Below are 57,671 nucleotides of genomic sequence, written 5' to 3'. Positions count from 1 at the left end.
ATGAAGCAGAGGACTATCATCAAGACTATTTTATCAACAATGCAAATAAACCCTATTGTCGTTTGGTTATCCAACCGAAATTAGAAAAATTTGAAAAGGTTTTTAAAAACAGATTGAAAAAATAATACGAACACAAATTGCGCAAAGTAAAGATTAGTGAAATATGTTTTACGGTTTCGAATTTGTGTTATTGGTGTAATTCGTAGCAACTTCGAAACTAAGTAATTATTCGGGCTTTTTTACCTAATGCTTCACCAATCATCAAAGCACATTTTTCACCATCAATGGCAGCTGAGATAATTCCACCTGCATAACCCGCTCCTTCACCGCAAGGATACAAACCTTTTATTTGCAAATGCTCTAAAGTCATAGTATCTCTAGGAATACGAACTGGTGAAGAGGTTCGGGATTCAGGCGCATGAAGTACGGCTTCATTTGTTAGATAACCTCGCATTGATTTGCCAAAAGCGGTAAATCCTTCGCGTAATATTTGTGTTAAAAACCCAGGAAAAACTTGCCCTAATTCAACCGGAGTAGTTCCAGGCACATAAGAAGTTTTTGGAATCTCTTTTGAAACTTTTGATTGGGTAAAATCAATCATTTTTTGTGCAGGAACTTTTTGAGTTTCACCTGCCAAATGCCATGCTTTTTGTTCGATGCTTTTTTGGAATTCCATTCCTGCCAAGGCACCAAATTTGGCAAAAGGCTTAAAATCATCCAATTTCAATTCGATAACAATACCCGAATTAGCAGCAGCTTGATCCCTTTTAGAAGGAGACCATCCATTAGTCACCACCTCACCAGGACTGGTAGCACAAGGCGCAATGACACCTCCGGGACACATACAAAAAGAATACATCCCTCGCCCTCCTACTTGCTTCACAATACTATATGGCGCTGGTGGCAACAACTCACCACGATAATCACAGCTATACTGAATACTATCTATCAAAGATTGCGGATGCTCAGCGCGAACGCCTAGAGCAAAAGGTTTAGCTTCAATCAATATTTTTTTTCTGTCTAATAATTCAAAAATATCTCGAGCCGAATGTCCGGTAGCTAAAATCAACTTATTCGCCAAAATTTTGTCTCCGTTTTGTATCACCACTCCTTCTACCTCACTATTTTTAACCAAAATATCCGTAACTCGTGTTTCAAACAAAACCTGACCGCCACATTCCTTGATTTTCTCACGGATATCTTCAATAATTTTTGGCAATTTATTCGTTCCAATATGCGGATGTGCATCCACTAAAATATCAGGTGTAGCACCAAAAGCTACTAATAATTCTAAAATCCGATTCACATCGCCACGCTTTTTAGAACGCGTATACAATTTCCCATCCGAATAAGTTCCTGCTCCACCTTCGCCAAAACAATAATTAGAATCCTCATTTACAATATGATCGCGATTGATGGCTTTCAAATCTCGACGACGACCGCGTACATCTTTACCACGTTCAATCAAAATGGGTTTTAAACCTAATTCTATTAGCTGTAATGCCGCAAAAAGTCCCGCAGGACCAGCCCCTACCACAATCACTTCCTGTGCATTAGCTACATTTGGATAATCCGGTAGTTGTAATGGTTTTTCCTGAAAAGCTTCCCCTTTTAAATAAATAAGCACTTTCAAATTGATTTTCACTACTTTTTGACGTGCATCAATAGAACGCTTTAAAATCACAACATGCTGAATTTCAGAAACAGCTACTTTTATTTGTTTGGACAAATGATCTTTAAGCAAAGATTCGTTGGCAGCAATTTCCGGAGTTACCTGAAGTAAAAGTTCTTTGGGCATGATGATGTATTTATTTTATTGGCTTTTCTTTCTATGAAAAGAAGTTGCAAAAATACAATTTTGAAATGAGATTTTATCTTTACTCCAAAATTTGCACGCAGATTTACACAGATTGAAGCAGATTTACATAATAGTAAAAAACGCATCGTAGTGAGGCTCTATCGAAAAAAAACCAGTGCCTTAACCCCTTACAAACTTAGCCCTTTTAAGAAAGACTTTGTACCTTTGCCTCTTTGAAACTTTGCACCTAATTAAAATGTCTAGAAAAATAAAATTGATTTGGGATTTTCGCGGCCCTGCTTCTGCAAAAACTGCCGAACATCACGAAATCCACTTAAAAGAATACATCACTATTGAAAAATTACCTTTAAATATTACTGGTTTTAAAGTTTATGACGAAATGCACGCTATCGCATTTATGGTGGTAACTGACGAAAATATGATTCAGGTAAGAGATGCTTTGAAACCGCATCGAGGGGAACTTTACACAGAGTAAATTACAAATAACTTAAAAAAATCCAATAAAAAAATTCCAAATCCCAATATTATAGCATTTGGAATTTAAAATATTGGAATTTATTCTCTAATTTGCTACTTCACTTATAAATTTTATACGCATTAAACGCAATTCGTCGATATCGTAATCGCCATCAAATTCCTTTAATGCTTCTTCAATTTTATCGGTTGCTGATTCCATGAAATAATCATGAATTTCTTCCTGCTGATCTTCATCAAGCATATCATCTATCCAATATTTAATATTTAGCTTGGTTCCAGAATAAACAATTTGCTCCATTTCTTTAATCAAGGCATCCATCGTTAATCCTTTTGCTTTAGCGATATCATCTAATGGCAATTTTCTATCAATATTTTGAATGATATATAATTTGTTCGCCGAATTAGTTCCGGTAGATTTCACTACCAAATCATCCGGTCTGATAATATCATTATCCTCTACATATCGATTAATTAAAGCCACAAAATCTGCTCCGTATTTTTTAGCCTTACCTTCACCTACACCGTGAATATTAGTCAATTCTGCCAAAGTTACTGGATATTTCAAAGCCATATCTTCCAAAGAAGGTTCTTGAAAAACTACAAAAGGAGGCACTCCTAATTTCTTAGCTACTTTTTTACGCAAGTCACGCAACATTTCCATTAATGCTTCATCAGCAGTACCTGCCGATTTAGAAGCCGTAACTACTACCTCATCATCAGCCTCACTGTATTCATGATCCTCAGACATCATGAAAGAAGTTGGATTAGCAATAAAATCCAATCCTTTTTGAGTAATTTTCACAATTCCGTATGTTTCAATATCTTTAGACAAATAACCTTCAACTAAAATCTGTCGTAACAAAGCCATCCAGTATTTTTCGTCGTGATCGGCACCACAACCAAAGAAGGATTGCGAATCCGTACGATGCGCCTTAATAACAGCATTCACACGACCTATCAAGGTGAAGACAATTTCTTTCGACTTATATAAATGTTTGGTATCGCGAACCACTTCCAGAAGCTTAACCACTTCGTTTTTGGCTTCCACTTTTGTTTTTGGATTTCTCACATTATCATCCATATCTGCTCCTTCACCTGTTTCGCTGTCAAATTCTTCTCCAAAATAGTGAAGTAAAAACTTTCTTCTTGACATCGAAGTTTCGGCATAAGCCACCACTTCTTGTAACAAAGCAAATCCAATTTCCTGCTCTGCAACAGGTTTACCTGACATGAATTTCTCTAACTTTTCAACGTCTTTATAGGAGTAATAGGCTAAACAATGTCCTTCTCCTCCATCACGACCAGCACGACCCGTTTCTTGGTAATAACTTTCTAATGATTTTGGAATATCGTGGTGTATTACAAAACGTACATCTGGTTTGTCAATTCCCATACCAAATGCAATTGTTGCTACTACCACCTCTACATCTTCCATCAAAAACATATCTTGGTGCTTGGCTCTAGTCTTCGCATCCAATCCTGCATGATACGGAACTGCACTAATACCGTTTACTTTCAATACCTCGGCAATAGCCTCTACTTTTTTACGACTCAAACAATAGATTACTCCCGACTTCCCTTTATGCTGACGAATAAAACGAATAATATCTGATTCGACATTCTTGGTTTTTGTACGTACTTCATAAAATAAATTAGGTCTATTGAACGATGCCTTAAAAGTAACAGCATTGGACATATCCAAGTTCTTAAGGATATCTTCCTGTACTTTTGGAGTAGCAGTTGCGGTAAGTCCAATAACAGGAACATCACCTATTTGCTTAATAATATTTTTTAGATTTCGATATTCAGGTCTAAAATCATGTCCCCATTCCGAAATACAATGCGCCTCATCAATAGCAACAAAGGAAATAGGCACACTTCTTAAAAAACTAACATTCTCTTCTTTGGTTAAAGACTCTGGAGCAACATATAATAATTTAGTTAAACCAGAAGTAATATCCTTTTTAACCTGAGCTATTTCGGTTTTAGTAAGTGAAGAATTTAACACATGAGCGATGCCATTTTCAGAAGACAAACTCCTTATAGCATCTACCTGATTTTTCATTAAAGCAATTAATGGAGAAACTACTACTGCAGTCCCTTCTTGAATTAAAGCTGGTAGTTGATAACACAAAGATTTCCCCCCACCTGTAGGCATTATCACAAATGTATTTTGCTTCTTCATTAAGCTTGTTATCACTTGCTCTTGTAATCCCTTAAATTGACTAAAGCCAAAATATTTCTTTAATTCTTTATGGATATCAATTTCGTTTGAATTCATTCTTTATTATCTGGTATTTTGTATAAATTTGCATCACATAAAGATACAAATTTCTTTTACACACACAAATTTTAAACATTCTGTTTTGATATCCAAAGAAAATATATTGGCTGTTGCCAAAAAAACCATTTTATCTGAAAGTGAAGCAATTGTAAAATTAATTGATTATTTAGATGATAATTTTTCAAAAGCTGTAGAACTAATCTTTCAATCTAAAGGTCGTTTAGTAGTTACCGGGATTGGAAAAAGCGCCATTATTGGTCAAAAAATGGTCGCCTCTTTTAACTCAACTGGAACCCCATCTATGTTCCTACACGCAGCCGAAGCTATTCATGGTGATTTAGGAATGATTCAAAAAGGTGATATTATCATTTGCATTTCTAAGAGTGGAAACAGCCCCGAAATCAAAGCGCTTATTCCATTATTAAAAAGAGATGGGAATCCACTAATTGGAATTTGCGGAAACACCAGTTCGGCATTAGCTAAAGGTTCAGATTATGTTTTAAACACTACTGTAGATGCAGAAGCTTGCCCAATTAACCTCGCCCCTACGAATAGTACCACTGCTCAATTAGTAATGGGAGACGCTTTAGCCATCTGCTTAATGGAAATGCGCGATTTTAAAGCAGAAGATTTTGCTAAATACCATCCAGGTGGCGCTTTAGGGAAAAAACTTTTACTCAAAGTGAAAGACTTGATTGAGCACAATCAAAAACCAATAGTAAGTCCTGAGACTCCAGTAAAAAAAGTAATTTTTGAAATTTCTGAAAAAAGATTGGGAGTTACTGCAGTAATCGAAAACAACAAAGTTGTAGGTATTGTAACCGATGGTGATATTAGAAGAATGCTAAACGATAGAGATAGTTTTACCGACTTGACAGCTAAAGACATCATGACCAAAAATCCAAAATGGACTTCATCTAATACGATGGCAATTGATGCTTTGCAAATATTGGAAAACCACTCCATAACCCAACTTATTGTTATAGACAATGAAGAATACAAAGGAGTTTTACATTTACATGATATTTTAAAAGAAGGAATCCTATAATGGCAAATAAAAACGTAAACGAGATGTCTTTTTTAGATCATCTTGAAGACTTAAGATGGTTATTAGTTCGAAGTACAATTGCTATCATTATCATGGCATTTGTTGCTTATTGCTTTAGTGATTTTTTATTCGACTCGGTTATATTTGGTCCTACAAGAGCAAACTTTTTCACCTATGTTTACTTTTGTGAATTATCGCACTCTCTCGGTTTTGCCGAAAGCATTTGCATTACCGAAATGCCTTTTATTATCCAAAATACAACAATGGAAGGACAGGTAAATGTATTCATATGGATGTGTATTCTTTTCGGTTTCATCCTTAGTTTTCCTTATATATTATGGGAAGTTTGGAAATTTATCAGTCCTGCATTATACCAAAATGAAAAAAAGCATGCTAAAATATTCATCTTTTTCTCCTCCTTATTATTCTTTTTAGGAGTTGTATTTGGTTATTATGTGGTGATACCCATGTCTGTGAATTTTGTGGCAACATTCACCATTAGCCCAACAGTTTTAAACCAATTCACCCTGGATTCTTATATTGGGATGGTAAAAACCTCCCTACTTGCTAGCGGATTGTTTTTTGAATTACCCATAATTATCTATTTCTTAACTAAACTAGGACTAGTAACGCCTAATTTCTTAAGAACCTATAGAAAATATGCCATAGTGCTTGTATTAATCATTGCCGCAATTGTAACACCTCCTGATGTAGTGAGCCAAACTATAGTTGCCATCCCGATGTTATTAATTTACGAAGCAAGTATTTTTATTTCTGTTTTTGTTGCCAAAAAAGAAAAGAATAATTAATTGTTAATTTCACTATTTGTTTATTGGGTTATTCGTTAATTTGTCTAATAATCTAACAAGCAAAAATTCAAATAATTGAATACAAATGATTTTAAGAGCCGATAATTTAGTAAAAACATACAAAGGAAGAAGTGTTGTAAAAGGCATTTCGGTTGAAGTAAATCAAGGGGAAATTGTTGGTTTATTAGGCCCTAATGGTGCTGGAAAAACCACTTCATTTTACATGATTGTTGGCTTAGTAAAACCAAATGCTGGAAGCATTCACCTTGACGATACTGATATTACAAATTTCCCAATGTACCGAAGAGCACAGCAAGGAATTGGATATTTGGCACAAGAAGCTTCTGTATTTAGAAAATTAAGTATTGAGGATAACATCCTGAGTGTTTTGCAACTAACTAAGCTCTCCAAAGAAGCTCAAATTGCCAAAATGGAAAGTTTAATTGCCGAATTTAGCTTAGAACACATTCGTACAAATCGTGGTGATTTATTATCCGGAGGAGAGCGTCGTCGTACAGAGATTGCACGTTGCCTTGCTACCGATCCAAAATTCATTTTGCTAGACGAACCATTTGCAGGAGTTGACCCTGTTGCAGTTGAAGATATCCAAAGAATTGTTGCGCAATTAAAAAACAAAAACATCGGAATTCTAATTACAGATCATAACGTTCAGGAAACCCTTGCTATTACCGATAAAACCTATTTGATGTTTGAAGGAGGAATTCTTAAAGCTGGAAAACCAGAAGAATTGGTAGAAGACGAAATGGTACGAAGAGTGTATCTAGGACAAAATTTCGAATTAAGAAAGAAGAAATTAGAATTCTAGATTTCAGAAAGCAGAAGGCAGAAAGCAAAACTTAGAAATCGAATACAAATGAAAGAGGAAGAAAATCCAAGTAAAGAAACCTTAGATCAATGGTCTAAAGACCCGAACAATTGGATTGGGGGGTGTTTTATTACAATCCAAAAGACAAACGCATCTTTCCTCCCAAGAAAATTGAATGGATGGGATTTACCACTAATTTCGCCAATACAAAATCGATTTTAGCAATGATAGGTATACTTTTATTTGCCGCTTTAGTCATCTTGACCATAGAAACCCAAAAAACACGATAACTATTCCTTTGTAATAAATCGTAGTTGCTCTACATCTCCATTAAAGATATTGACATCAACATTGCCTTTTATTCCTGAAATGGAAGCTTTTTCGGTGTATTGCCAGAAGAGCCAGTCTTCATCCATTTTTTCTCTGTAGAAATTATAATTGGCAATCCAAAATAGATAATCCGAGAATTCCTTTTTTAAGAAATCATCATAATAGCGTTCGCCAGTATAAATAATCGGTTTCATTTTGTAATGCGCTTCCACCATAGTCAACCATCGTTTTAAACCAATTTTCAAGCGCTCCATAGATTGATTCTCAGAAAGACGTTCAATATCTAAAACAGGGGGTAAATCACCTTTTTGCAATTGAACCGTTTTAATAAAAAGTTCGGCTTGTTCCAATGAATTTTCATCAGGACGATAATAATGATACGCCCCACGAATGAAATGATTTTCTTTGGCTTTGCGCCAATTTTCATTGAATTTTTTATCCAATCGATCTTTACCAACAGTCGCACGAATAAAAACAAAAGACAATTCATAATCATCGTCTAAAGTCCTAACCTCTTCCCACTCAATAGCCTCTTGGTATTCTGAAACATCAAAACCAATAGCTTTGTTGCCTTTTTTCTCTAAAACTTGATAATTACGAACATCTGAAATATGTTTTTCTCTAGCCGCTTTATCCAAGAGCTTATCCGTTTTAAAACTAAAATAATAAGCCAGCCCGTTGCGGTAATGGTAGACAATTCCAAAGAAAATTAGTATTGAAAAAACAACAATAGCAAGCTGAACAAACTTCTTCTTCAGTGTTCTAGTAGAAGATTTCTTTTGGGATTTTCGGGTAGTTGTAACACGACGCCTATGATTTTGCTTTGCCATCTAAAGAAAACTTATTATTCAGTACCGACAACAACACATAACTTATAATTACAAGCGGTACTCCAGCGTATTGAAAAAACAGCACTAACAATAGTGCTAGGGTTATAAAACTAATTTGCAGCAAATTATCTTTCAAGGTAAACTTCTTGATTTTTAATGAAAACAAAGGTATTTCGGCATTTAGAATATAAGCACTAAATGCTGTAATCAGTACTAAAACCCACTGATTTGTTAGCAATTCAAAAATAAAAAACGAATCCGAATTTTCAATTACTAAGGGCAAGCTTAACATAAACAAAGAATTAGCTGGTGTAGGTAATCCGATAAAAGAATCCGACTGACGGGTATCAATATTAAAAAAGGCCAAACGATAACAAGACCCCATAGTAATTACAAATCCTACAAATGGAAAATAACTCCAACTCGTAATTTCATGCTGACCGTTTAACAGTAAATAATACATTACATAACCGGGAACCACTCCGCTAGTAACCATATCGGCAAGAGAATCCAATTGTAAACCTAATTCGCCTGTAACCTTAAATAAACGGGCAAAAAAACCATCAAAGAAATCAAAAAATATCCCCAGAAAAACAAAGAAAAATGCCATTTGAAAATCCTTTTGGCTCACAAAAACAAGGGCAATACAACCACAAAAAAGATTTAATAATGTAATTGTATTCGGGACGTGTTTTTTAATATTCATTTCTTTAGCATTTTTGAGTATAGCCACAAATTTAATATAATTAGTGAATGCCTGCACTTATCTTAAACATCAATTATCAACAGAAAGAAATATTGATTATATATTTAAATGCATAAATACATTAGCTCATTAAAAAATGATACTTTTGAAAAAAATAACAAAGACAAATACTATGGCGGCTATTTTCACACCTAAAAAAACGGTATTCCTTTTATTCTTTTTTCTTTTTTTTAATGCCTTTTGGGCTCAAAACATCCAATTATCAAAAGATGCCAAAGTGAGCGTGATTACATGTGGCCTAGGAAATGAATCCTATTCACTCTTTGGACATACTGCTATCCGAATTAAAGACGATGCCAATTTTGTAGATGCTGTTTACAATTATGGTGCCTTTGATTTTAACACTCCTAATTTCGTTCCTAAATTTGCCAAAGGGGACTTAGAATATTTTGCTGTGGTCCATAGCTATACTGATTTTATTAACCAATATACCTATGAAAATCGTTCAGTTGATGAACAAGAATTACAAATTCCACTCCAATTAAAACAACAACTTTTCGAGAACCTCAATACATCACTAGCCTCTGGAGACAGTCATTACACCTATAAATTTATTGACAAAAACTGTACTTCGATGGTTGTCGATATTATCAATAAAACCCTAGGAAGCAACATAATCACTAAAAAAGTAGATACTGATTTGACTTATCGAAGTATTTTATTTCCTTATTTTGATCATCATTTTTATGAAAAATTAGGCACTAGCATTATTTTTGGTTCGAAAGTAGACCAATTGGGAACCAAACTATTTTTGCCACAAGAATTACAAATGAGCTTAAAACGTATTCAGTACAAGAATCAGCCTTTAGCACCTAAAAATGAAACCCTGTTACACTTTGAAGAATCACATCCTAGTTCTTGGTGGAATAACATTTACACTTATATCCTTGTAATTGCTTTATTAGTAATTTTAAACAAAAAAGGAATTCATTATGGCTATTTTACTTTAATGGGAATAGTAGGCTTATTTTTCCTTTTTATGGGTTTCTATTCTGATCATTTGGAATTAGCCAACAATTACAATGTCCTTCTGTTTAATCCCTTACTGCTTGTTCTAGTTGTTTTTTATGCCCAAAAAAACCGCTTGTGGAGCTATCGCTTTGCCCTATTGAATTTAATTGCTCTGGCTGTTTATTTGGGAATACTGATTAATAAAGCGCATTTGTTAATTGTAATGCCAATGGTATTGACTTCGGCGTATTTTTTAATTCAAATTGCTATAAAAAACAAAAAACCGATTCCAATTATCATTTAGAAGTTACTGTCCTCTATAAAAAAGGATCGTTGTTATTGTTTTTAAGCTGATATTGAAATCCAAGTAAAAACTCCTGTGTTTGATATAATACAAATCGTATTGCAGTTTAATTAAACTATCGTCTATACTTTCTCCATAAGAGTAGTTCACTTGTGCCCAACCAGTAAGACCTGGTTTTATGATATGACGGGTTTCATAAAAAGGCATTATTTGTGCAATTTCTTTAACAAAAAAAGGACGCTCTGGTCGTGGACCAATTACTGCCATTTCTCCTTTTAAAATATTGACAAATTGAGGAAATTCGTCCATTCTGGTTTTTCGCATAAATCGCCCAAAAGCAGTTATCCTACTATCGTTATTGGTTGCAAAAACGGCATTTTGGGATTCAGCATTTGCTATCATTGTGCGAAATTTCAAAATATTAAATATCACACCGTCCTTCCCCACACGTTCTTGGGTGTAAAACAAACTACCTCTATTCGCAATGGTATTCATTAGAAATATAAATGGAATAAGAAGCATCATAATTACAATTCCAAGTACCGATAAAACAATTTCTAACAACCTCACAATAGACAGATACAATCTGTTTTGATTGCTGCGGCTAAAAGGAAAAAAAAGATAAAAATCACGCTCAACATGCTTGACTGGTATGCGTTGCGTTTTTGTTTCATACAGCTGAGAATATTCTCTAATTACTTTGCCCGATTCCAGTAATTTCAATAACTGTTGGTATAAATCGGCTGTAATAGCTGCTTTTTTTTGAGTGGCTACCACTATTTCTTTAATATTTGCTTTTCGTACAAAATTGACCAAATCAATAGATGAAACTTTTTTAAGACTCGCTTGTTGAGTCGAAAAATTCTCCTCAGAATCACTCCAATAGGCCACAATTTTATAATGTGGATCGATACTCTCAATTCCCGAAACCAATTCGTTTAACTGTTCTTCATCACATATCAACAATGCATTTTGATGAAATCGTTTGGAGGCTAAAAAACGAACATAAAAAAGTCGCCAAAGCACTAACGACATAAAAATAACGACTAAAAAAGTAATGATTTGTAATCGGTTAGTAGGTAAAGAAGCAGCATAGACAGGAGTTAAAAAATAGGCCAGAACCGTCGTTACAACAGTTAGTATTGCACTTCTACCTATTAAAAACTCATTACTCGAAACCTGAAGATTGTACAGTTCAAAAATAGCTCCAATAACTTTCAAATAGAAAATCAGCACTACTAAATGCGTTACACTGGAAACTGTTGTTTTTAAATAACTTAAATCAAAAAAAGAACCCACCGCATATAACGAAAACACAATACAAAGCACATCTACAATATGTAGCATCATTTTCCTTTCAGAAATTTCAAAATGTATTTTGTCTTTTGGCATTCGTTTTTATCTCACTTCAATTTAAATTGCGTAGCACAGCTATTGAGATAGTTGCACTTATCGATACAAAAATATTATTTAAGTTGAAAAAAGTGCTACAATTTGCCGTTTATCCGTTTAAATGCAAACTATACCTCCTGAACCTCTTCTTGTTGGACTTTAGGAGCAGGTTCTACAACCAGTTTTAATAAGGTTAAAGCATACACAAATGCTGGCGCAGCTATACGCATTGCGGCATGATTAATTGTAAGTAACCAAAAAAAATAAAACGAAAAAAAGTAAATATTTTGATAATTCAGGACATATAAAATAATAGGAGTAACTAACAGTATTAGAAGTATTAGAACCCCAAACATGCCATGCTCGGCTAACAATCTAGTCATTTCATTATGAGATGCCACCTCTTCTCCTAACATTTCACTTCGATAGGACTTTCCCATACCTACACCCACACCCATAATTGGATTTTCTTTAAACAGTTCTAGTTCGGTACCAAGTATTTGTTCCCTTCCTCCCAATCGATCCTCTTTTACCCTACCTGCAGCATCTTGATTCGCATATCTTTTGGCAATTAAACCACTTGTTTCAATGACACTATAGGTCCAAATACTCAAAGCCAAAATACCCGTCACAAAAATAATCCAACCTACTTTCCTTTTTCCTGATGTATTTGCTAAAAAATAAGTCGCCAGAATTACACAAACTATCATTGCTGCTCCTGAAATTACTCCTCCACGTGAAAAGGTAACAATGGCTCTGTAACTACAGATTACTAACAAAAAACCGTTTAACAACATCATCTTTTTTGATTTCGATAAAAAAACCAATTGGCAAAAAAACACAAACATTCCTATGCCCAAAATGGTTGCCACTTGATTAGGACCAAAACCACCTGAGGTAGCAAAGTTAGACTGGGTTCCCGTAACCACCTCCCTTACCGAAGGATTATACAATAATAAATAAGTTAGGGTACTTACTATGGGTAAACCTAAAAAAATCAAGCCATTATGCAATTGATTATACGTTATTTTTCTTTGATAACAATATAAAGCGCTCAAACCCAAACAAACTGGTCCCGAGATATTAAAGGTTATTGCCTTACGAATTTCTAAATCCAAATTTTGATTACTCATCGTCACAATAATCCCTGGTATTAGTAGCAGAAAATACAACCAATAAACGATACTATTTTTTGAAAAACCGCTCAATACAAAACCCAACAACATTAACAATGAAACGATTGTTTTCACGTATTCATTATTTAAATTCCCTCCTGTCATTCTCAAAAACACTTCGGCTCCCACTAAATAGGCAGAAACATAAAACACTTCATTATTTTGGTTGTTTTTACTAATGATATAATACACCCCCATAACGGCTATGAGTAAGGCATAGATTTTAGACAAAAAAGGAATAAAAAACAGGACTACCGCTAAACCTACATGAAGCGCTAGGAGTTGGATATAACTAGTTTCCGATTTATTCATTAATAATTGTTTTTTGTACCCAACAAATATATTTCTTTATAGTGGATGTTGCTGAAAAATAGTGCTCCACTTTATCATTTAGCCTTTCTGAAAAGGTATCTCTTAGTGATGGATTCTCTATTAACTGAACCAATCGATTGTAAAACATTTCAACATCATTAGAAGGCACCAAAAAACCATTTTTATTATCTTCCACAAGAGCCGCTATTTGCCCAACATTGGTGGCTAGAACCACTTTTTTACCCAAAGCATATTCCAAAACAGCTACAGGAAGTCCTTCTGAAATGGATGTCAAAATTCCAATTTCAACTTGAGCTATAATGGCTTCAACATCCAAGCAGGTATCATACATATAAAGCTGTTGGGATAAATTGTGTTCTTGTATACTGTTCTTTATCATCCTAGAATAGTCATCTTGTAAATCTTTGCCCAGCAAATGCAAACTCCAATCAGGATGGGACTCTTTGAGTTTAACAGCCACTTTTACTAACATTAAATGATTTTTTTGCTCTCGCAAATTGGCCAAACATAAAATTCGCTTCCCAGCTTGACCTTTCAATTGTGTTGGTTCGCTAACAGCCTGATTGACTACTGCGAAATTGGGCAAATAGATCGTATTTTGACATTTCAAATATTCTTTTACCCAAAGATGTAACTTTTCATTCACTACGATCACAGCACTAAAAAAGATACTTGCCAGTTGCAAAGCTCGTTTGGGACGTTCGGACAAAAAATCACTATTCCCATAATGGTCGTGCCAAATAATTTTAATTTTCGGATAGCACAATTTAACCAATACTGCCAAAAAGAAAGACGAGCTGTGTGCCTGAATCACTTGAATTTTATTGTCATAAATGAATTTTCTTAATTTTAGAACTGCATTAACATCCCAGGTTCTTTTTTTATTCAAAAACAAGTAGGCGACATTTGGATTTAATTGCGCTTTGAGTAGTCCCTCTTTGCGTGTAGCTACTAGTGCAGAAAAAACGCAATTTTCCGCCAAAGTGTTGGCATAATTTAAAGCCATTCGTTCGGCTCCGCCTGTTTCCAAGGAATCTATTAGTTGTACTATTCTCATTTCTTAACGTTTTCTCAAAAGCACGTTTATACTTCCAGCCATTAATTCAGAGTCACTATATTTCAAAAAATCATCATGTATATTCAATTTTTTAAATTTAAAATATTCAACAGATTGCTGATCAACTTGATCATGTTCATAATACAACAAATCAAACTCTTTTGCTAATATTTCTAAATACTGAGGTAATCTTAATCTATTGTGGTAATCAAACTTGGTTTGGATATTCTGCCATTCGTTTTCACTATATTTTAAAAAATCTTGTAAAGAAAGGGACTTATCTGTGTAAGCTCTGTGATCACTTGGTGAAATCAAATGTAATATATAGGCCCCCGACTTCAAGTTATTTGCAAAATGAATGTGCATCTTTTCAATTTCTTTTTTCGGTATGTGCTCTAAAACAAATCGAGAAATTATCAAATCAATATGCTTTAAATCTCCTTCGTAGATCTTGGTATTTGGATAATAATGAACAGCAGAAAGTAAATTATACCCCCTCTTTTTTTCCACATCAAAAGAAAAGTATTTACTATAATAATCATTTACTTTATCGATTTCCTTTTTTTTATAAAACCGATTAACATCATAAGTCTCAACCCTATTTACCCCAGCTGACAACACAAATTCGTATGGCAAAACTGGTAACCATCCAGAGCCTAATTCTGCAACTTTAAAATCATTTAAAATAATATTATTTTCATTTAAAATGCGTTTAATTATTTCAATACTTTTTTTCGTTGATAGAATTTTATCTTCATGTGTTATTTTACTAGCTACATTCTGCAACAAATGATATAAATTATATCCAACTGATTCAGGCAACAAAGAAAGAAATTTAAAAATTCTAGTTTTTATTTTATGCCTCATAATTTAATATTTTTCGTAGTTTTCTTTCAAATAATTCTAAATTGTATTTCTGAGACCAATTCCTAGAAGCTTTACTTTTATTTTCATAATCTGCAGTATTATTTATTAACCTCAGCACGACCTCAACATCCTTTTCTAACTTTTTTTGCAATATAATCCCTCGATTCCCATCATCCAACATAAAAGGAATACAGGAAACTGAAGTAGCGATAGGAACACAACCCCAAAACATAGCTTCGGCAATAGCTTTGGGCCAACCTTCACTCTTAGAAGCTAATATCACAAAATGACTCTCCTGATAGGCTTTTTTTAGCACTACCTGATTTTGGTTCCCATGTAAAATAACATATTCTTGAAGTTGGTTTTCCACAATGTAAAGTTCTAAAGACGAACGCAAAACACCCTCACCATAGATATCCAGCATTGCATTTATTTGCTTTGCTCTCAATTGTTCCAAAAGTTGTATGACATATAAGGGATTTTTTCCTTCTACTAAACTCCCCACAAATAGCAGTCGAATGGTTTCATTAGCTTGTATTTTCTTTGCCTTAACTACTATTTCTTTCTCTGAATAACTGGCGGTAAAAAATGGTTTAACATTAACCGATTGATTACTCCATTCGCCATAGACCAAGACTTTCATATTTCGAGTCAAAAAAGTATTCGCTAATAGCCATTTTTGTAAACGATACGACCAAGGTTGCTTTGCTTTTGGATCCCAATTTCCAGCATATTTAGCCGTTTTAGGTTTGGATGGAAAAAGTATTTGTAAAAAGCAGGCTAACAATCCCATGTTGCCAGGACAACGCAAATGAATATGATCGGCTTGTCGCATGGCTTTGGCCATTTTAAACATTATAAAAGGAATTCTAAACACGGCAAGAATTGCATTTTTTATATTAATACAACTAAATGAAGGTACCGCTCTACAATCAATTATGGGATGTTTATAACAATCGTCAATTACGGAAGGCGTTTTATTTTCCAAAGGAGCCAGTATAATCACCTTATCCACATATTTGAACCAAATATTCATCTCTCGAACATAAGGTTCGTATGTAAAATAGCTTTCCTTCTCTTTTAGATGAACAAGTTGTGTAATAATTAAAAATTTCATTCCATTCCCTACTTAGCTAGCAAATATAAGTATAAATGTAATAGATTGAAGGTTGTGGACTGAGTACAGACTGTTTTTATTTTCTTTCAAATTTAGCAAGTAATGTCGTTACTTCATTAATATCGAAAGCATAATATTCACAATATTCTTTAATAGTCAACTTGTGATGGCTTTGCTTGTTCAGGGCTTTCTTGATTCGTTGAATTTCTTTTCGCGCATAACTATTACTTTTATTGGTAAGCGCCATAATATCACTGGGATAAATTACAATTCTTATCATAATCTAGTATTTAAAATCATCCAATACTTACAAATTTAACTATTTTTTTGAATTCAACCCATATTTAACACAGTTTTTCTTGGTTTTAAAGCTATTAATATTATTGCTGTACTTTCCTTCTTGGTTTGCAACACAAATTTACATTCTGTATTCATCCCTTTGGATCCAATTTTTATTCTTTTATTGAATCTCATTTTACAGACTACTATTGTACATTTAATGAGAAGGTATCTATGGAGTATCTATGGAGTATGTATGGAGTATCTAGTCTGAATCATTATTAGTCCTAAATAGCTATTTTGATACAAAATGCTTTTAAACGTATTTTTTATCCTTTTCTTAGTCTTTTGTCTTTTATCGTAATTATTGCTCTAAAGTATTTCTATTAACCATAATCGTCTATAATCATTAAAAGTGTACTAACACACACCAAAGTATTGATTAAGAATAAATTACCCATTACTTTTAAACCATTATTAACCTTATTAATATATTGATTATGGGAAAACTAAGTAGTTTTATTAAGTTAGAAGGCACCTTAAATGATTTGACTTTCTACAAATCACAGGGAGATTATCTGGTACGTACCAAAGGTGGCGTATCTAAAAAAAGGATTATGACTGATCCTGCCTTTGCAAGAACCAGAGAAAACATTAGTGAGTTTAGCTCTAATGCACAAGCTGGTAAATTAGTCCGTGATTCTGTAGGCATCTTACTGAATCGTGCTAAGGATTCAAAATTATCCAGTAGAATGCTACAATTAATGAATGAAATCAAAGACTTGGATAGTAGTTCTAAAAGAGGGAAGCGTAAAGTAGCTGTTGGACTTCAAACTGCCGCGGGAAAAGCGTTATTAAAAGGCTTTGATTTTAACAGTAAAGCCAAACTGGCCTCTGTTTTGCATGCCCCTTATAGTTTGAATAGCGGTACGGGTGTTATCAATATCGACAATTTTGTTAGTGCTCAACAACTTCTATATCCTGAAGGCGCAACTCATGTGAGTCTTCGTTCAGGTATTGTTAAAGTTGATTTTACTACAGACAAATTTGAAAACAGTTATAGTCCAGAAAGTATTGTTGCCTTAGACAACACCACTACAACTGTTGTACTAACACCTGCTAATGTACCCAGCGGTAGTGGCATTCAATTTAACCTATTGTTAATTGAATTTTATCAAGAAGTAAATGGAACACAATATCCATTACGTAGTGGTAATTATAATGTTCTTAATCTAGTTGATGTCATTTAATCTAATTTTAAAAACTAAAAGTCCGCTTAATGGCGGACTTTTTTCAACAATCCATTTTCAATCCATTCAACACCTATTTATCTACTCCAAATGGCTTAGGAAATCTATTTTGGTTTATTAAAAATCAAACTGCACCAACCCACAAAACGCCCAAGGGCTTCCGTAAAAGCCTCTTTTTTATTAGAGGTCGTTACTGTATTTAAAAAACGAATAGCCGTCAAAAGTATCGTTATTGCATGCCATTTTAATTTGTCTTCAAAAACAGGTTTTGGATTTTTTACTCTCCATACATACCAACCGTTACGTACCACCATTTTACCGTAAAGGTATTGATTGGGTCTACCTGAACTTTCATGAAAATGCTGCAATTGAGCTTTTGTATTAATTACATTTTTGCCATATGACAATGCCCTTAATGAAAAGTCTGCATCTTCATATAACCCATATCCTTCAAAAAATTTTGAAAATTGAATATTTTGAAAGATACTTTTTCTAAAAGCCATTGCCATCCCTATCAATAAATCAACCTCATATTCTTTGGCTGTAATTGGAAATCCACATGTTCTACCATGTGAAAAATTAGGCATCTTTCCTGGACCTAAATTTGAAGCTAAGCCTAAATAATTTCTAACTACATTGCGTGAACCTTCTCTATAAACGTAATTTTCAAAATGATAATATTTTTTAGAATTATAAACAGTTTTAGTCTCTTGCAATTTCCACCTATATTCATTTATTGCTGTTCCCCCTACACCTACAATTATTTCAGATGATTCAAAACTTTTAATAATCTCTTCAAAATAATTTGGTTTCAAAACCGTATCATCGTCCAAAAAACAAACTACCTCTGAAGATTCGGTAACTTTTGAAATTCCAAAATTTCGTTGTCTTGTCAATCCTCTATTGTCATCTTCGACCAAAAAATACTGCAAATTTAGAATTGCCTTTTCCTTCAAAACAAGTTCTGTGTCTCGATTTATAGAACCATCAACAATTATAATTTCATTAGGATAAACTGTTTGCTCTTGAACGGATTGCAATAATCGCACCAAAGGCTCCGGACGCATATATGTACATACGATTAATGTAAATTTCATCATCTCATTAATATGTTCGTTTTCCTAAATCTATTAATTTCCTAGCATAAAATAAGGATTTATTAAACTGTAGCAATTTATAGGGTAATCTTAAAAATCGATATATCAACGCTATTTTTGACCCTTTGAAAAGATACATCAAAAAATGTTTGTATTTGTATTCTATCAATTGTTCCGGCGTAAAATGTTTTAAAATTCCATACATAATTGTTGGACTAGGCACTGGTCTTATCCACTGTACAGGAGTGTCTAATTCCCAAGGTTGTGATTTTCTTTTTTTTCCTGTTATACTTGCTTGCTTTCCCCAAAATCGATATCCTCCCATGGGCGGTTTAAGATGCAAGTTTACTGAAAATGGATTATGTAATACCGTTACTCCTATTTTAGATAAGGACATTCCAAAATCACTATCTTCACCGTAGCCTCCATCAAAATTAATATCGTTTCCTATTAATTGCGTAACAAATTCTCTTTTTACACAAGAATTAGCATTACTAAACATTTGAGCACAACCGGAAATCCATCTTTTATTTCCTATTATTTTAATTTTGTTTTCTAAATCAGTCAGACCTTGCTTATGATGGTCGGCACGAATATCCAATCCATTACAAGCATCTGCTTTGTTGGTTTGTAAAAACCGAATGTGATTTTCAATAAAATCTTTTGGAACTCTTATATCATCATCCCCAAAAACAATATAATCAGCTGTACACAAAGCAATTGCTTCATTTCTTGCTCTACAACTGCCTTTAGTTTGTTGCCATTTTACAATCAATTCAAAAGGGTACTCTTTCTGTTTGTATGCATTTTCATCTCGATCAATTGCAGGTGTTGCATCCACCACCACCACTTGGGTAACTTTATAAGTTTGATTTGTCAAATCATCCAATAATTGCACTGTATAATCTTGGCGTAACATTGTTGGCACAATATAACTTACTGTCGGACAGCCTTGAATAGGTTTCAAATCTCTCGGCCTTAATACTGGTCTTGAGATAACTTTACTGTACTTATTTTTAGCATAAGTAAAAGCCTCCCACTCCTTGTATTTCCATAATCCTTGCCTGTATATCATGTACAATGAATGATTGATCTTGAAATTTTTTATAAAAAAAGTATATCGGTCTTTGACAGAAATATCTATTTTTTCAATGCTATCGCTACTAAATAAACCTTTACTATACAATGCAACGGCACCCGAATTTCGAACGGCATTATAACCAAAATCTAAAGCCTGAATCTGAGGATTTTCATAATCTGTATCAAAACCATTTAGTGTTTCCCAAACTGATTTTCTAACTGCAAATTGATTCGGATTAATTCTCCAACTGACACATTCATCTAAATTTTCAAAATCATTTAGATACCAAAAGAAAGTAGCGGTTTGATACACTAATTCCGGAAAAGCATTTTCATATCCTTGTTCTAATGAACTGTGCCAAATATCACCAGTTCCTCTTGCAAGCACCTCTAATTTTTCAAAATCTGGATTTCCATTATATAAAATAATTTCTTCAGCATTCGTCTTATACTCTTGTAACCTCATCTAATTGCTATTTGTTTATAAAACTCCAAACTCTGTTTGGCTACCGTGTCTATAGAGAATTTGTCTGTCACTTTTTGTCGGGCAGCTTTTCCTATTACTTCTCTTACACTTTCATCAGTAAGTAAGTTCAAAATCGCAGCTGCATATTCTTTATGAGTCTTTGGATTAACCAAAAAGCCATTCACTGTATGATCAATCACATCAGTTGCCCAACCAATATTAGAAGCCACAATTGCTTTTTGCATTGCCATTGCCTCAATCCAGGAAACAGGTAAGGCTTCGGCAAAAGAAGGAAATACACAAACCGTTGCTTCGTTAATGTATTTCTGAATTTCGTGATAAGGCACACTTCCTAAATAGTTTACATTTAATAAAGCTTGTTCAGAAAACAAAGATTTCATCATTTCCCATGTTGAACTTAAACCCGAGATAATATCAGGAACGTCTTTGCCTACTACTATTAATTTAGCCTCTGGATTCTTTTCAATAACCTTGTTAAAAATCAAAGGTAATTCTAGAAGTCCTTTTTTTCGAATCAAACTTCCAAAATATAAAATGGTATTATTTGCTTCTGCAATTTCTTTATTTTTTTCAAAAGAAGTTACATCAATAGAATTAGGTATAATTGTAAATTGTTTTTGCAAGCCAAAAATCTCATTCGTTTTATCTGCCGTGAACTGACTTACCGATAATAAAGCGTCCGCTTTTACTAACGCTCTTTTTTCGTGGAACTTATTTTTCCACTTAACAGGCCTCTTATCCAAGTCGCAAAAATAAGTATCTGAACCATTCAACCTAATTACAACAGGACATTTTTTTGGTTTAATAAAGGAGGTAATCCCTGTCCAATCTGGGGCTTCTACTAAGTCGATTTTTTTAGCTTCATAAAGATCGTTAATAATTCTCTCCAGTTTTTTCCTTGTAAAAAACCAAGATAATCCTTTTATTTTCACATTTTTTATTAACTGAATCACAATTCCCTCATCATCCAAAATTGTTTCTTCTCTTTGACCATATACCAACACTCGTACCTGACAACCTTTGGCTAGTAGTCCTTTGGATAAATTTTTTATACTTGTGCCAATCCCACCTGAATTTCCTGTCCTAGGATGTGGGTATTCAGGTGTTAAGAAAGCTATTTTCATAAAATTGTGAATTAAAATCTGTATTTTAAGAGTCTGCTTACCCTTTAAAAAAAAGGAAGTTTTCTTTTCTCCCTCACTTAAAGGGAAAAATATACAATATGTATTATTAGTTTCTTTTACTTTTCCCCTCCCTAAAGGGTGGTAAAAGAATCTGGAATACTTTTCGTATTTCTTTTCTGTTTTCTTGACCTGAGATCCTTTTACTTTTCCCCTCCCTAAAGGGTGGTAAAAGAATCTGGAAAACTTTTCGTATTTATTTTTCCTTTCCCCTCCCTAAAGGGTGGGAAAAAGAAATACGAAAAGCATTATTTATAAGACCGTTTACTTTTTATTTATTAAAAAAATCATTGATAATTCTGGCTGTAAAGATTCTAGCACCGGCATCATTCATGTGACCGCAAGAGGAAAAGTATTTATCATCCTCTACTACCTTTTCGTAATTGTGAATTTCCGGATAAGCCTTTTTTACTTTTTTAAAATAGTCAATCCCTTTAGTATTCTCACACATGGGAGTCATTACAGCAATGAACTTAATATTATTGGCAGCACAAATATTCTTTATTTCTTCGTAATATTTGTTTTTCAATGGCTTTAATGTTCTAATATCATTCTTCATCCTGCCTTTTTTATTTCCTAAAGCATGATATCCTCCTTTATCTAAAATATTCGTTGGCTGCTTACTAAAAGTCTTATACATTTCCCTGAAACCAATTAAAGCATCAAAATTAATATATCGATAAAAGGGAATGAAATAGATTTGCATAAAATCAGGCTCAGGTGCAAAATGATTTTTGATTGTTTCAGAGTCGTGAAGGTAAGGCAAAAATTTGGCTGCAACTGTTTCGGAACGTTTTTCATTAGACATATTCAAATCGGCTTCCAGCATCAGTGTTTTAATTTTGTAGCCTCGTTCCATCATCAACTTTAACATCAGCGAAGCTTCAAACAAATGCCCCCCACTGATTCCATAATTGAAGGTTTTCAAGCCTTTTTGCTCAAACATTTCGGTCACAAAATGGTTATTGGCTCTGGAAGACCCTAAAATTACTACATCATAATTTGTAGCTTTGGAATTGTAAACATAGTCTACTTTATTTCGATTATTCGAATGCAAATAAACTGAGGTATAGCTATAGTCTAATACTACTGCAATTAGCAATAGTATGAATATTGTTTTTATAGTGAATTGTAGAAATTGTTTCATTATTGGTTTAACTGTATCTGTAAGAACTAATAAAGCTTTTCTTTATAGCTACTTTATGCGCTTTTTTTCAACTTTTTGCAATCATTCGAGTTTGGCAGTTGCGACGAGATAAAAAAATGTGCGTTTGATTGTGTCATTCCTCCAGAGGAGAAATCTCATCTCGTTTATTACTTTTTCCTTACTCACTTTGTAGACTTTCCCTATGTGATTTCTCCCTTTGGTCGAAATGACAAAACAATCTGTGTAAGTGTGTCATTCCGACGAAGGAGGAATCACATCCCCATTTTTAAATCTTTCATTCAAGAACTCAAATTCCGGATTGAAAGAACGAATTAATTCTATTTTTTTAGTTCTATTCCAGCTTTTTAATTCTTTTTCTCTTGTGATTGCCTTCTGTACCCAAGAAAACTTTTCAAAATAAACTAAATACTCTACTCCATATTTAGAGGCAAATGTTTTATTATTCTTAACAATATTATCATGATGTTGTTGCAATCTATTCCTTAAATTATTTGTCATACCAATATAAAAAGTCGAACGATAACGATTCGTTATGTTGTATACATAATAAGTATGATAGCCTTCATTATAATCGAACATAGTTTTCAAAATAATTTTAGTTACGCTCCTTGATGTGATTCCTCCTTCGTCGGAATGACAAAACACTCATTATCATCCATTTCTTTTATTTCTAACCAAATTTACATTCTTTTTAACTTTAAAGTAAAAGTCGACTTCTATATGTGATCTGCTTCGTCTGTTCGCTATCGCTCGAGTCTCCTTCTTAGAAATGACAAAACTGTGTAATTGTTTTCTTTTAAGAAAACATATTAAAACTGAAAATAAATAAACTCTTTGTAATCCGAATAGGTTCCTAAAGCCATGATAGCGGCCAAACATAAAGCTAATTTTACTGTTTGATATTTACCTGAAATTGGTTCTTCTTTGGTGCGATTGTTCCATTCGACCGTGATAAACAGCAGCAACAAGAGGATAATTTCATAGTTGTATCTTTCGTTAGCCAAATATTGGGTTTCGAAATGCCCATTGGTGAACATTTTTTTTAAATACAAAAAAGCATCTGTGATTGTTTTTGCCCTAAAAAACACCCAAGCCAAACAACTTAGTGCAAAGGTGAGTACGATATTGGCAACCGTTCTTAACGATTCCCAACTTCTATCCAAAATAACTGTATCCAAATTATTTCGATTGGATTTCCGTAAAAGAAGTGGCAAAAAGTACAAGGCATTAATCAGACCCCAAACTACATACGTCCAATTGGCACCATGCCAAAAACCACTGACCAAAAAGATGATAAAGGTATTTCGGATTTTCATCCACATTCCGCCTTTACTTCCTCCTAACGGAATGTATAAATAATCGCGAAACCAAGAGGATAGCGAAATGTGCCAACGACGCCAAAACTCGGCTATATCTCTTGAAAAATAGGGATAATTAAAATTTCTTAGTAGTTCTAATCCGAACAATTTAGACATCCCCAATGCCATATCCGAATAACCCGAAAAATCACCGTAGATTTGGAAAGCAAAATAAATAGCTCCCAAAATCAGAGAAAAGGAATTCATTGAGCCATAGTGGTCAAAAATAGCATTGGCATAGGTGGCACAGGTATCGGCAATGACTACTTTTTTAAGTAATCCCCATAGCATTTGGTAGATTCCTGCTTTAGCCTGTTCGAAATTAAAACTTCGTTTTTCTTTGATCTCTGGCAATAAATGGGTTGCTCTTTCGATAGGTCCTGCCACCAGCAGCGGAAAATAACTCACAAACAGGGAATAATCGACAAAGTTGTATTCGGCTTTAATTCTTTTATAATAAATATCAATCACATAGGATAGGCCGTGGAAAGTATAAAAGGAAATCCCCACAGGTAAGACTACGTCCAACAAAAAAGGGGATGTTTTTAAACCAAACCCCTGCATTAGCTCAGCAAAAGTAGCCGCAAAGAAGTTATAATACTTAAACAAGCCCAGAAATCCTAAATTGACTCCGATACTCAGCCAAAACCAAAATTTTCGACTGCTTTCCTTCTGGCTTTTTTCAATTCGGATACCTGTATAATAATCTAAAAAAGTCGAGAATACTAAAAGAAATAGGAAGCGCCAATCCCAACAGGAATAAAAATAATAACTGGCAATAATTAATAAACTATTTTGAGTGGTTTTGTTTTTGTTAAACACAAACCAATACAATATAAAGACGATTGGTAGAAAAACGGCAAATGCAAAGGAGTTGAAGAACATTTTTTGAGTTGTGAGTTGTGGGTTGTGAGTTGTGAGTGCAAAATTAATTTTTTTTTAATGCCTAACTAACTCCCAGTGTTTTTCTACCATTTTTTTTAAGGAAAAAGAATGTTCAATTAAACTCCTCGTATTGTTTGTTATTTTTTTATCTCCTAAAAAAACACTTTCTATAACTGCTTTTAGTTCTTCTATATTTTTAGGAGTAATGATAAAGCCATTTTCCCCATCCACAATTAGCTCCGTATTTCCACCTACAGTTGTTGCTATAACAGGAACATTGGCAGCTAAACTCTCTAAAATAGATAGACTAAAACATTCCATATGACTAGGCTGTACTAAATAATCATATTGATGGTAAATTGATTTGATAGTAGCAACACTTCCTTTAAAATTAAAATTAGCTTCTAGGTTGTTCTTTCTTATTTTTGATTCTAAATCTAATTTATAAGGGCCATCTCCATAAATATCAATTTTAATTTCATCTTTAATCTTCTCTGGTAAAGCTGCTACTGCTTCAATAAGATCCTGAATCCCTTTTGATTTTCTTAAATGGGACACTACTAAAAAACTAGGTTTTACAGTATTTCTTTGGTATCTAATCATTATATCCTCTATTAAGACTCCATTATAAATTGTAAGCAACTTAGATTTATTAAGAATACCAAAATCTTTTATTATCTCATTAGTAGTATAATTTGACACCCCGACAAATAATGAAATATATCTCGAATACAGTAGTCCCTTTAGTCTTTTCTGGATTTTTTTCTTGATTGGATATCCTTCTAAAGGTCTGGGATTATGATCAACCGCAATCATTTTAGCATTCGCTATTTTACTCACCTTGTAATAAAAAGGAGTACACAATTCTAAAAAATGGGTAATAATATAGGTATAGTTTGTTTTGTTTTTATTTTGAAAATCAATAAAAAAACGCTCTAATGATTGATCATCCGCACTATATATATGAAGATTACTGTATTTTCCGTGTGTGGAAAAATTAGGAAAAAACCAATCTACCTTCACTCCGTTTTCTTTACATTTTTCATCAAATGCCCAAAAAAAATAATCCATTCCGCCAACACGTTCGGGCAAGAGTTCGTAATTGCAAATTACTGCTATTTTTTTTTGATTTACATCCATTTGAGTAGTGTTTGTGCCATTCTTTTACCCGTATTAATCAAAGGTTTACTCACTTGTAGTTCCCATAATTGCGCTCTATTATCTGAATCTAAGTTAGGGTTTTCTAAATAATTGTTAATAGCATTTATTAATTCTTCCTCATTCTTTACCACTTTGGTTGCCATACTATTCACCACATTTTGAATGTGTGCATAGTTTAAAAAGCGCTGATCATCATACATCCCATTTTGAACATTACCAAAAACGGTATTAATAACGGGTTTATTAAATGCCATAAAATCCAAACTCATAGTGGATAACATATTCACATTTAAATCAGAGAATTCTAATAAACTCCTCAGGTCTTTTACATCCTCGACGGTAGGAATCCTTTGTGACCAAGCTTCTTGATGTCCTTGACGAGACAAATACCATTTAGGATTGTTCCATTTAATAAATGGATATTGCTCAACTATTTTATTGAAGCGAATTGGGTCCTCAGCAGGCGAAGTCCTAACAATAAAATTTACTTTTTCTATTTGTTGGTTTAAAATAGCATTCGCAATAGTTGTGATATATAATTCGTCATTTTTACTTGTGGAAATATCACCACAACTAAAACAAATGGTCTTTAAAGCCCTGTCTACATTAAATTTTTCTACAAATTCCTCTTTAGAAAGCTGGTATCTTTCTAATATATAAGGCTCAAATTGCGGGGTTCCCACTACTTCAATGTTTTGTTTTTTAACTGATGAATAAAACTGCTGCAGTTCTGTTTTCATTAAATAACTCCAAACCAAATAATAATCAAAATTAGCCGCCATTCTTCCTTTGGAAGCTAGATTATCCCATGAGAAAATAAACGAAGCTGTTTTAATATTTAATTGTTCTGCCTGATATGCTAATGGAGCAATAAAGGGCGGACGTTGGTGTGTGAAAAACAATAAATCAAAATTTTCATTCTCTAAAATCGTTTTGTAAGCGAGTGTAATAGAATGATTCTTGAATGTTCTTTGTTGCCAAGCATTGTATCGTTGTATCCATTTTTCTGTATGTAAAATGGCAGTCGCTTTGAATATAAAACGGGTAGCATAGCCTCTTGTCGTTTTTAATTGGGAATGGTTGATACGCAAACTATCCTGAATGCCAAAATTATTCTTTTTATGCAATTGTAAATGGGCCACTTCTTTGGCTTTTCTAAAAAACCAAGTAGGAAATTTTTCTTCAAAAACTTCGAGTTCTACTATCCTCGATTTGGTTACATAACCAGCGTAAACTTCTTTAGGTAAACACGATAAAATTACTACTTCATCACATATATTCTCTGCCTCTACTAAAAAATCACTTAAAATAAAGTTTCGAAAACCTACTCCGTCTGTAATTACTACACCTAGTTTTTTCATTGTAATTTGTTTCTCTTTTATTAAATCTTTTATTAAACCCTTTCAGAGTTTTGAACTCTGAAAGGGTATGAACTCTGAAAGGGATTTGAACTCTAATCAAACAATAGTTCCACCATGTATTCTAAATCTTGTTTTTCATTATGATAACTAATAAAAGCTTCTTTACTACCAAAAATTTCGATACTATCTTCTCTCTTTAATCTGGTAGGTTTATTAGATAATATCGTTTCATAAGAAGACCATGGGTATTCAATAGTGTTTTTTACAAATCCATGATGAATGGGATTATTATGAATGTAATAAATTAAATTCTTTAGGTATTCTTCTGAATCAATCCGTTTTCTTTCAAATGGTTTTTCAAACAAACTACCCGTCCGATTGTATTTTTTATTAATGGCTTGTGTATACGCATTAAAAAGATGTCCGAACTGCTTTGATGCATCTAAAATTTTAGGTTTTTCTACTGTCGAATATTCTAAGGCTTCTTTTTTTATTTCATTCTCAGAGCGAATATAAACTAAAAAATGAAAATGATTTTTCATCAAACACCAGGCATAGGTTTCCGCAATTGGATAGATGTACTGTTGGTATAGCTTTAAGAAATACTCATAATTACCATTATCAAAAAAAATATCAATACCATTATTACCACGATTATAAATATGATAATAATTTCCTGGAACTAAGGGATGTTTTTGGTAATTATCATTTCTCATAGATCATGTTTTTTTAGTTATTATTTTATTATTATTACAAACCCTTTCAGAGTTTTGAACTCTGAAAGGGTATGAACTCTGAAAGGGTTTAAAGAAGAGTTAACAGCGTTCTACGAATCTCTGAATTGTTTTTGATGATTGAGCTGCCAAATGTCTGATTTTTGTAAACATTGTAAAAATAAAGCGGTACTATTTCCTGAACCAAAATCAGCCTCTCTTTGTTTTACTTGGTATGTATCTATTTTATTCAATACATCAACTATACTCTCCAAACTATAATTGGTATTTAGAATCGCTGCATTCACCACCCGATTCTGTTGCCGCGTTCCGATATTAATGGTTGGAATTCCATAATAGGGTGCTTCTCTAATCCCCGCACTACTATTCCCAATAATGAATTGGGCGTTTTTGAGTAGGGTGAGAAAATACTCGAAACGCAAAGAAGGGAAAACCCTAAATCGATTGTTATCTTTAAGTTTCGAATATTCCTGAATTATAGACTGACTTCCTAGATCATTATTGGGATAAATCACAACGTAATTATGTTGATCATTTTGTAAAGCAGCTACAAAATTTTCGGCGTATTTTTTCATTTCATTGGCTTCTGTTGTAACAGGATGAAATAGTACAATGGCAAACTCCCTAAAATCGATTTCATAATATTTTTTTACTGTTTCCAAATCCGGTAAATTCTCTGAAAACATGATATCAATATCTGGAGAACCAATAGTAAAAATAGACTCCTCAATTTCGCCCATTTGAAGCAAGCGTTTTGCCGCTTCTTCATTGGACACAAAATGGACATGACTTAATTTGGAAACACTATGTCTAATTAATTCATCAACCGTCCCTGACAATTCTCCTCCTTCAATATGTGCTACCAAAATATTATTCAAAGAACCCACAATAGCTCCCGCCAGGGTTTCCACTCTATCTCCATGCACCACAATCATATCGGGCTGCAACTCTTTGCAATACGCTGACAATCCTTCAATAGTTTTGGCCAGCGTCAAATCCATGGTCGTTTCGTGAGTATGATTTTGGAAGGTATGGACGTTGTTAAAATTACAGCGTTCTATTTCTATCAAAGTGTAACCATATTCCTGTTGCAAATGCATACCTGTTACAAATACATGCACTTCAAAACCTGGATTTGCATCTAAAATTTGAATTAGTGATTTTATTTTACCAAAATCGGCACGAGTGCCTGTAAGAAAAAGTATTTTTTTATTCATTTTTTTATCCCTTATAATTTAACCCTTTCAGAGTTTGAAACTCTGAAAGGGTTTAGAAAAGGTTTAGCGTTATTCAAAATCTTCCCAACTCAACTGTTCATCGTTTTCAATAACACGGGTTGCCGTTTTCCCAATTAGACCATTATAATGTTCGGCAAGAATTTTTCCCGTTCCCGGACGTTTTACCCAAATGTTTTCTTTCGATAATTTCTCGCCTTTTTGAATTTTGGCAATACTACAAACCGTAGCAAAGGCAAAATCAATGGTGACTTGTTCTTCTTGAGCTGGTTCTTTGGTTCCGCCTCGCATTTGCCAAATTTCTTTGGCATTCAGAATTAAATCCTTCGTGGTTTGTTCATCCATACTGCATACAATATCTGGACCTGTTCGTTCCATAGTATCTGTAAAATGACGTTCTAAGATACTGGCTCCTAAGGCAACCGCCCCTAAACAAGCATTATTATTCAACGTATGATCGGATAAGCCAAAAACTTTATCCGGAAAGGCTTGATGTAATTGGGTCATCGCTCCCAATCGAACTAAATGGATGGGTGTGGGGTATAAATTAGTTGTATGTAATAGTGCTACCGGAACCTGATATTGGTCAAAAATAGCTACTGCTTTTTCAACACTTTCAATGGTGTTCATTCCTGTGCTTAGGATTATCGGTTTACCAAAAGAGGCGATATGTTCTAAAAGCGGATAATTATTACATTCGCCCGAACCTATTTTGTAAGCCTGCACCTCAAATTTACGCAATCGGTCGGCTGCTGCTCGTGAAAATGGAGTCGACATAAAAATCATGCCTTTACTTTCTACATAATTTTTTAATGCTAATTCTTCCTCTTCGTTAAGCGCACAACGTTCCATAATTTCATAGATAGAGACATCGGCATTGCCTGGAATTACTTTTTTGGCTGCTCCACTCATTTCATCGGCTACAATGTGGGTTTGATGCTTAACTACTTCCACTCCTGCTCTATGTGCTGCATCGACCATTTGCTTGGCGACCGCCAGCGAACCTTCGTGGTTGATTCCTATTTCGGCAATGACTAGGGGCGGATAATCAATTCCTACTTTTCTTCCTGCTATTTCTATATATGGGTTCATAATTTGAGTTGTGAGTTGTGGGTTGTGAGTTGTGGGTTGTGGGTTGTGGGTTGTGGGTTGTGGGTTGTGGGTTGTGAGTTATGAGTTGTGGGTTGTGGGTTGTGGGTTGTGGGTTGTGAGTTGTGGGTTGTGAGTTGTGGGTTATGGGTTGTGGGCTTTGAGTTGTAAGTTATGGGTTATGAGTTGTGTATTTCTTATATAGATATTCGGCATATTCTAAATCTTCCTGAGTATCTATATCTATATTGGCAAAAATATGTTTTACTTCTAATGGGAAGGCATTTTCTGAAATAATTGTATTATCCAAAATCAATTTTGCTTTTGTTATGTACAACAAGCCATTTTCGAAATACAGGGGTTCCAGATCCTGTGAGCGTTGCCCGATTGTATAATTAAAGGGTATAAATTTATTAGTTTCTATTTTTCCCAGTTTATGGTGATTTTGAGTAACCGTAAAAAGACTATCGTAGTTTCCTTGATTAAAAATCCTAAAAGCTTCGCTTAGTAATTCTTTAGGTCGCAAGGGATTTATGGGTTGTAACAAAATGACATTTTCCACCTTATCCTGTATCGTTTGCAGAAGGTGTTTCAACGCAGTAACCGTAGGTTCTAAATCGCCGGAAAGGACCTCTGGTCTGTCTATTACTTTAACGCCGTATTGTAGCGCTACTTCTTTTATTTTTTGATCATCGGTAGAAACATAGACCTCATCAATAATTGTCTCATTGGCTTGAGCATATTGAATGGAATGCACCAGCAAAGGAATACCTCCTAATGAAAGTCTATTTTTATTTGGCAAGCGTTTTGAACCTCCACGGGCGGGAATGATGGCAATGGTTTTCATTTTTATTTTAATAATCTTTCTCCTTTTCCGAACAACTGAAAAGAAAGTATTGTTATAAAAAATTTAGTACTCAATATTACATACTTTCTACTGAACTTAAAAAAAATCCTAAAAACTTTAAAATATAAAGTTTTAACTTCTTTAGATTTAAACAGAAAAGGATATAAACGGATCATTTGACGAAAAACAAAAAACTCAGTATCTTGCCTGATTCCATATTTTTTCAAAATAAAATTTCTTTTAATACCAACTTCTAACATTGTAAGCGCAGTCTGTTCACTTACATCAGCAGAGATACTTTTAGGATTTGTTCTGTAGTAATACAAATATTCATCAAGAATTTCAATTTTAGGTTTTTCCAATAATCTTCTGATGTGAAAATCCCTATCTTGACCTTTTAAAAGATGCTCATCAAACATTTTTTTTTCTACCAGAAATTCTTTTCTCCATATTGGATCAACAATATACCAACTTGCTTTTAAGGTAATAAAATCATCCAGCATAAATGAAGTTATAATTGTTCTTTCTTCATATCTTATGATCTGACTAACATCCAAAGCCGTGATTACTGTTTTAGATTTAATAGCATCGGCATCAGAATTTATTATTGCATTTAATTTAAGTTTGACAAAATCAGGATGTAAAACATCATCACTGTCTATAAAGTTGATATAATCTCCTTTTGAAAGATCGAAACCATAATTCCTAGCTCCATTTCCTCCCTTTTTATATTCTGATGTCCTATTGTAAAGCCTAAAACGCGAATCATTTCTAATATAATCCGAGAAAAACTTATAACTATCATCTGTAGATCCATCATCGACAATGATACATTCCCAATTAGAATCTGATTGATTTGAAACACTTTGTAATGTAGAAATCACAAAATCATTTCTGTTATAAAGGGGCATTATTAAAGACACCATGAATTTTAATTTAATATTTAATAAATATAAACCTTACTATTAATTAGAAACACTTCCACCATCCGTATTAAAATAAATTTCATTAACTATTTTGCTATTGGCTTACGTAAATACAATACTATGCTCTAACAACTAATAGTCGCTCTGTAAAAGTATATTTCTATTTAGCAAGCGTTTTGAACTTCCACGGGCAGGAATGATGGCGATGGTTTTCAATTCTTTTACTTTAACATTACTTTTTTAATAAATTTAGCCTTATATTTTCTAAATCTCCTTTTCAAATTAAAAAATAAATCATAAAAAACAACTACATTTTCTGTTTCTCGTAATTCCCTTCCTAAAACTTCCTCTTCTAAAATAGTATTAATTCTCACAGTATGCTTTTCATTTTTATTATAGCTTCTTGCGTACCAAGTATGATATAAAAAAACCCTATCATTAAATTTAACTTTATTGGTAATCCCATCATCAGCCATATCTGAATCTAAATATATAAACTTGCTACCGTTTCTTTTAAGCCACAAAAAAAAACAATAATAGGGTTCATATAGACTCATTTCGTCATAATTTGATTTAAAATTAATTCCTTTAGTACTAAACTCTCCTTCTTTTACATATTGGTTTTTGAATATTTCCTCTTTTCTCCAAATTTTAGAAATTCCTCTAAAATTTAGTATTGTAAAAAAAGTATTTACAACATTAGGATTGAATACTCTATGCTGAATAATCCCTCCATCCCTTACTCCACAAACCCAACAATTCTCATTAATCATTTTTTCAACTAATGAAAAAACAACTTGACTATCTTTAAAAACAACATCTTCGTCTGCTAAAATCAAATAGTCTATATTTTTGTCTTTTAAAACTTTAAACATATAGCAAAGACTGTCAATACCATGCATTCCATTTCTTCCATTAATAACATATAATTCAATCCCTTCGGGAAATAATTTTGACGTTTTGTTATAAAGTTCAAAATTACAGACTGTTGTTAATAAAGCAATTTTAGTTTGATTCATACTTCATTTAATTTTTAAAACACCAGAACAAATAGACTTCGTCTATTTATTTTCTTTTGGACTCCAATATACTTTTGTATCTTCTATTTTAAAAAAATTCTCAAAGTCATTTTTTGAAAACCCATTCCTATTTTTCAACAACCTCGGAACATTATATCCAAAATCCAAGAAAGCCATCATTATTGCTTTTGCTGCTTTTACATCACCTTTAAAAACTTTCAATTTCAACTGCATCCAAATGGAATACGTCATTTTTTTTGGAATTGTTGGTAAAGGATAAAACAAGGCGTATAAATACCAACCTGAACGCAATGAGCGTCTTAATCTTATTGTATAGTCCTTGTCTTTTTTTCTTGCTTTCACCTCCACACGATGCTGCACTAATATTTGTGGAGTAAAATGCACTTCCCATCCTTTTTTATACAACTGAAAACTTGCAAACTCTTCCTCCCCATAAAATATAAACCATTCCGGATAATTTGGAATTTCGTTCCATGCCTCCATGCGCCATATGTGACCACAGCCTACAAAACCTTTTACCCTTTCCGGTTTGTCATTGGTTTCTTTATTTATTGGTGCAACTTTTCCCCAAAAAATGCGACATGCCATAACCGCACAGTTTGTATTCTTTACAAAATAACAGTCTATTTCTTCCAAAATGTTGTCTGAAAGAAAATGTGCATCGTCATCTAGTGTAATCGCATATTTTGCTTTCGTTCTATTTAAGAGTAAATTTCTACTATAAATTAAACCTTTATTTTTATTATTCTTTATTACTTCAATTTTTTTATAATGGTCCTTAATATATTGCGACGTTCCATCAGTTGAACCATCATCACATATTATAATCTCAACTCTAGCATCTCCAATTAAAGATTCCAAGTGTTTTAAAGTAATTCTTAAATCGGTAAGTCTATTTTTAGTCGTGATGAGTATTGCAAATTGTACCGCCATTTAATAGTTTTTAACACTTACTTTTGGCAATCCCCATTTGGTATACAAAAAAGGTAACATTCGTCTGTTCATTATTAATTTTCGAAAAATTTTGTTTCGTATTACTACCCAATTTTTATTTACTGGTTTTCTATTTGAAAAAATATAATTACCCACTTCTTTAGTATTTTCCTTTAAACTTTCCAGCTCACTAAACATCCATTCTTCTAAAGTATTCCCCATGTGATAAGCATAATTATCATAGGTTGTAACTCTCCAATAATCCTTTTCAAGTGGTAGTCTATCAATATAATCTTCACTATCACCACCCAATTTATATCCTATGAATGATTTCACTTTATTAAAAACAACTCTCTTATAAGTGGCTACAAAATGTCCAGACCCAATAATTACTTTACAATCAGATGAAATATCCAATCCTAAATTGTATTTTAAATAATCATCATTATAATTCCTATCCCAACCAATACTGTCATAAAAACGCACCAATGCTTCTTTATTTTTTACCGGTAAAAACTTTATTCTTTTATTCAACAAATTTGCCAACAATACATTTTCAGCATTGATTTTAAAATTACAAAACTGGGGCACAATTCCTACTACTCCTACCTGAGGGATTTTTTGAAAAACTTTCGTTGTTTCTAATTGCCAATCCCTGCAAAATAAAACATCTGCATCCGTAATTGTAACTAATTCAATATTATTTCCTGTAATACCTTTTAAAATTGCATTAACCTTTCCAATATTGTCCGTATGGATTAATTCATGAATTTTATTTTCTTCTTTCAATTGATTCAAATATGTAACCACTTCTTGGCAACTACCATTATTGACAATTGATATAAATGTTTTGTTGTGTATCGTCTTCAATAATGAATCAATACTCAATTTCAAAATCGTTAAACTTTGAGTAAAGTATCCTTCTAATTTGGGTATGTACACCGGCATCACAACCTGATGCACATAATCAGCTGTTGTTATAGACTTATCTTTATGCGGATTTAACCCTCTTCTCATTTCCTTCTTAGTTAGCAACCAACAAACTTTAAATATATTCCATTATTTAACTTAATTGTTTTCAATAACTTCATTTAATTGTTTTGTAAAATTCTCTTGAGAGAAGTAATCACCAAATGGAAAGAACGGTTCAGAAGCGACTAAACGATTTTCTATTAAATTTTTTAATTTCTCTTTAATCTCATTTTTATCATTCATATTAGCAATACAACGATTATCTTGAATAATATTCCTAAGTTCACTTTTTTCAGGTGAAATACACAATACTGGTTTATTATAAGCCGCTAAGAAAGGTGCTTTTCCAACCAAAATATTACAATACAATGGACCATTTTCTAGTATTAAAACTATATCGCTTTCCTCAATTTGTTCCTGAGCAGAATTGACAAAATTAAGACAATCCATAATTTTGATATTTTCTACCTTTTCAAATTGCTCTTTTAACTGCACTATACCTTCCCCTTTAACTCTTAGAATAAATTCTGTTTGTTCTGTATAAATTGGATTTTCTACTAACAATTCTTCGTAAGCTAAGAGAACATTTGTCATATTTCTCCCGAACATTAAAGCTCCGTGATACGAAATACTTATCGCTTTTTCTTTTTTTCGAATATGCTCTCTATCGGACCAATCGAAAACACTCGCTTCAAATTGATGCGCTAGTGTGTGTATCTTTCTTTTGTAGGCATATAATTGCTGTAAATCATGAGACATATTTAATGCAGTACTAGAACATGATTTTGCTTCTGTAACAATTTCAATAATTCGTTTTAATCTAAACAAATCCAATTTCGTAATAGTATGTCGTCCCCCCTCATACCATGCCAAAGGATATGGATCATGAAATATAATATTCGCTTTTTTTAGTATAGGTAAATCTTTCAACGCTAAAATCGTTTCATGATTAATTCCAGAACTGGTTATAAAAATATGATTGTATATTTTGTAATCTATTCCCCTTATAAGATCAGCATATTGTTTGTGTATGTAACTTTCTTTTAATGACACGTGAAACACTCTCCAGTAAAATCTATTCAAAAAAGTAATATGCCACGGTATTTTTGTATCTACAATTTGCTTCTTAATATTGTCTACAGGTAATAATTCCAATCTGTCTTCAGTGTCCGTATGTATTAGATAATGAACATCAATTTTTGCATTAGGATAAGCCTTTCTAATCTTAGCCAATAATGACCTCCTACCAATTCCTGCACTTGTACCTGAAACCCTTAAATCCTGAACTACAATTAAAAACTTCATTTGATACTCTCTTTAACTTTTTTAAATATCTTACTACTTCTTGAAAATTGTTTATAAAGTAAATATAATCCGAACAACTTAATCCACCTTATTGGAGTCTTCTTATTATTCAGTTGCACTTTTTCTATTTTATTAAATATTAATTGTGTCAACTCTTGCGAAAGTTGCTTTTTATAATGGGTCAGTAAATAATGATTAAACTTGAACAAAGCCGTATTTTTCTCTACAGAGTCATTTTGACTAGATATGTTTGCACCACTGTTTCTTACATAAACTAGTGCTTCGTTTATGGTGTAAATGTTTTTAAAATCAGAAAATTCAATCACTGCCAAAACATCACTGGACCAAGCTAATGGAAAATCTTTGAATTTTATCGCTTTTACTTTTTCCGTTTTAAAAATGTATTCACTTAAGGAACTTCTTGTACCTCCTTTTGACTTACGCAATAAGAAGTCCAATCCCTTTTCTAACTTTGGATGTTTGTGTATTATTGAAATTGATTGTCCATTGGCATCAATAACTTGGGAGGCGTAGCGAATTACATTTGATTTTTCTTGTGTAATTGTTTCTAAATTTTCATAAAAAACTTCTACTGCATTTACACCTAACACATCATCATCTCCTAAAATCATCCTCCAGGGTTCATCATTCGCTAATTCCATACATCTTTCCCATTGTTGTACTAGTGATGTTCCTCCCAAATTATCTTCAAATCGCTGATAAACAAAATCAATCTTATTTTTATATTTTTCTAATAATGCAGTTGGATTATCTGGACTAGCATCATCTCCAATATAAACTTTAAATTGTTTGTTGGTTTGATTTGCCAAAGAATCCAATGTGACTTCGAAAAAATTGATTTTATAGTACGGTATGACTATTGCTAATTTCATTTCCTCAGTTTTTGAAGCATTTTTTTAAGGCATACTAACAATCCTATTTTTTTTATCATGCACTTTAATTTCAATGCTAACCTATAGGTCATACTATTTTTCAAATTTGAATATTTAGATGATAAATTTAGGTACCTTTCCTTATAAAGATTTAATCTTTTCAATAAAAACATCTCATATTCTAATGTTGACAACTCTTGTTTTATAAAATCCAGAACCATATTTTGACTTTCTTGCATATACTTAGCGGATTGTGTCATACTATTAGAATGCTTCCTGTAGGTTGCAAGTTGCTGATTTATATAAAAAAAATTAGGATTATTTTTAAAAAACTGTATCCAAAAAAGCCAATCTTCTTTTGCTTTAAGATTCTCATTAAATTTTAATGTAATAATAGAAGATGCTTTAAAAATTGCACAATGTATCGGTATAGCAAAATCAACATCCCATTTATCTATGACAGTATCATAATTAAAAGTAATATCTGATAAATTATAATAAGGCTTAATTCGCTGATGGTTAGTACCGACAATTATATTATAGTTAGATATAACAATATCTAAATCTGAAAACTTTAGAAAAATATCCAGACTAAGTTCCATTTTTTGTTTTGAAATTAAATCATCAGCATCTAAAAACTGTATAAAATCTCCTGATGCTAAATCCAAACCAATATTTCTGGCAGAACTTAAACCTCCATTCTCCTTATAAATATACTTGAATCGATTATCTTTTCTTAGCCATTTTTTAGCAACTTCCTCTGTTTTATCTGGACTTCCGTCATTAACAATAATACATTCCCAATTCTGATAAGTTTGATTGTAAACGGATTGCAAAGCTTCTTCTAGGTATTGAGCCTGATTATAACAAGGGATTATGACTGAAATTAAACTCATATCTTACTATCTAAAACAATTCTATGACGAAACATTTTATCAAATCTATAAATACCAATACCTTTTATAGATGACAATTCAAAATACATAATTCCCCACTTAATAATTAAAAATATTTTCTGATTGAAGCTATAAATATCAGATCTCAAAAGATATTTAAAAACGCTATTACAACTTTTCATATTTTCTTTATAATTAAAAAAAACAAAATCATTTAAAATTTTAAATATAAAAATCTGTATAAGTCTTCTATTAGTATTTAAATTTAAACTAAATCTATGTATTTCTAAAAAAACAATCAGAGAATTTAAAACCAAGTCCTTAAAACTAGATGTATTATTTCTAAAATCATCTTGTCTATAATATGCATCCAACTTAAAATCTCTTAGCATCCTAATATTATCATTTAAAAGAATTTTTATATTAAAACTAACATCTTGAAACCGTTGTAAATTCTCATCAAAAGTTACATTTTCTAAAAGTTCTCTCTTGTAAGTTGCCGCAGTTGTTTGCCAAGGAACATTATAAGACAAAAACATCTCTAAATATTCTAAGGAATTACATTTTACAGGATCTCGATTAACAATCTTATTTTCAGAATCTAAAAATGCAATATTACTTACTAGCAAATTTAAGAAGGAATTTTCACTAAAACACTTCAATCTATTCTCGAGACAATTCCATAATAATAAATCATCCGAATCTAAGAAGATTACATATTCACCAGAAGATTTTTGGAATCCATAATTTCTGCAAGCATTTGCACCTTTTATTGTATTTTTCGGACGATGATAATACTTGAATCTTGCATCTTGAATTACATAATTTCCCAACACCTCATCAGTATTATCAAATGAACCATCATCAACAATAATACATTCCCAATTGGTGTAGGTTTGTGCCAGAACAGAATCGAGCGTTTCACTAATTAAGTGTGCTCGGTTGTAAGTAGGGATAATTATGGAAACGAGAGGATTATTTTGCATAAACGTGTTCAATCTGTTCTTTTAGTAAAGTAGTCATAGTTCTTGAAACAATAATGTTCTATTGTGTTCCATTTGCTCAAAAGATAAGAATTGTGAAATACTTTTTCTATTTTTATTCAGTCAATAAATTCAATTTCTTTACTAGTCTGAAACTATTTGAATTAAAGTTTTTATTTTGTGATGAACAGCTTTTCTAGAATATAAATCTAATAATACAGTCTGATTATTACTTATTTCTTGCTCATTAAGTTTATAAGATAATTGAGAAGTGATTTCGTCTATTTTAAAGATTTTTATCCCTAAAGATTGATAATAGGAATAAACTGGGCTTTTAGCATTAAAAAAAAGTGTAGCTCCTAAATAACCTAAAGTAATTATATTACCCACACCTTGTTGCCTTACGTGATTAAAAATTAGAGTGCCGCAACTTAATAAAATAGTATTGTATTCTTCTAAAGTCATAAAATCAAGAAGCGGATAAAAATTCGAACCTAATAATTCTCTTCCTACCTGTAATACTTTTTCTTTGTACTGAGAATTTCCACTATAACTTAAAGGCACATAAACTTTTCTATCTTGCAAATCCAATTTAGCCAATTCAAGAAAAACTTCTAAATGATTATTGGATGGATCTGCAGAATTACCAACTAAAATATTGGGTTGATTGTTAACTCTCTCATTAATTTTATCCCCTAATAAATCTTCAATACAGCCGTAAGTAAAAGGGGCATATTGAGCAGGTAAATTCATTTTTTTTATAATCTGGTACTCTGTTGGAACTACTGGGACAACATAATCAATAAGTTGAGCAGCTCTGTAAAAAGGGGTATCAAAAGCGTTACTCAGAATATTATAAGCTTTTTTGCTTATTTTTTTTACTAAATGTCGTTTTTGAAAAAGATAAAAAGAAAACGGATTATGAATCAACTTAGTTTTTAAATCCGTTTTTAAATTTAAAAGAGATTGAGTATTTGGTTCATAAATATTTTGTTTCAATAAAGACCAATTACCATACAAATCATACCCCCATATAAACCATATTTTTTTAATAATGGGTAAAATTTCAAAAACTAAATTTTGTTTATTACTTTCCAAAGCATGTAAAAAAACAACATGACTTTTATTAGAATTAATAAATTGCAACAAATCTTTTTTTTCTTGTTGAATGGACAAATCAACACGGATTACATTTGATGATTTCACATATTTAAAATCCGAATTCTTAAGTTTATTTACATAGTAAATTGACTCATGAGGAATAACCTCTTCAAATAATTTTATTGTTGGATCAATAAATTTATCATCATCAAATATATGTATAAACTTAATTGGCATTTTAAAAATGAATGGGCTCTAATGTTTTGATGATTTTTGCAGGAACACCAACAACCATAGTATTAGCAGGAACATCTTTTGTAACTACAGAACCTGCTCCAATAATTACATTTGTACCAATTGTTACTTTTGGTAAAATAGTTGCGTTGGTTCCAATGTTACTATAATTACCAATATTACAATTTCCTGAGATATGAACACCTGGGGATAACTCTACAAAATCTCCAATTTTAGAATCATGACCAACAGTACAATTTAAATTAATTAAAACGCCTTGACCAATCTTGACATCATTTGTAAGAACAGTACCTGTCATTATATTACACCCCGGACCAATTGTATTTCCATAATGGCCTATTTGAGCTAATGGACTTATAGTACTTGTAAAAACACCGCCCATAGCTTCAAATTCTAAAGCCAACTTTTTTCTTAACGCAGGGTTGCCAATACCAATTGTAAAACGATTATCAACTGTTTTAAAATAGTAAGCTGCTGCTTCTTTAGTCCTTAGAATTGGAAATTTTTCATATAAAAACGCTGGTGCATCTTCATTTACATCATCATAAAAAACCAAATGATCCAGTTGATTTAATTGATGTAACACTTCTAATACTTCTTTGGCAAATCCTTTGGCGCCTACTATAATCATAAGTTGGAATTTAAAATAAACACAATTTTTTGTATATCATTTTGTTGAAGCTCAACATACAAAGGTAAACAAAGAATTCTTGAGGCTATACTTTCTGAAATAGGCATACTTACACTAGCAACATAAGGAATCGTATTGAGGGACGGATAAAAATAACGTCTTGGAAAAATCTGTTCTTCATTCAATGCTTTTTGAACCCGTAACAAAGTAGCTTCACTCTCAAAAACAATAGGATAATAACTGTAATTCCAATCTACATCATTCCTTATTTTCAAAGCTTTAAGCTTTGAAAAATCTAAATTTGAATTATAATAATCTACAACTTTTTTTCTTTCACTAATTATCTCTTCCATATATGGCAAAACAGAAAGTCCCATAGCAGCTTGTAATTCCGACATTTTACCATTAATTCCCAAACCATGAAATGCTAAGGGACCATCATGTCCAAAATTATGACTGTAAAATAATTGATGTTGCAAATCGGGGTCTTTTGAAAAAATAGCACCTCCTTCACCCGTATGAAACAATTTAGTCGCATGAAAACTACATATGCTTATATCTCCAAAATCAAAAATCGATTGTCCTTTATAGGATACTCCAAAAGCATGTGCCGCATCATAAATAACTTTTAAATCATATTTTTGAGCAATTTTTTCAATCTCTTCAACATTACAAGGATTTCCAAAAACATGAGTTGCTAAAATAGCTGTCGTCCTATCGGTTATTGCCTCTTCAATCTTCGTTTCATCTATGGTCAAATATTCAGGATGAATATCTACAAAAACAGGTGTGCAATTTTCCCAAACTATTGCAGCCATTGTGGCTACATAACTGAAAGGTGTTGTGATAACTTCTCCCTCCTTTCCTAAAAGTTTTAAAGCAATTTGCAATGGTACCGTACCATTGTTAGTCACAATAATATGATTTACTTCAAGATGCTTTTTTAGTTTTTCCTCTAATTCTAAAACTAATTCACCTCGATTAGTTAACCATTGATTATTCCATGCTCGTTGTACCTGCTTGTTATATTCTTCTATGGGTGGCAAAAAAATTTTAGTTACGTTTATCATACTATTCATTTAAATACCATTCAAATTGAGGCCTTATATACCCAGGCTCCCTTCCCATATAAACACCCAAATCTCTTTCTCCGTCTACAATTGTAAAATGGATTATATCACACTCATTAAAAACAGATTGACGCTTATCTTCAACAATAAAAATTGCGAGACTAAAGTTACCTGATTGAAAAAAATTAGCTGGAAAAACACATTTTAAAACATTTTCACCAGTAACCAATTCTATTTCTGAACTATTATTAAAAAACGAAAACAATGATTCTCCTTGCTCATTATATAAATGATAAGTTACATGGTATCGATGTGGTTCATTTGTATACAAAACAATATTAGTTAATAACTCAATTTTTTCATTTTCTAAAAGTGGATCATCAAAACTTTTACCTATATTTTGAAGTCCAATTTCTTTCAAATTAAAGACTTCATTCTTTACATTAAACTTCTTACTGTTTGATCTTTCAGCATCATTACCTCCTAAATAGTATGAAACTGCCCTATCTATATCATCATCTACAACCACTTTCCCATGCTCCAATACAATTCCTCTGGTACACAAACTCTTTACTGCTGCCATGTTATGACTCACAAACAAGACGGTTCTTCCTTCGCCTCTGGAAATATCCTGCATTTTACCAATGGCTTTTTTCTGAAATTCGGCATCGCCTACGGCTAATACCTCATCGATAACTAAAATTTCAGGTTCGAGAAAGGCGGCTACGGCAAAAGCCAGGCGAACGGTCATTCCGCTACTGTAACGTTTTACAGGGGTGTCTATATAACGTTCACAGCCCGAAAATTCAATTATTTCATCAAGCTTAGATGTGATTTCGCTTTTGGTCATTCCTAGAATAGCCCCATTAAGATAGATATTTTCACGTCCGGTTAATTCGCCATTAAAACCAGTACCCACTTCTAATAAAGAAGCGATACGACCACGGGATTTAATAGTTCCTGTTGTAGGTGCTGTAACCTTTGAAAGAATTTTTAAGAGCGTTGATTTTCCTGCTCCATTTTTACCAATGATTCCTAATACTTCCCCGCGCTCTACTTCAAAATTGATATCCTGTAACGCCCATACATAATCGGAACTTCCCTTTGTGGAACGATCATTCACATCGCCTATTTTTAAATACGGATCTTCTTTTCCCCGAATACGATGCCACCAACGGTTAATGTCATGACTAAGCGTACCCGTACCTACTGTACCTAATCGGTATTGCTTAGAGATGTTTTCGGCTTTTAGAATAATATTCTTGTTGTGAGTCGTGGGTTGTGGGTTGTCGGGCATTGTTTGAGTTGTGAGTTCTGGGTTCTGGGTTGTGAGTTGTGAGTTCTGGGTTCTGGGTTCTGGGTTCTGGGTTCTAAAACCTCTAAAACTCATAACTCATAACTCACAACTAATCCTATTTCCAATTTTGTTCTACATACTTTATAAAGTTAAAAATTTTTCCACCTAAATTTTCATAACGCTGTATTAATGATTCAAAATCCGGTTTCAAATTAGGATATAGTACTACTATTTTATAAATATGACCAATTGTCTCTAAACAACTAGAATGAGAAAAAACCAAAAACCGAATAAAATCAGCTTTATATTTTCTTCTTCCATATCCTTCTACTATATTAGACACTACACTATCTGAAGAGCGCCGCAACTGACTTCCTAACTCATACAATTCGTACTTGGGTAACTTTAGACTATTAGGATGTACCGTTAAAAACAAATCCAAACCAATATTGTAAATGTCTAAATCTTTATAACTTTTAAAATCACTCATGTTTTTTTGTTGTGGGTTCTGAGTTGTGGGTTATCAGTTGGACTATCTCATAACTTACAACTCACAACTCATAATTGCTTAAACCGTATCAATAAAACTCTTTTCTACCTTATTAAAAACTAATAAACCTAAAATAAAAACGATGATCGTAATCGAAACTGTATACACAATGCCATAAACAGAAATTTCCCCCACATTCAGCAACATGACTCGGGATGTTTCAATGATATAAGCCAATGGATTGTATTGTACTAACCAACTGTATTGTGGCATTTTCTTTTCAATAAGTGCCATAGGATAAACTACTGCCGAAAGGTACATTAACAATTGTACTCCAAAACCAATAAGGTAATTTAAATCACGGTATTTAGTCACCATTGAGGAAATGATCATTCCTAAGCCTAAGCCCAAAATCCCCATTAAAACGATTAAGAACGGAAAAAACAAAACCCAAATGGTGAGTCCTATTGCTGCTCCATTCCAATAGAAATAAAGATAAAAACAAATGAAAATTATAAATTGGATACCAAATTTCAATACGTTAGAGATCACCACCGAAAGTGGCGTTATTATCCTGGGGAAATATACCTTACCAAAGATCCCTGCGTTGGCCGCAAAGGTATTGGAAGTTCCATTCAAACAAGTGGTAAAATAATTCCAAACAGTAATTCCTGCCATATTAAATAAAAAAGGAGGTACTGCTCCTGTTTCGATACCTGCGACGGTATTAAAAATAATGGTAAAGGTAATGGATGTAAATAAGGGTTGAATGAGATACCAAAGTGGTCCTAAAACCGTTTGCTTATACACGGTTACTACATCTCTTTTGACAAAAAGAAATAATAAATCACGATAGCGCCAAACTTCATTTAGATTCAGAGAAAAAAAACTGTTTTTGGGTTTGATTTCAAACAGCCAATCTTCCTCAACAGTATCTTTTGGTTTCATTATTTTTAATTCAATAATTCTTAGTTGTAAATATAAATCTCATTCTCTAAACCCACCAAAAATAACCGACTATTAACCTAAAAAGACTAAAAAATACCCGATTTAAAAGAAAATTCTTGTTTGTTGGGGGTTGTGGGTTGTGGGTTCTGAGTTGTGGGTTCTGAGTTGTGAGTTCTGGGTTGTGAGTCTTGAGTTGTGGGTTGTGGGGTATTTTTTTTTCTGCCCCTAAAGGGGGAAAAGAAATTTATAAACTTCCAATACCTAGCTCATAACTCACAACCCAGAACTCATCATTTCAATCTCATCACTTTTTCCTTATCTTTGCACTATGTTTACACTTTTTAAATCCAAGCCGGTTTTGAAGGATTTAATTCCGGACAACCATATTGACATTCATTCCCATCTTCTTCCTGGTATTGATGATGGCGCTAAAAATTTTGAAGATTCCTTACGTTTAACGCAAGCTTTGAAAAGTTTTGGCGTTTCTCAATTCATTACCACACCTCACATTATTCAACATGTTTGGGAAAACAGTCATGAACAGATTCTAGCCAATAAAAACAGTACTGTTGAGGCGCTTCGTAAAAACAACATTAGTGTACCATTTCAAACAGCTGCCGAATATTTAATGGATGATCAATTTGTTCGTTTGTTCCAATCGGAAGCATTATTGACTTTGAAAGATAATTATGTTTTGGTTGAAATGTCATATATAAATGCACCAATTCAGTTGTATTCTATTTTATTTGATTTAAGAGTGGCTGGATATACTCCTGTACTTGCCCACCCAGAACGCTATTTGTTTTACCATAAAAATCTAAACGAATACGAGAAATTAAAAAAGGCGGGCTGTTTGTTTCAATTAAATTTATTAGCTGTTACTGGCTATTACGGGGAGAACATCACCAAAGTGGCTGAAAACTTGCTTCAAAAAGGCCTGTATGATTTTGTAGGTTCCGATGTACATCACGACAATCATATTGCTGCTTTTGATCAAAAGGTCAAATTAAAAGACTTGAATCCTCTGAAAGAGGTTATTGCTAATAATCAGTTTTTTAAACACTAATTGCACAGATTTTTCTTTTAAAACTTTGCGGTGTTTTTTTTAAAACCATATAAGTCATATAAGTTTTTATAAGTTCCTCTCTGACAGATTAAACTTTCCTGAAGTAAATATAAGGACTGCCCTTTGAAACTTTGCGGTTTATTTGTCTTTACCAAAATCTCAATAGCTATCTGGACTTCCAACTTCCAACTTCGAACTTCGAACTTAGTATCATTTATCCAATACCTCATAAGTAGAGTTCATACTTTTGAACTCAGGAACTATTCGTTTCATTTTTGCCACGATGGCTTCCTTATTATGAAAATTAGCGATGGTAATTAGTTCTTCTATTTCGTCATGCAAAATTTCAAATTCTTCCTGAATTTCTTCAGCAATCATAATTTTATGGTGATGAGTTGGGATGGTTTTAGAAGTATCGTTGAGTAATTCTTCATACAACTTTTCACCTGGACGCAAACCAACTATCTTGATTTTAATGTCTTGATCCGGAACAAAGCCTGCTAATTTGATCATTTTTCGAGCTAAATCAATAATTTTCACGGGTTTGCCCATATCAAAGATGTAGATTTCTCCTCCTTTGCCCATTGCTCCTGCTTCTAGTACCAACTGACAAGCTTCGGGAATGGTCATAAAATACCGAATAATATCTGGATGTGTAATGGTTATAGGTCCTCCTTCGGCAATTTGTTTAGTAAACAATGGCACAACTGAACCGTTAGAACCCAAGACATTACCAAATCTGGTAGTAATAAATTTAGTACTCTTAGCTGTTTTATTTGCAACCGATTTTAGCTGTAAGGATTGTACATATTTTTCAGCAATTCGTTTACTAGCTCCCATGACATTACTAGGATTTACTGCTTTATCTGTAGAAACCATAACAAAACTTTTCACTTTGTATTGGCAAGATAAATTGGCTACATTTTTAGTACCCTCGACGTTAGTTAAAATCGCCTGAGAAGGATTTTCTTCCATAAGCGGAACGTGTTTATAAGCTGCCGCATGGTATACCACTTCTGGACGATAATCTTTAAAAATTCGTTCAATAGCGTCTTTGTTTCTAATATCCGCTACTATCGTCTGAATGATTGAATTTGTATTTAAAGCCATGAGTTCCAAAGACAGATTATGCAAAGGTGTTTCGGCCTGATCCACAGCAATAATCTTTGTGGGTTTAAAAAGCAATACCTGTCTAACAATTTCACTACCGATAGAACCAGCTGCACCAGTTATCAATATTGTACGCTCCTTAATTTGTTTTGAGATCGATTTACTATCTAAAACTATTGGTTTTCTATCCAGTAAATCTTCAATCTGTATACTTTTTACTTTTTGAGAAATCTCTTTTTGATTTTCCCAGTCGGTAATCAATGGAACAACATAAACCTTATAATTGAATTCTAAACATTGTTCTACGATAACCAATCGCTCTTCTTTAGACAAACTTTTATCCGCAATAATAACCCCCTCTGCTCCCACAGAACGCATTAAAGTAGGCAACTTTTTCTTTTGAATTAAAATAGGTAAATCCATCATCCTTTTGGAAGAGTTCTGACTATTTCTATCTACAAAACCAACGATTTTAAAACGGGTTGGGATCTCAAGTTTTAATGATTTAGCTACAGCTAGAGCATTAGCATCGGTACCATAAATAAGGGTCCTTGGTAAATTGATACGATTTTTTTCTGAAAAAACTTGTTCAAAAACTTGTTTCACTACCACACGATACATGAATAAACCACAAAAAGAGAGAATCATGTATATAAATAAAGCGGTGTTTAAATATATTTTAGTAGCATAAAAAAATTCATAAACTGCATTACCTGAAACAAAAATGAAAAAGACCGAAACTTGAGAAAATAATAATTTAATAGCATCGGTATAGGAAGAATGCCTAATAATACCAGCATATGTTCTGAAAATCCAAAAAAAGAAAAGGTTAACACCTACTAATAAACAAATAAATTTAAGCTTGTTCTCAAAAGAAATAAAATGCAAGCCTATACCATTAATTATTAACTTTGTGAAGAAAAAACTAGCAATTAAGACTGCTAAATCGATAGCTAAAACTATCCATCTGGGCAAATAACTTAAATTTCTTATATTAAGAATTAAATTATTTCCAGAAGAAAAAGGCAATATTAACCTTTTAAAATCTTGTTTCGTATAATTATTCAAGAATACTTTATTTTATTATATTAACAATAACAAATATAAACATTAACGATTAAAACATCTAAAGTAATAAATTTCAGCCTATTATAGATTTACTAAACCTACAAACATTCATTTCAAACAAAAAAAAAAAAAAATGAAATTAAAATTTAAAATTTATGTTTTAATAATCCTAGTAAATACTCTCCATAACCTGATTTTTTTAAAGGTTCGGCCAAACTTTGTAATTGTTCGTCGGAAATAAAACCTTGTCGCCAAGCTATTTCTTCAATACATCCTACTTTTAAGCCTTGTCGTTCTTCAATAACTTGTACAAATTGTCCTGCTTGCATCAAGCTGTTAAACGTTCCTGTATCTAGCCAAGCAGTTCCTCTACTCAAGATACCTACTTTTAATTTGCCTTTTTTTAAATAGGCTTTGTTCACATCGGTTATTTCATACTCGCCTCTGGCACTAGGTTGAATATTTTTGGCAATCTCCACTACCGAATTATCATAAAAATACAAACCTGGTACGGCATAATTCGATTTAGGCTGTAATGGTTTTTCTTCGATTGAAATGGCTTTTAGTTCTTTGTCAAATTCAACTACACCATATCGCTCAGGATCCGAAACATGGTAAGCAAAAACAACTCCTCCATCTGGATTGGTATTCGATTTTAACAATTCATCCATATTGGAGCCAAAAAAAATATTATCACCCAAAACCAAAGCAACACTATCCTTACCTATAAATTCTTCTCCAATCACAAAAGCCTGAGCTAAACCATTGGGAATTGCTTGTTCGGCATAACTAAATTGACAGCCAATAGCAGATCCATCCCCTAACAACTTTTTAAAATTAGGTAAATCGTGGGGGGTTGAAATAATTAAAATCTCATTGATTCCCGCAGTCATTAAAGTGGACAATGGATAATAAATCATTGGCTTGTCATACACAGGCATCATTTGCTTACTCACCGCTAACGTAAGTGGATGCAAACGTGTACCTGAACCTCCGGCTAGTATAATTCCTTTCATTTCTTAAAGTTATGAGATATGGGTTATGAGTTATAAGTTTGTACCCTACAAAGACAAATAACCCATAAGATTATTAAAAATTAAGAATACTGTTTTTCATAATAAGAAGCATAGGCTCCCGAAGTCACATTATCCAACCACTCTTGATTGTTCATGTACCAGTTAACCGTTTTTTCTAAGCCTTCTTCAAAAGTTACTGAGGGTTTCCATCCTAATTCTTTATTGATTTTCGAGGCATCAATCGCATAACGAAGGTCATGACCCGGACGGTCTTTTACATAAGTAATTAATTGTTCTGAAGTTCCAGCAACTCTACCTAATTTTTCGTCCATTATTTTGCAAAGTAATTTCACCAAATCAATATTCTGCCATTCGTTAAAACCACCAATATTATAAGTATCATGATTTTTACCTTTGTGAAAAACCAAATCAATTGCAACGGCATGATCTTCTACAAAAAGCCAGTCACGGGTATATTTTCCATCACCATAAACAGGTAAAGATTTATTATTAATGATGTTATTAATAAACAATGGAATCAATTTTTCTGGAAAATGATTCGGCCCATAATTATTAGAACAATTGGTCAAAACATAAGGCAAACCATAAGTTTCACCATAAGCACGCACAAAATGGTCTGAACTCGCTTTAGAAGCCGAATAAGGTGAATTCGGGTCATAGGCTGTGGTTTCCGTGAATAAACCTTCTGCTCCTAAACTTCCATACACCTCATCAGTACTGATATGATAAAAGCGTTTTCCTTCTTGATTATCTTTCCAACAATTTTTTGCAGCATTCAATAAATTAACGGTTCCAATTACATTGGTTTTTACAAAAGCCATCGGATCGGTTATGGAACGGTCTACATGCGATTCGGCGGCTAAATGCAACACCCCATCAAATTGATGTTGATCAAAAAGAGCGTTGATGAAATTTTCATTTACTATATCTCCTTTTATAAAAGTATAATTGGGCGCTTTTTCAATATCGGCAATATTCTCTAAATTTCCCGCATAGGTTAAAGCATCCAAATTAAAAATTTGGTATTCAGGATACCTCGTTACAAATCGTCTTACAACATGAGAACCAATAAATCCAGCCCCTCCGGTAATTAGTATTTTTTTCATTTCTATTTTTTCTCGCGAATTAACTCGAATTTTATACGAATTAATCCAAATTTTTGAAATTAAATATTCTTTTTTGTTTACTCCGTTTAAAAGGAGCAAAGATTTAGTACATTATTATTAAATTTTCGGCTCCCTTTAGTGCTGGGGAAAACGAAAATTTATGTTTTCTTTCGGAGACTCAGTCACTAAAATTTCTTTTTCTTTTCCCTCCCTAAAGGGTGGAAAAAGAAATTTACTAACTCCTAACTTCTAACTTTCAATAATTCCATACACTTCCTCAAACTTTCTTTATAATCCGGAACTACCACTCCAAAAGTATTTTTAATCTTAGTTTTATCTAATAAAGAATAAGCAGGTCGTTTGGCTGGTGTTGGATAAGCTGAAGAAGGTATTCCGTTAACCTGACAATCAAAATTACCTATTTCTTGTATCGCTAAGGCAAATTCGTACCAACTAATTTCACCTTCGTTAGAGAAATTATAAATTCCAGCTTGCCAATTTGAATGATTGATAATAGTTAGAATAGCCTGAGCCAAATCGGCGGCGTAAGTTGGACAACCTATTTGGTCATTTACCACATTCAGACTATCTCTTTCCTGCATTAAACGAGACATGGTTTTCACAAAATTATTCCCAAAACTAGAATACACCCATGAAGTTCGAATAATGATTGCATCTGGATTTTGTTTTTGACAAGCTTTTTCACCCGCTAGTTTGGTAAGACCATATACATTGATAGGAGCAGTTGGCGCATCTTCAGTCAATGCCACTGCCGAATTACCATCAAAAACATAATCAGTAGAAATATGGATAAATTTACAGCTATTTGAATAACTCCATTGGGCCATAATAGAAACTGCCTTATGATTTAAAACATCTGACAATTCGAATTCAGATTCCGCCTTATCAACAGCTGTATGAGCAGCACAATTGATAATGATTTGAGGATTGATTTGATTAATTTTTTCTGCTAAATGTTCTAAATCTGTCAAATCCAAATCCTGATAATCGGTGAAGACCCAATCAAAAATAGTATTCTTAGATAGCAGTCTTAATTCGGATCCTAATTGTCCGTTAGCACCTGTAACTAGTATTTTACTCATCTAATATTCCTAATTAATACGTATTTCACAAATTATTCTAATCACCAACCTATCACTCATCACTGACTATTCATTATTAAAATCCCCAATCAATATCTTTAAAGGCCGGAAGTATTAAATCTTTTTCTGAAACAATTACTTCATCTGGACCCACTTGCCAGTCAATATTTAATGTAGGATCATCAAAACGAATTCCCCTTTCACTTTCTTTATGATAGACCTGATCTACTTTATACATCACTGAAGCAGTTTCGCTTAATACCGAAAATCCATGTGCAAAACCATGTGGAATCATTAATTGCTTCTTGTTCTCGGCGCTTAAAACAATAGAAAAATGTTGACCGTAAGTGGGTGAACCTTTCCTCAAATCAACCGCTACATCAAGAATTTCTCCCTGCAAAACCCGAACTAATTTGGCTTGAGCAAAAGGATTAATTTGCAGATGTAGCCCTCTAATTACTCCACGAGTGGAAAATGATTGATTATCCTGAATAAAGTCATAATTCAATCCGTTCGCTTTAAATTTTGACTCATTATAAGCTTCAAAAAAATAACCTCTTTCATCTTTAAAGACATCAGGTTGAATGACGAATAAATCCTTAATTGTTGTTTCTTCGATGATCATTGTTTCTATTAAAAATAAAAAAAACATCAAAACATTATAAAATCATATCCTATAACTTTTTGATGTTTTTGTACCGTAATTTCAAATTAAATTTTAAAGATTTTTTTATACCAAGGTGTTTTCTCTACTTTCACACCGTAACCATAACCATAACCATAACCTTTGGTAGAGTCGGTATCGTTTAACAACATACACATATTTGGTAGTTTTTGATCCTTGTGTAAACCGTTTGGTATATCTAACATGCGTTTTTCTAAGAAATTGGCGCGGGCTACATAAATAAAGGTATCTGCATGCTTAGCTATTAAAAGAGTATCCGTTACTAAACTTACAGGAGCGGTATCCACAATAATATAATCATACTGCTTTTTTAATGTTTCAAATAAAACATCTACTTTTTTACTCATTAATAATTCGGCTGGATTTGGTGGAATTACCCCTGCTGGCAACACATGAAAATCCTCATATCCTTTTTGTTGAATAATCAAATCCTCTAAACTCAACTCTTTTGAAGATAAATAATTAGTCACTCCTCTATCTGGCAAGGTTAAATACTCATCAAGTCTCGGATTTCTAATATCCATTCCTATTAACAAAACTTTCTTACCCGACAATGCAAAAGTGGCAGCCAAATTCACAGAGACAAAAGTTTTTCCTTCCTTAGGAAAAGTCGAAGTCAGGAAAATAGTTTTGGCAATACCTTCCGGCACTTTAGCCAACATGAATTCTAAGTTAGTTCTAATAATACGCAAAGCTTCAGCCGAACTCGATCTACTTTCTGACTGCATAATGGTGGAAGCATCTTCAGATGTAGGTACATCCCCAATAAATGGTATTTGTGTTTTCCCCTCTAAATCCAGACGACTTTTGATTTTTGTATCTAAAAAGTCGATTATAAAAATAATCCCTATCGGTATTAACAAGCCTAAGATAAAAGCACCTAACAAAACGACACTTCGCTTAACAGTAACTGGCCCTGTAGATAGAGCAGCATCAATCACTTTCGCATTAGGTTCAGTTGATGACAAAGCCAGCGCCGTTTCTTCTCTTTTTTGTAAAAGATACAAATACAATTCTTCTTTTACTTTTTGTTGACGCTCTATTTCTCTAAATTGACGTTCTTGAGAAGGTATTTTTTGAATTTTACCATTAAAAAGATTCTCGTTGGCTTCAATATTCTTTTTTTGAATTAATAGCATTGCTTTGCTTTTTGCTAAACTAGATATTAGAGTTGCCTTTAAACTTGCTAATTGTTGGTCTAATTTAACTACTGTAGGATTAGAAATTGTTGCTGATTCAAGTAATCTAGTCCTATCAAGCACAAACTCATTATAAGAACTAATCAAAGATGAAGCCTCCCCATCAACATTAGATAGAAGATTAGCAGGCAATAAATTTTCATTAGTACTCTTTTTTACATATTCTAAAACAGAATTCAAAACATTTAATTGAACTTGAATATCAATCGCTTTCCTATTAAATTCATTGGAACCTGAAACAAACAAACCCGATTCTGTCTCTAAATCGGTAAGCTTGTTATTTACTTTAAATCGTTCTACATCTTGCTCTACCCCTGATAACTCTTTACTTATCAAATCCAAACGGTTCGATACAAAAAGAGAGGTGTTTTTAGATATAAACTCTTTATCAGCGACCGCATTTTCATTGTACGTTTTGACTAAATAATCTAAAAACAATTCCGCTTTTTTTTCAACAGGATCGTTAATATTTAATACAATTACATTACTCCCTTTAGTTAGTGGTTCTATTTGTAATCTACTTCTATAACTGGCAGCTACTGCTTTAAGTGGTTTTATTAAAATTGTCAAGGGCTGTACTTGATCATCACTACTATGCTTTTTTGTGATAATTAAATCGCCATAAGGGGTTTTAATAGACTGTCCATATTTATATTGTTTGGCTTTTGCCAAATGATTTGGACTTGACAATGTAAAATTTCCTGTAAGGGTTTCTTCAAATTCAAAATGCATATCTTGTTCATAAAATGAATCGGATTGATTCATAAAATGAACCTCTATTGGTGCATTATCAAATAGTTCTACATCCAATACTTTGCCATGTGCAATATATGAAACATTGAAATTCAACTTTTTAACCACTGATTCAGACAATGTTCTTGACTTCATAATTTCAATTTCGTCATCCACATTTCTTGTCCCAGTGTTGAGACCTAAATCTGTAAATGCCGCCGCTTCTGAAAGCCTTCCTCCTTTTCGAGAATCTTTCATGAGTATCTTAGAAGAAGCATTATAAACTGGTGTTGTATATCTTAACTTTAAGAATGCTACAATTAAACACAGCAAAACACTGACAAAAAACCATTTCCAGTGCACTAGGTATTTATTGATTTCGGCTTTTAGATCAAAATCTTGTCCAAAATCTTCCGACTGCATATTATTCTCCATAAATTATTTTGTAAGTACTAAAATTAAAGAAACCAAAGTCATTGCCATCGAGGAAATCGTCGTAAACAAAGTAACATCCGGACTTAATGATCTGTTTTTAGGTTCTACATACACTACATCATTTTGTGCTAGATAGTAATAAGGTGAATTGATAAAATCGGCTTTTGTAACATCAACCCTAAAAAAGGATTTTACGCCATCAATTTCCCTAATCACTAAGATGTTTTTTCGATTAGCTGTTGGTTTTAAGTCTCCAGATTTTGTTAAAGCTTCAATTAAAGTCAATCTATCTGTTTCACAAGTAACCATTCCTGCTCCATTTACTTCACCATGAACCGCTACTTTAAAGTTTTTTACTCGTACGGTAATAATAGGATTTTTGATATAGGCGCCTATTTTCTTTTGGAAAAGATTTAATACTTCTGTTCGCGTTAAGCCACCCAATTTAATTCTGCCTAATTCCGGAAAATTAATATAGCCCTCTGCATCCACCAGATAATCATTGACTGCGGATTTATTCAACTGTGCTTGACTATTCCCTTCTCCAATGACATTCATAGGATTTAGGTTAAAAGGAGCGGTGATTTTAGGGTCTTCTGCCGACACATTTATTGTTAACAAATCATCCGGTTGAATTTTGATTTCATAGGAATTTAATTTAGCCGCAGCCATTTCATCAATATTTTGATAGTAAAGCAAATTTTTCTTTGGAGTACAAGAAAAAAAGAAAAGCATGCTAAAAAACAATAATAATCTTTTGGAAAGTAAGTAACTTTTCATGTTTTGAAGTAGGTATTTTTGGTTTACCAAAGTTACTGTCAGCACTATTTCTTTATTCTAAAAAAATAGTGTTAACGGTAAATCTGTTTTTCTGTGCAAATATATAAAATTGCTAAAGTGTCTTAACACTAGACTCCGAATTATTTTACAACATATACTTATAAATTGATTCGTTCAAATAAAGTCTTTTTTATTCGATTTCTGTCCTCATCTGTTAAATTAGAACCCGAAGGCAAACACAAACCGTTTTCGAAAAGTGTTTCAGCGACTTTTTCTCCGTAAAAAGGATAGATTTCAAAAATCGGTTGTAGATGCATGGGTTTCCATAACGGACGGGACTCTATATTTTCCTTATCTAAGGCTAATCGGATATCCTCGGCAGTAATGCCGTTTGTTTTTTCCGAATCCACTACAATGGCTGTCAACCAATGATTCGATTGATAATCTGAATTGGGATTCTCAAAAACGCTTATTCCTTCAACATCCTGAAATAATTCTTTGTAAAATTCATTCATCTTTCGTCGTAAAGCTATATGCTTATCCAGAACTTCCATTTGTCCACGACCAATACCAGCACAAATATTACTCATTCGATAATTATACCCAATTTCAGAATGTTGGTAATGAGGCGCATTGTCTCTAGCCTGTGTCGCTAAAAAGACCGCTTTTTCTTTTAGTTCTTTATTTTTTGTAACAATAGCCCCCCCTCCAGAAGTAGTAATAATTTTATTTCCGTTGAACGAAAGTACACCTATATCTCCAAAAGTGCCGCATTGTTGTCTCTTGTAGGTACTCCCTAGAGCTTCGGCACTGTCTTCTAAAATTGGAATCTGGTATTTTTGAGCCACAGCTTTAACTTCATCTACTTTAAACGGTATTCCATACAAATGAACCGCTATTATTGCTTTTGGCTTTATTCCCTTTGCTATTCTATCCTGTATTGCTTCCTCTAATGCTGTCGGACATAGATTCCAAGTATCCTTTTCGCTATCCACAAAAACAGGAGTCGCTCCCAAATACAAAATAGGATTAGCCGAAGCCGAAAAAGTCATACTCTGACAAATAACCTCATCACCAGCCTGAACGCCTAACAAAATTAATCCTAAATGAATCGCGGCTGTTCCCGAACTCAAAGCTCCTACATAACATTCGTTTCCTAAATAATTTTCTAAATCCTGTTCAAATCCGTTTACATTAGGTCCAAGAGGCGCTACCCAATTGGTTTCAAAAGCTTCGTTGACATAATTTTGTTCCGTTCCTCCCATGTGGGGAGAGGAAAGCCATATTTTTGAATTGTTCATTTATTATGTATTAAATCTATTTTACCTAAAATCAAATTTTCTTTTAATTGATTACCAGCGAGCGTAGCGACTAAACTTCTCTATACTACCACCGTCAGTTCGAGTTGAGAACTAATTTGCGATAGAAAATGAGTTCGAAGTATCCAGAACCATCTTGTACCCTATACTTCTCGATACATTTTAGCTTAATCAAAACTTCCTTAAAATCAAATCTATCAAACCAAAACACTCGAAGTGACGAAGCGAAATCATAAAAACTACTTATCAAACTTTTTCTTGGCTAAATTAACGAGTGATTCAAAATCGCCATTAATTAGAGCTTCCTTTTTTGCTTTTGACCATTTCTTTATTTGTTTCTCTTTATCAATAGCAAGATTAATATCCGTGAATTCACAAAAAAAAACTAACACTAATGGTCTTCTTGAAAAAGTATAACACTCTGGATAAAAACCACTATCATGTTTAAAAATCCTTCCCTCTAAATTACTAGTCACCCCTGTGTAATAAGTATTGTCAGAACATTTCAAAATATAAACATAGGATTGTTTCATGATTTATTTTTAAAATTTGATTTTACCGTCTATTCGAGTGATTTTAATAAAAATGCGATAGCTTTTTTATCAAATTTGTATTGAGAACATTTATCTAAACTAAACTTCTCAATACCACCACCGTCAGTTCGAGTTGAGAACTAATTTGGGATAGAAAATGA

55 protein-coding genes (1 of these 55 running past the window's edge) are annotated in these 57,671 nt (G+C 32.9%); 10 read left to right on the top strand and 45 right to left on the bottom strand.

The window, feature by feature from the left end:
* Positions 1-125: the 3' portion of a peptide-methionine (S)-S-oxide reductase MsrA gene (gene msrA, locus ACFPTQ_RS15070; protein WP_379778570.1), read on the top strand. It extends 487 nt beyond the left edge of the window; the window shows 125 of its 612 coding nt (coding positions 488-612); its start codon lies beyond the left edge, outside the window; it ends in the stop codon at positions 123-125.
* Positions 126-217: 92 nt separating this feature from the next.
* Here msrA and ACFPTQ_RS15065 read toward each other — a convergent pair whose 3' ends face one another.
* A complete protein-coding gene (locus ACFPTQ_RS15065; RefSeq protein WP_379778568.1) occupies positions 218-1,798 on the bottom strand; it encodes an NAD(P)/FAD-dependent oxidoreductase in 1,581 nt (526 codons plus the stop codon).
* A 256-nt stretch (positions 1,799-2,054) separates the two neighbouring features.
* Here ACFPTQ_RS15065 and ACFPTQ_RS15060 point away from each other — a divergent pair, with 256 nt between their 5' ends.
* On the top strand, positions 2,055-2,294 hold the full coding sequence (locus tag ACFPTQ_RS15060; RefSeq protein WP_379778566.1) for a hypothetical protein: 240 nt from the start codon (positions 2,055-2,057) through the stop codon (positions 2,292-2,294).
* Between the two features lie 87 nt (positions 2,295-2,381).
* Here the strand turns inward: ACFPTQ_RS15060 and ACFPTQ_RS15055 are convergent, their stop codons facing one another.
* Positions 2,382-4,577 carry a RecQ family ATP-dependent DNA helicase gene (locus ACFPTQ_RS15055; protein ID WP_379778564.1) on the bottom strand — a complete coding sequence of 732 codons (2,196 nt, stop codon included), beginning with the start codon at positions 4,575-4,577 and terminating at the stop codon, positions 2,382-2,384.
* An 85-nt stretch (positions 4,578-4,662) separates the two neighbouring features.
* On the opposite strand from ACFPTQ_RS15055, the gene ACFPTQ_RS15050 reads away from it, so the two are divergent.
* The 5 genes from ACFPTQ_RS15050 to ACFPTQ_RS15030 all read left to right on the top strand — a co-directional run bounded on the left by ACFPTQ_RS15050 (position 4,663) and on the right by ACFPTQ_RS15030 (position 7,553).
* Positions 4,663-5,628, top strand: a complete 966-nt coding sequence (locus ACFPTQ_RS15050; RefSeq protein WP_379778562.1) for a KpsF/GutQ family sugar-phosphate isomerase — start codon at positions 4,663-4,665, stop codon at positions 5,626-5,628.
* The gene (gene tatC, locus ACFPTQ_RS15045; protein ID WP_379778560.1) at positions 5,628-6,437 is read left to right on the top strand and encodes a twin-arginine translocase subunit TatC; all 810 of its coding nucleotides are present in this window, start codon (positions 5,628-5,630) and stop codon (positions 6,435-6,437) included. The genes ACFPTQ_RS15050 and tatC overlap by 1 nt, the downstream gene beginning before the upstream one ends.
* A gap of 85 nt (positions 6,438-6,522) precedes the next feature.
* Entirely contained in the window at positions 6,523-7,263 is a 741-nt protein-coding gene (lptB, locus tag ACFPTQ_RS15040; RefSeq protein ID WP_278036284.1) for an LPS export ABC transporter ATP-binding protein, read from the top strand.
* A gap of 48 nt (positions 7,264-7,311) precedes the next feature.
* Positions 7,312-7,485, top strand: coding sequence for a hypothetical protein (locus ACFPTQ_RS15035; protein ID WP_379778616.1), 174 nt, complete (start codon positions 7,312-7,314; stop codon positions 7,483-7,485).
* Complete coding sequence (locus ACFPTQ_RS15030) at positions 7,434-7,553, top strand: hypothetical protein (RefSeq protein WP_379778610.1); 120 nt, start codon at positions 7,434-7,436, stop codon at positions 7,551-7,553. Before ACFPTQ_RS15035 ends, ACFPTQ_RS15030 begins: the two co-directional genes overlap by 52 nt.
* On the opposite strand, the gene ACFPTQ_RS15025 is transcribed toward ACFPTQ_RS15030, so the two are convergent.
* Both ACFPTQ_RS15025 and ACFPTQ_RS15020 read right to left on the bottom strand, forming a co-directional pair.
* Positions 7,554-8,423: a glycoside hydrolase family 25 protein gene (locus ACFPTQ_RS15025; protein WP_379778557.1), complete on the bottom strand. Its 870-nt coding sequence runs from the start codon at positions 8,421-8,423 to the stop codon at positions 7,554-7,556.
* Complete coding sequence (locus tag ACFPTQ_RS15020) at positions 8,404-9,129, bottom strand: CDP-alcohol phosphatidyltransferase family protein (RefSeq protein ID WP_379778555.1); 726 nt, start codon at positions 9,127-9,129, stop codon at positions 8,404-8,406. Before ACFPTQ_RS15020 ends, ACFPTQ_RS15025 begins: the two co-directional genes overlap by 20 nt.
* 145 nt (positions 9,130-9,274) lie before the next feature.
* On the opposite strand from ACFPTQ_RS15020, the gene ACFPTQ_RS15015 reads away from it, so the two are divergent.
* Complete coding sequence (locus ACFPTQ_RS15015) at positions 9,275-10,444, top strand: DUF4105 domain-containing protein (protein WP_379778553.1); 1,170 nt, start codon at positions 9,275-9,277, stop codon at positions 10,442-10,444.
* Positions 10,445-10,447: 3 nt separating this feature from the next.
* Here ACFPTQ_RS15015 and ACFPTQ_RS15010 read toward each other — a convergent pair whose 3' ends face one another.
* The 6 genes from ACFPTQ_RS15010 to ACFPTQ_RS14985 form a co-directional block, all read right to left on the bottom strand.
* Positions 10,448-11,836 carry an exopolysaccharide biosynthesis polyprenyl glycosylphosphotransferase gene (locus ACFPTQ_RS15010; protein ID WP_379778551.1) on the bottom strand — a complete coding sequence of 463 codons (1,389 nt, stop codon included), beginning with the start codon at positions 11,834-11,836 and terminating at the stop codon, positions 10,448-10,450.
* 128 nt (positions 11,837-11,964) lie between these two features.
* Positions 11,965-13,323, bottom strand: a complete 1,359-nt coding sequence (locus ACFPTQ_RS15005) for an O-antigen ligase family protein (RefSeq protein WP_379778549.1) — start codon at positions 13,321-13,323, stop codon at positions 11,965-11,967.
* On the bottom strand, positions 13,316-14,401 hold the full coding sequence (locus ACFPTQ_RS15000) for a glycosyltransferase (protein WP_379778547.1): 1,086 nt from the start codon (positions 14,399-14,401) through the stop codon (positions 13,316-13,318). Before ACFPTQ_RS15000 ends, ACFPTQ_RS15005 begins: the two co-directional genes overlap by 8 nt.
* Positions 14,402-14,404: 3 nt before the next feature.
* Complete coding sequence (locus ACFPTQ_RS14995) at positions 14,405-15,268, bottom strand: hypothetical protein (protein WP_379778545.1); 864 nt, start codon at positions 15,266-15,268, stop codon at positions 14,405-14,407.
* Positions 15,258-16,385, bottom strand: coding sequence for a glycosyltransferase family 4 protein (locus ACFPTQ_RS14990; protein ID WP_379778543.1), 1,128 nt, complete (start codon positions 16,383-16,385; stop codon positions 15,258-15,260). Before ACFPTQ_RS14990 ends, ACFPTQ_RS14995 begins: the two co-directional genes overlap by 11 nt.
* A gap of 76 nt (positions 16,386-16,461) precedes the next feature.
* A complete protein-coding gene (locus ACFPTQ_RS14985; RefSeq protein ID WP_379778541.1) occupies positions 16,462-16,665 on the bottom strand; it encodes a hypothetical protein in 204 nt (67 codons plus the stop codon).
* A 499-nt stretch (positions 16,666-17,164) separates the two neighbouring features.
* On the opposite strand from ACFPTQ_RS14985, the gene ACFPTQ_RS14980 reads away from it, so the two are divergent.
* Entirely contained in the window at positions 17,165-17,914 is a 750-nt protein-coding gene (locus ACFPTQ_RS14980; RefSeq protein WP_379778539.1) for a hypothetical protein, read from the top strand.
* Positions 17,915-18,018: 104 nt separating this feature from the next.
* Here the strand turns inward: ACFPTQ_RS14980 and ACFPTQ_RS14975 are convergent, their stop codons facing one another.
* The 26 genes from ACFPTQ_RS14975 to ACFPTQ_RS14850 form a co-directional block, all read right to left on the bottom strand.
* Positions 18,019-19,011 carry a glycosyltransferase family 2 protein gene (locus tag ACFPTQ_RS14975; RefSeq protein ID WP_379778537.1) on the bottom strand — a complete coding sequence of 331 codons (993 nt, stop codon included), beginning with the start codon at positions 19,009-19,011 and terminating at the stop codon, positions 18,019-18,021.
* 7 nt (positions 19,012-19,018) lie between these two features.
* Positions 19,019-20,557: a glycosyltransferase family 2 protein gene (locus ACFPTQ_RS14970; RefSeq protein WP_379778535.1), complete on the bottom strand. Its 1,539-nt coding sequence runs from the start codon at positions 20,555-20,557 to the stop codon at positions 19,019-19,021.
* Entirely contained in the window at positions 20,554-21,702 is a 1,149-nt protein-coding gene (locus ACFPTQ_RS14965; RefSeq protein WP_379778533.1) for a glycosyltransferase family 4 protein, read from the bottom strand. Before ACFPTQ_RS14965 ends, ACFPTQ_RS14970 begins: the two co-directional genes overlap by 4 nt.
* Before the next feature lie 328 nt (positions 21,703-22,030).
* Entirely contained in the window at positions 22,031-22,906 is an 876-nt protein-coding gene (locus ACFPTQ_RS14960; protein WP_379778531.1) for a hypothetical protein, read from the bottom strand.
* A gap of 252 nt (positions 22,907-23,158) precedes the next feature.
* On the bottom strand, positions 23,159-23,506 hold the full coding sequence (locus tag ACFPTQ_RS14955; protein ID WP_379778529.1) for a GIY-YIG nuclease family protein: 348 nt from the start codon (positions 23,504-23,506) through the stop codon (positions 23,159-23,161).
* A 230-nt stretch (positions 23,507-23,736) separates the two neighbouring features.
* On the bottom strand, positions 23,737-25,170 hold the full coding sequence (locus tag ACFPTQ_RS14950; RefSeq protein WP_379778526.1) for an MBOAT family O-acyltransferase: 1,434 nt from the start codon (positions 25,168-25,170) through the stop codon (positions 23,737-23,739).
* Positions 25,171-25,224: 54 nt separating this feature from the next.
* On the bottom strand, positions 25,225-26,310 hold the full coding sequence (locus tag ACFPTQ_RS14945) for a glycosyltransferase family 4 protein (RefSeq protein ID WP_379778524.1): 1,086 nt from the start codon (positions 26,308-26,310) through the stop codon (positions 25,225-25,227).
* Positions 26,301-27,692 carry a CDP-glycerol glycerophosphotransferase family protein gene (locus ACFPTQ_RS14940; RefSeq protein ID WP_379778522.1) on the bottom strand — a complete coding sequence of 464 codons (1,392 nt, stop codon included), beginning with the start codon at positions 27,690-27,692 and terminating at the stop codon, positions 26,301-26,303. The genes ACFPTQ_RS14945 and ACFPTQ_RS14940 overlap by 10 nt, the downstream gene beginning before the upstream one ends.
* 92 nt (positions 27,693-27,784) lie before the next feature.
* Positions 27,785-28,408, bottom strand: coding sequence for a transposase (locus ACFPTQ_RS14935; RefSeq protein WP_379778520.1), 624 nt, complete (start codon positions 28,406-28,408; stop codon positions 27,785-27,787).
* A gap of 110 nt (positions 28,409-28,518) precedes the next feature.
* Positions 28,519-29,643, bottom strand: coding sequence for a UDP-N-acetylglucosamine 2-epimerase (neuC, locus tag ACFPTQ_RS14930; RefSeq protein WP_379778518.1), 1,125 nt, complete (start codon positions 29,641-29,643; stop codon positions 28,519-28,521).
* Positions 29,644-29,712: 69 nt separating this feature from the next.
* On the bottom strand, positions 29,713-30,753 hold the full coding sequence (locus ACFPTQ_RS14925; protein ID WP_379778516.1) for an N-acetylneuraminate synthase family protein: 1,041 nt from the start codon (positions 30,751-30,753) through the stop codon (positions 29,713-29,715).
* A gap of 169 nt (positions 30,754-30,922) precedes the next feature.
* Complete coding sequence (locus tag ACFPTQ_RS14920; protein WP_379778514.1) at positions 30,923-31,597, bottom strand: cytidylyltransferase domain-containing protein; 675 nt, start codon at positions 31,595-31,597, stop codon at positions 30,923-30,925.
* 2 nt (positions 31,598-31,599) lie between these two features.
* Positions 31,600-32,523: a glycosyltransferase family 2 protein gene (locus tag ACFPTQ_RS14915; RefSeq protein ID WP_379778512.1), complete on the bottom strand. Its 924-nt coding sequence runs from the start codon at positions 32,521-32,523 to the stop codon at positions 31,600-31,602.
* 221 nt (positions 32,524-32,744) lie between these two features.
* Complete coding sequence (locus ACFPTQ_RS14910) at positions 32,745-33,542, bottom strand: hypothetical protein (protein WP_379778510.1); 798 nt, start codon at positions 33,540-33,542, stop codon at positions 32,745-32,747.
* Positions 33,543-33,584: 42 nt separating this feature from the next.
* Positions 33,585-34,496 carry a glycosyltransferase family 2 protein gene (locus tag ACFPTQ_RS14905; protein WP_379778508.1) on the bottom strand — a complete coding sequence of 304 codons (912 nt, stop codon included), beginning with the start codon at positions 34,494-34,496 and terminating at the stop codon, positions 33,585-33,587.
* Positions 34,497-35,513, bottom strand: coding sequence for a glycosyltransferase family A protein (locus tag ACFPTQ_RS14900; protein WP_379778506.1), 1,017 nt, complete (start codon positions 35,511-35,513; stop codon positions 34,497-34,499). It abuts the gene before it with no gap.
* 51 nt (positions 35,514-35,564) lie between these two features.
* Positions 35,565-36,773 carry a hypothetical protein gene (locus tag ACFPTQ_RS14895; RefSeq protein WP_379778504.1) on the bottom strand — a complete coding sequence of 403 codons (1,209 nt, stop codon included), beginning with the start codon at positions 36,771-36,773 and terminating at the stop codon, positions 35,565-35,567.
* Positions 36,770-37,666, bottom strand: a complete 897-nt coding sequence (locus ACFPTQ_RS14890) for a glycosyltransferase family 2 protein (protein WP_379778502.1) — start codon at positions 37,664-37,666, stop codon at positions 36,770-36,772. The genes ACFPTQ_RS14895 and ACFPTQ_RS14890 overlap by 4 nt, the downstream gene beginning before the upstream one ends.
* Positions 37,663-38,562, bottom strand: coding sequence for a glycosyltransferase family 2 protein (locus tag ACFPTQ_RS14885; RefSeq protein ID WP_379778500.1), 900 nt, complete (start codon positions 38,560-38,562; stop codon positions 37,663-37,665). The genes ACFPTQ_RS14890 and ACFPTQ_RS14885 overlap by 4 nt, the downstream gene beginning before the upstream one ends.
* Positions 38,559-39,548, bottom strand: coding sequence for a glycosyltransferase family 2 protein (locus ACFPTQ_RS14880; RefSeq protein ID WP_379778498.1), 990 nt, complete (start codon positions 39,546-39,548; stop codon positions 38,559-38,561). The genes ACFPTQ_RS14885 and ACFPTQ_RS14880 overlap by 4 nt, the downstream gene beginning before the upstream one ends.
* Before the next feature lie 141 nt (positions 39,549-39,689).
* The gene (locus tag ACFPTQ_RS14875; protein WP_379778496.1) at positions 39,690-40,883 is read right to left on the bottom strand and encodes a TDP-N-acetylfucosamine:lipid II N-acetylfucosaminyltransferase; all 1,194 of its coding nucleotides are present in this window, start codon (positions 40,881-40,883) and stop codon (positions 39,690-39,692) included.
* 1 nt (position 40,884) lies between these two features.
* Positions 40,885-41,532 (bottom strand): acetyltransferase, encoded by a 648-nt coding sequence (locus ACFPTQ_RS14870; protein WP_379778494.1) that lies wholly within the window; start codon positions 41,530-41,532, stop codon positions 40,885-40,887.
* On the bottom strand, positions 41,529-42,602 hold the full coding sequence (locus tag ACFPTQ_RS14865) for a DegT/DnrJ/EryC1/StrS family aminotransferase (RefSeq protein ID WP_379778608.1): 1,074 nt from the start codon (positions 42,600-42,602) through the stop codon (positions 41,529-41,531). The genes ACFPTQ_RS14870 and ACFPTQ_RS14865 overlap by 4 nt, the downstream gene beginning before the upstream one ends.
* Position 42,603: 1 nt before the next feature.
* Entirely contained in the window at positions 42,604-43,899 is a 1,296-nt protein-coding gene (locus ACFPTQ_RS14860) for an ABC transporter ATP-binding protein (RefSeq protein ID WP_379778492.1), read from the bottom strand.
* A 115-nt stretch (positions 43,900-44,014) separates the two neighbouring features.
* Complete coding sequence (locus ACFPTQ_RS14855; RefSeq protein ID WP_278036321.1) at positions 44,015-44,389, bottom strand: four helix bundle protein; 375 nt, start codon at positions 44,387-44,389, stop codon at positions 44,015-44,017.
* Positions 44,390-44,467: 78 nt separating this feature from the next.
* The gene (locus ACFPTQ_RS14850) at positions 44,468-45,337 is read right to left on the bottom strand and encodes an ABC transporter permease (RefSeq protein ID WP_379778490.1); all 870 of its coding nucleotides are present in this window, start codon (positions 45,335-45,337) and stop codon (positions 44,468-44,470) included.
* A 328-nt stretch (positions 45,338-45,665) separates the two neighbouring features.
* Here ACFPTQ_RS14850 and ACFPTQ_RS14845 point away from each other — a divergent pair, with 328 nt between their 5' ends.
* Entirely contained in the window at positions 45,666-46,403 is a 738-nt protein-coding gene (locus ACFPTQ_RS14845; RefSeq protein WP_379778488.1) for a tyrosine-protein phosphatase, read from the top strand.
* 210 nt (positions 46,404-46,613) lie between these two features.
* Here ACFPTQ_RS14845 and ACFPTQ_RS14840 read toward each other — a convergent pair whose 3' ends face one another.
* The 9 genes from ACFPTQ_RS14840 to ACFPTQ_RS14800 all read right to left on the bottom strand — a co-directional run bounded on the left by ACFPTQ_RS14840 (position 46,614) and on the right by ACFPTQ_RS14800 (position 57,510).
* Positions 46,614-48,545, bottom strand: coding sequence for a polysaccharide biosynthesis protein (locus ACFPTQ_RS14840; protein WP_379778606.1), 1,932 nt, complete (start codon positions 48,543-48,545; stop codon positions 46,614-46,616).
* 182 nt (positions 48,546-48,727) lie between these two features.
* On the bottom strand, positions 48,728-49,597 hold the full coding sequence (gene rfbA / locus ACFPTQ_RS14835; RefSeq protein ID WP_379778486.1) for a glucose-1-phosphate thymidylyltransferase RfbA: 870 nt from the start codon (positions 49,595-49,597) through the stop codon (positions 48,728-48,730).
* Positions 49,598-49,677: 80 nt separating this feature from the next.
* Positions 49,678-50,724, bottom strand: coding sequence for a dTDP-glucose 4,6-dehydratase (gene rfbB / locus ACFPTQ_RS14830; RefSeq protein WP_379778484.1), 1,047 nt, complete (start codon positions 50,722-50,724; stop codon positions 49,678-49,680).
* Positions 50,725-50,966: 242 nt separating this feature from the next.
* Positions 50,967-51,827, bottom strand: a complete 861-nt coding sequence (gene rfbD, locus ACFPTQ_RS14825) for a dTDP-4-dehydrorhamnose reductase (RefSeq protein WP_379778482.1) — start codon at positions 51,825-51,827, stop codon at positions 50,967-50,969.
* Between the two features lie 76 nt (positions 51,828-51,903).
* The gene (gene rfbC, locus ACFPTQ_RS14820) at positions 51,904-52,452 is read right to left on the bottom strand and encodes a dTDP-4-dehydrorhamnose 3,5-epimerase (protein WP_379778480.1); all 549 of its coding nucleotides are present in this window, start codon (positions 52,450-52,452) and stop codon (positions 51,904-51,906) included.
* An 86-nt stretch (positions 52,453-52,538) separates the two neighbouring features.
* Positions 52,539-54,878: a GumC family protein gene (locus ACFPTQ_RS14815; RefSeq protein ID WP_379778478.1), complete on the bottom strand. Its 2,340-nt coding sequence runs from the start codon at positions 54,876-54,878 to the stop codon at positions 52,539-52,541.
* Between the two features lie 3 nt (positions 54,879-54,881).
* Positions 54,882-55,658, bottom strand: coding sequence for a polysaccharide biosynthesis/export family protein (locus ACFPTQ_RS14810; protein ID WP_379778476.1), 777 nt, complete (start codon positions 55,656-55,658; stop codon positions 54,882-54,884).
* A 158-nt stretch (positions 55,659-55,816) separates the two neighbouring features.
* Positions 55,817-56,959, bottom strand: a complete 1,143-nt coding sequence (locus tag ACFPTQ_RS14805) for a DegT/DnrJ/EryC1/StrS family aminotransferase (protein WP_379778475.1) — start codon at positions 56,957-56,959, stop codon at positions 55,817-55,819.
* 257 nt (positions 56,960-57,216) lie between these two features.
* Complete coding sequence (locus ACFPTQ_RS14800) at positions 57,217-57,510, bottom strand: GIY-YIG nuclease family protein (RefSeq protein WP_379778473.1); 294 nt, start codon at positions 57,508-57,510, stop codon at positions 57,217-57,219.
* Positions 57,511-57,671 lie beyond the last annotated feature (161 nt).

It is taken from the genome of Flavobacterium sp. GCM10022190 (assembly GCF_042656445.1).
In the GTDB taxonomy this organism is placed as follows: Bacteria; Bacteroidota; Bacteroidia; order Flavobacteriales; family Flavobacteriaceae; genus Flavobacterium; species Flavobacterium nitratireducens.
Note: the sequence above shows the minus strand (reverse complement) of the source record. Positions and strands in the feature narration are given on the sequence as shown.

Coding starts and splice junctions, on each gene's coding strand:
- ACFPTQ_RS15065 (WP_379778568.1), bottom strand. CDS start 1,798: ATGCCCAAAGAACTTTTACTTCAGGTAACTCCGGAAATTGCTGCCAAC.
- ACFPTQ_RS15060 (WP_379778566.1), top strand. CDS start 2,055: ATGTCTAGAAAAATAAAATTGATTTGGGATTTTCGCGGCCCTGCTTCT.
- ACFPTQ_RS15055 (WP_379778564.1), bottom strand. CDS start 4,577: ATGAATTCAAACGAAATTGATATCCATAAAGAATTAAAGAAATATTTT.
- tatC (WP_379778560.1), top strand. CDS start 5,628: ATGGCAAATAAAAACGTAAACGAGATGTCTTTTTTAGATCATCTTGAA.
- lptB (WP_278036284.1), top strand. CDS start 6,523: ATGATTTTAAGAGCCGATAATTTAGTAAAAACATACAAAGGAAGAAGT.
- ACFPTQ_RS15035 (WP_379778616.1), top strand. CDS start 7,312: ATGAAAGAGGAAGAAAATCCAAGTAAAGAAACCTTAGATCAATGGTCT.
- ACFPTQ_RS15025 (WP_379778557.1), bottom strand. CDS start 8,423: ATGGCAAAGCAAAATCATAGGCGTCGTGTTACAACTACCCGAAAATCC.
- ACFPTQ_RS15020 (WP_379778555.1), bottom strand. CDS start 9,129: ATGAATATTAAAAAACACGTCCCGAATACAATTACATTATTAAATCTT.
- ACFPTQ_RS15010 (WP_379778551.1), bottom strand. CDS start 11,836: ATGCCAAAAGACAAAATACATTTTGAAATTTCTGAAAGGAAAATGATG.
- ACFPTQ_RS15005 (WP_379778549.1), bottom strand. CDS start 13,323: ATGAATAAATCGGAAACTAGTTATATCCAACTCCTAGCGCTTCATGTA.
- ACFPTQ_RS15000 (WP_379778547.1), bottom strand. CDS start 14,401: ATGAGAATAGTACAACTAATAGATTCCTTGGAAACAGGCGGAGCCGAA.
- ACFPTQ_RS14995 (WP_379778545.1), bottom strand. CDS start 15,268: ATGAGGCATAAAATAAAAACTAGAATTTTTAAATTTCTTTCTTTGTTG.
- ACFPTQ_RS14990 (WP_379778543.1), bottom strand. CDS start 16,385: ATGAAATTTTTAATTATTACACAACTTGTTCATCTAAAAGAGAAGGAA.
- ACFPTQ_RS14985 (WP_379778541.1), bottom strand. CDS start 16,665: ATGATAAGAATTGTAATTTATCCCAGTGATATTATGGCGCTTACCAAT.
- ACFPTQ_RS14980 (WP_379778539.1), top strand. CDS start 17,165: ATGGGAAAACTAAGTAGTTTTATTAAGTTAGAAGGCACCTTAAATGAT.
- ACFPTQ_RS14975 (WP_379778537.1), bottom strand. CDS start 19,011: ATGAAATTTACATTAATCGTATGTACATATATGCGTCCGGAGCCTTTG.
- ACFPTQ_RS14970 (WP_379778535.1), bottom strand. CDS start 20,557: ATGAGGTTACAAGAGTATAAGACGAATGCTGAAGAAATTATTTTATAT.
- ACFPTQ_RS14965 (WP_379778533.1), bottom strand. CDS start 21,702: ATGAAAATAGCTTTCTTAACACCTGAATACCCACATCCTAGGACAGGA.
- ACFPTQ_RS14960 (WP_379778531.1), bottom strand. CDS start 22,906: ATGAAACAATTTCTACAATTCACTATAAAAACAATATTCATACTATTG.
- ACFPTQ_RS14955 (WP_379778529.1), bottom strand. CDS start 23,506: ATGTTCGATTATAATGAAGGCTATCATACTTATTATGTATACAACATA.
- ACFPTQ_RS14950 (WP_379778526.1), bottom strand. CDS start 25,170: ATGTTCTTCAACTCCTTTGCATTTGCCGTTTTTCTACCAATCGTCTTT.
- ACFPTQ_RS14945 (WP_379778524.1), bottom strand. CDS start 26,310: ATGGATGTAAATCAAAAAAAAATAGCAGTAATTTGCAATTACGAACTC.
- ACFPTQ_RS14940 (WP_379778522.1), bottom strand. CDS start 27,692: ATGAAAAAACTAGGTGTAGTAATTACAGACGGAGTAGGTTTTCGAAAC.
- ACFPTQ_RS14935 (WP_379778520.1), bottom strand. CDS start 28,408: ATGAGAAATGATAATTACCAAAAACATCCCTTAGTTCCAGGAAATTAT.
- neuC (WP_379778518.1), bottom strand. CDS start 29,643: ATGAATAAAAAAATACTTTTTCTTACAGGCACTCGTGCCGATTTTGGT.
- ACFPTQ_RS14925 (WP_379778516.1), bottom strand. CDS start 30,753: ATGAACCCATATATAGAAATAGCAGGAAGAAAAGTAGGAATTGATTAT.
- ACFPTQ_RS14920 (WP_379778514.1), bottom strand. CDS start 31,597: ATGAAAACCATTGCCATCATTCCCGCCCGTGGAGGTTCAAAACGCTTG.
- ACFPTQ_RS14915 (WP_379778512.1), bottom strand. CDS start 32,523: ATGGTGTCTTTAATAATGCCCCTTTATAACAGAAATGATTTTGTGATT.
- ACFPTQ_RS14910 (WP_379778510.1), bottom strand. CDS start 33,542: ATGAATCAAACTAAAATTGCTTTATTAACAACAGTCTGTAATTTTGAA.
- ACFPTQ_RS14905 (WP_379778508.1), bottom strand. CDS start 34,496: ATGGCGGTACAATTTGCAATACTCATCACGACTAAAAATAGACTTACC.
- ACFPTQ_RS14900 (WP_379778506.1), bottom strand. CDS start 35,513: ATGAGAAGAGGGTTAAATCCGCATAAAGATAAGTCTATAACAACAGCT.
- ACFPTQ_RS14895 (WP_379778504.1), bottom strand. CDS start 36,773: ATGAAGTTTTTAATTGTAGTTCAGGATTTAAGGGTTTCAGGTACAAGT.
- ACFPTQ_RS14890 (WP_379778502.1), bottom strand. CDS start 37,666: ATGAAATTAGCAATAGTCATACCGTACTATAAAATCAATTTTTTCGAA.
- ACFPTQ_RS14885 (WP_379778500.1), bottom strand. CDS start 38,562: ATGAGTTTAATTTCAGTCATAATCCCTTGTTATAATCAGGCTCAATAC.
- ACFPTQ_RS14880 (WP_379778498.1), bottom strand. CDS start 39,548: ATGCAAAATAATCCTCTCGTTTCCATAATTATCCCTACTTACAACCGA.
- ACFPTQ_RS14875 (WP_379778496.1), bottom strand. CDS start 40,883: ATGCCAATTAAGTTTATACATATATTTGATGATGATAAATTTATTGAT.
- ACFPTQ_RS14870 (WP_379778494.1), bottom strand. CDS start 41,532: ATGATTATAGTAGGCGCCAAAGGATTTGCCAAAGAAGTATTAGAAGTG.
- ACFPTQ_RS14865 (WP_379778608.1), bottom strand. CDS start 42,602: ATGATAAACGTAACTAAAATTTTTTTGCCACCCATAGAAGAATATAAC.
- ACFPTQ_RS14860 (WP_379778492.1), bottom strand. CDS start 43,899: ATGCCCGACAACCCACAACCCACGACTCACAACAAGAATATTATTCTA.
- ACFPTQ_RS14855 (WP_278036321.1), bottom strand. CDS start 44,389: ATGAGTGATTTTAAAAGTTATAAAGATTTAGACATTTACAATATTGGT.
- ACFPTQ_RS14850 (WP_379778490.1), bottom strand. CDS start 45,337: ATGAAACCAAAAGATACTGTTGAGGAAGATTGGCTGTTTGAAATCAAA.
- ACFPTQ_RS14845 (WP_379778488.1), top strand. CDS start 45,666: ATGTTTACACTTTTTAAATCCAAGCCGGTTTTGAAGGATTTAATTCCG.
- rfbA (WP_379778486.1), bottom strand. CDS start 49,597: ATGAAAGGAATTATACTAGCCGGAGGTTCAGGTACACGTTTGCATCCA.
- rfbB (WP_379778484.1), bottom strand. CDS start 50,724: ATGAAAAAAATACTAATTACCGGAGGGGCTGGATTTATTGGTTCTCAT.
- rfbD (WP_379778482.1), bottom strand. CDS start 51,827: ATGAGTAAAATACTAGTTACAGGTGCTAACGGACAATTAGGATCCGAA.
- rfbC (WP_379778480.1), bottom strand. CDS start 52,452: ATGATCATCGAAGAAACAACAATTAAGGATTTATTCGTCATTCAACCT.
- ACFPTQ_RS14815 (WP_379778478.1), bottom strand. CDS start 54,878: ATGGAGAATAATATGCAGTCGGAAGATTTTGGACAAGATTTTGATCTA.
- ACFPTQ_RS14810 (WP_379778476.1), bottom strand. CDS start 55,658: ATGAAAAGTTACTTACTTTCCAAAAGATTATTATTGTTTTTTAGCATG.
- ACFPTQ_RS14805 (WP_379778475.1), bottom strand. CDS start 56,959: ATGAACAATTCAAAAATATGGCTTTCCTCTCCCCACATGGGAGGAACG.
- ACFPTQ_RS14800 (WP_379778473.1), bottom strand. CDS start 57,510: ATGAAACAATCCTATGTTTATATTTTGAAATGTTCTGACAATACTTAT.